Here is a 57,671-nt window from a genome sequence, read left to right as displayed (position 1 = left end):
CCGCTGCCAGGATCGTCTCCTTTTCATCTCCTCTCCTCCTGCGGTTCCTCTTGGTGTTGGCGAGCCCACAGCCGCACTTGGGGGGAGCTATAAACCTCCCTGAAGCCCGGCAGCCCCTCAAAATTGAGCTCAGACCAAAATTGCAGGATGCGATCGGCGCTCTGCAAGGGATCCGCCAGCCCCGCTACCAAGAGGTAGTCCACCCTTTCCTGGGGATGCTGAAGGGCCAGGGCAAACTCGTACTGGTGAGGAGTAAGGAAAGAGCGGGGATCCCTTGCCCAAAAGATAGCCTCAAAGTGGATGTCGTCGTCCACCAGCACTTTTTGTCCGGGCAACAGGTGGCGATAGAGATACTGCCCAACCTGGCGCTTTTCCTGCCGCAGCCTCCGCCAGTCTTCTAGGGCTTGCCCAGCAGAGGTTACTTCATACAGGTTTTGGGCAGCTTCCAACTCGCCACTAAGGGGCACTAACCCTGCCACCAGCCGCTCCCAGAGATCCCGCTCCTCGGCCACCAGGGGCATGAGGAAACCCGGCTCTTGGCTCACCCCATAACCGGCAGTGAGGCAGTTCAACCCCAAGAGGGCAGTGATCAACAGGCGCTTAGCCCAGCCGGGGCCGGCTCCGCGACACAAGTAGGCGCCCATCAGCAAAGGAAGCGGCACCCAGAAAAGGCCAAAGCGGCTCAGCTCCCGCAAAAACAGCCCCTGCCCTAGAGAAGCCAGCAGGATGACCAGCGGCATCCCCCAGACCAGAGCCCATACCCAGCGACCCGGGCCTCGGCCCAGCAGGGATCCCAGCCCCAACAGCAGATAGGCAGGGGCCAGCACCGCCAGCCATTTCCCAGCCTCCAGCACCCCCCGCCAGCCACCCGCCTGCTGCAAGTCTTCCCGCAATTGCGGCAGCCGCAGACCGCTGCCCACCTGGTAGGTGAAAGCCCAGGGATCCCCTACCGACAGCCAATTCACATACAGCCAGCTCAGGATCAAGGCTAGGCTGACAAAGCCGGCCACTAACAGCGAGGCCCAGCGAAACCCCCAGACTTCTCGGCGAAAGGCCACCAGCAGCAGCATCCCCGCCCAGGGCAGCAGCCATCCGCTTTCCCAGCGCAGCACCATCAGGGGCCCCAGCGCCAGCCCAACGAGCAGCAGCCTCAGGGTAATAGGCAGCTCATCCCCTGCCGCCACTGACTTCCCCGCTGCTCGTTTCTCGTCAGCCAGGGGAAACAACAAGGCCATGTTTACCCCCAGCAAAAGCGAGGTGGCCGTCCAAGCGGGGCTGCGCAGCAGCATCAAGATCAAAGCCGGCTGCAGCATCATCAACAAACCCCACAGCCAGCGCCATCCCACTTCCACCGGCAAGCCGCGCAACTGCCGCCACGTCCAGCCCAGCAGCAAAGAGCCCAAGATGGTCTGCAGCAACAGCGGGGATCGTCCCAGAATGGCCGTAGCCAGCACCAGCAAGGGAGGAAAGGTGGTGCCCACAATGGGCAGGCGCGGATCCGGCCCCAAAACCGCCACGGATCCCTTGTAGCCGAGAAACTGCATCTCCAAGCTCACCCAGCCCCAGCCCTCCTTCAAACCCCACAGAAGGCTAGCCAGCAGCAGAAACAGGATCCCGGTAGACCCGAAGAGCTGCAAGAAAGCCCTGAGCCTGTTGAGAAACATGGGTTACTTCAGTAGCTTCAAGAATTTAGAATTAATTGGAGATTAATTGGAGGGTAACTGGTTAAATCGCCAATCGAGCCTCAAGAGCTATTTAGTGTTAATGAGAACATGTCTCAAGTAGGGCGTGGGGATGGGCTGATGTGTCTAGGCACTGGACACAGGGCTAGATTAGCATTCCCTGGCCTGAGAGACTTTATCTACGAGTTTTGGCGTAGGCCAATTCAGCCAGATTGTCGATGAGGTGTTCTCGGATTCTGAGAGAGGATGGGGACGACTTTGCAAGGACATGATCTTATGTTGCAGGCTGTGCGGGACGTGAATGAAGCAGCAGTTCCAGCGCTTGAGCTGGTGCCCTCTCAAGCAGAGACCCGTCCCTGGGGATCCTTCTGGGTTTTGGATGAAGGCCCGATGTACAAGATCAAGCGCATCGAGGTGAAGCCCGGCCATCGGCTCAGCCTGCAGATGCACTACCACCGCAGCGAGCACTGGATCGTGGTCAGGGGCACAGCGAAGGTTACCCGTGGAGAAGAGGTGATGCTGCTGAGCTCCAACGAGTCCACCTACATTCCCCCCTGCACCAAGCACCGCCTGGAAAACCCCGGCACCATTCCTCTGGTGATCATCGAGGTGCAGAACGGGGAATATCTCGGGGAAGACGACATCGTGCGCTTTGAGGACGACTACGCCCGCCAGTAAAGGGATCCCCTGGGCATCCGAATCTACGGTTTGTGCGTAAAGACCCCCGAAAGCTTGCAGATTTCTGCATGTTGGGCAAACTTGGGTCAGGTGGGCCAAGGGGCTTGCCTGCACTAGACAAGTGAGGGATAAGCAAGAGGGGGTCAAGGTGACGCAGAAGGCAAGGCAGTGGGCTTTGTGGGTTGCCGGTTTGCTTTGGTGTTGCGGGCCGACGGCTGTCCACGCAGCGGAAGTCATTTCTCTGCAAAGGCTGGGCTACGACCGCTCGGTGCTGCTGCAAGGAGCTAACCCGCGTCTAGATATCGGGATCCCTGCCCCCCTCAACGGCCTTGACCCCGAGGCCAGCTTTGTGCAGTTGCGCCTGGATCCCTCGCCGGTGCTCAAGCCCACGTCCACGGTGCGGGTGCTGATCAACGAGGAGCTAATGGGCCTTTTTCTGGTGCGGGACCTGCGGCAGGAGCCGGTGGTGCGGGTGCCCATCCCCAGCTTGGCCGCTGGCGAGCGCTTTATCACCTTGTCGGTGCAGCCTTTCCTGAGCATCAGCGACGATATTTGCGCCGACTTGAATACCGGCAATTTGCTGCTGACGGTAGGGCGGGACAGTTTCTTTGAGCTGGCGCCCCTCGTTCCTGATGCCACGGTGGCCGGTTTTCTGGGCCGGCTGTATCCTCAGGTTACTTTGGTAGTGCCGGCCAATCCTTCCTCTGAGACGGCGGAAGCAGCTCTGTGGCTGTACAGCCTCCTTTCTCACCTGTTTCCGCAAACGCCCATCCTGTGGAGCAACCGTCCGAAGCAGGGGGCACAGGTGATCTTAGAGCCGGCCAATTTCACCCCCCACTTGCAGCATCAAATTACCCCAGAGGGATCCCGCCTGCGAGTGGCCGCCCGCCGGGAAGCTATTCTTGCTCTCTATGAAGAATGGAAGCGGGCGGGGCTGGTCAGCCGCGGCATCCAGGTGACAAGGGTGGCGGATCTGGAGAGAGCGCTCAGGGCCAACCGCCTCAGCCTGCGAGAGCTGGGGATCGTGGATCCCATGTTGCGGGGGTTTGGCAGCCAGTCTTTGGTCTTCAACTTCAGCCTGTCCCAATTAGGGGGACGACCGCGGGATCTGGCGGCGCAACTGGATGTGATCATGAACCCGGTCGATGGCCGAGTGGGGGATCGCCTCACCAGCTACGTGTTCTTGAATGGCGTTCTGTTGCGCACCTACAACCTAACGGGCCGCACCCAGCTCAACGAGACCATCCCCCTCCCCACCCGCCTGCTGCGCCGCTTCAACCAACTGGAGCTGCGCTTTGATTACGGGGCCAGCCCCGGTAATTGCCAGGGATCCCTGACCCCGCTGACTTTGCAAGTGCGTTCCGATAGCTCTGGCCTTCTCTGGAGCGGCTACCAAGCCCCTAGCGGCGAGCTGCAGGAGATCCCGGCGGTGCTGCAGGGATCCGGACGGGTTGGGCTGGGGGATCCCCAACTGCTGCCGGCTGCCGCCTACCTGGTCGGTGCCCTCAGCCGGCTGGCTGCCCGACCCCTGCTGCCCACCCTTGAGGTTTTGCCTAAAGAGGAAGCCAACCTGGAGACGGGGAACTTTGCCTGGCAGGTGATCGTGGCTGGGCCAGATCAGGTGGAGCTTAATAGCCCCATCCGGCTGGGATCCCAGTTTGAAATCATCAATCCCCTCAACCAGCAGGTGGCCTTGGCCGCTCAGCCTCAAGAAAACCTCGGCCTTTTGCAGTACTTTCTCCTGAAAGGTAAGCCGAACCTTTGGCTTTCCTGGTGGGGATCTGACCCGGTTTTGGCAGAGCGCCTCAGCCGCGGCCTTGCCGATCCGCGCACCCGCCTGGCCAACCAGCTACAGGGAAACGTGCTCACCGCCTATGCCGCTGCCCCCGATCTCACCCAAGTGCAAAGCTGGGATCTCACGCCGGCAGGCTATCGAGTGCGCTACCCCGGTCGCTTCAGTTGGCAGCTTTTGTTGTGGCAATACCGCTATTGGTTAGTGCTGCTGCTGGCCCTTTTGCTGGCAGTAGGAGCCTGGAATACCTACCAACGCTTGGCCCGCCGCCCTGAGTCGCCCACCCTTTCCTAGGGGGGTTGGCAGAGGACTTCCGGTTAAACCAGACTTGAGCCAAGCAAGGACTCCGTCCCACTTGCGCGAATAGGGTTTCCAGCCATGCTCCAGTCCCTCAAATCCTCGCTTTTGCGCACGGGCTACCTTACCCGGCAGCAATTGGCTGAGGCTGAGGAGTATCGCGAAGCAGCTAGTTGCTCCTTGCCTAGGGCTCTTTGGAGCTTGCGAGTCATGCACCCGGGCAAGTTTGTCAACTTGTGTCGCCAGATTCTGGACCGGCCTAGGCTGAGAGACTGGCTGCTCAAGCACTCCCTAGATCCAGAGCTGCCTTGGCTGATTGAGCCTATTGATTTGGTGCCGGTGCGCTTTTTGCCCTGTGGCTGGCTCGACCCGCAAACTGTTGTGGTGGCCACAGAAGAGCCGGGCTTCCCCGCCATTTGGCAGTCTGTGAAACACCTGTGCCCGGAAGCAGAAAAACTCTGGGAGATCCCAGCCACTGAAAAGCAGATCCTGACGGTCATCCTTGAGCGCAAGCTGGCCGCCGAGCTGCTGGGCAGCCGTCTTACCTTAGAGCAGTGGCAGCAGGCTTTGGAGATCCGCCGCCGCACCGGCTCCAGCCTGGGGCAGGTGCTGACCCGGCTGAGCTACCTCTCCACCCCCGAGTATCTCAGCATCCTAGCCCATTTGCTGGGCTACCCCGCTGTCTCAGAACTAATGGGGACAGGGCTGCTCCACCGCGACGAGAGCCTGAGCCGGCAGTTTGATCCCGAGGTGATGATGCGCCACCTCTTCTACCCCTTGAGCTGGACGGATGAGCACACCCTTACAGTGATGGTCAATGACCCCCTGGACTGGGCGGTGGATGAGCTGCTCTACAGCTGGCGGCCAGGCTTGCGGATTGAAAAGGTGCTGGGCACCGAGCAGGATATCACGCAACTGCTCAGCCAAGACCAGGGATCCCGCTTCAGCCAAGAGGCGGTGTACAAGCTGATGGCCCGCCTGCCGGAGGAATCGGCCTCGCGGGTGTTTACTCCTTCTCAGATTGCAGTGGGCTACGGCCTGCTGCTGCTATTTCTATTGGGGTTGGCCACTGCTCCCTGGACGACTCTGACCATTTTGGTGCTGCTGATCAATCTTTTTTACGTCGCTTCGATCCTGTTCAAACTGCTGCTCAGCCTAGTGGGATCCGCCGATCGCTTCCACCAGATTACCGATGAGGAAGTAGCCGCTTTGGATGATCGCGACTTGCCCATCTACACCATCCTGGTGCCGGTCTACAAAGAGCCGGAAGTAATGCCGATTTTGATCAAGTCTCTCTCTAAGCTGGATTACCCCCACGAGCGGTTGGATGTGCTTATTCTGTTGGAGGAAAACGACCGAGACACCATTGAGGCAGCTCGAGCTGCCAAGCCCCCCCGCTACGTGCGCCTGCTGTTGGTGCCCGACAGCAAACCCAAGACCAAGCCCAAAGCCTGCAACTACGGCCTGGCTTTTGCCCGTGGCGAATACCTCACCATCTACGACGCTGAAGACATTCCGGATCCAGACCAACTCAAAAAAGCAGTCATTGCCTTCCGAAAAGGGGATCCCAGCTTGGTCTGCGTCCAGGCTGCCCTCAACTACTTCAACCGCAGCGAGAACTTCCTCACCCGCATGTTCACCCTGGAGTATTCCTATTGGTTCGACTATCTGCTGCCGGGTTTGGAAACTCTCAGAATGCCGATCCCCTTGGGTGGCACCAGCAACCACTTTCGCACTGACCGCCTGCGGGAGCTGCAGGGATGGGATCCGTTCAACGTCACTGAAGACGCCGACTTGGGCATCCGCGCCAGCCAGCACGGCTATACGGTGGGGGTGATCAACTCCACCACTTATGAAGAGGCCAACTGCGCCGTTAAAAACTGGATCCGGCAGCGCTCCCGCTGGATCAAGGGCTACATGCAAACTTGGCTGGTGCACAACCGCAACCCCCTGCGCTCGTTGCGCAAGCTGGGCCTGAAGAACTGGCTGTCTTACCAGTTTTTTATTGGCGGCAGCTTCTTTACCTTTCTCACCAGCCCCATCATGTGGCTGCTGTTTATTTACTGGCTGCTCACCCGCGCCCATTGGCTGCAAAACATTTTCCCCAGTTGGCTGGTTTATCTGGGCTTGTTTAACCTCCTGGTGGGCAATGCCATTGGGATTTACCTCAACTTGGTGGCCGTTTTCCGGCGAGGGTACTACGATCTGGCCTTCTATGCCCTGCTCAACCCCATCTACTGGCAACTGCACTCTATGGCAGCTTACATGGCTCTGTGGCAGCTTTTCACCAAGCCCTTCTACTGGGAAAAGACCATCCACGGCCTGAGCAAGTTTACCCATGCCAAAGTCCAGGAAGCTGCTCACAAAGCAGCCTAGGCTACGGACTGAGTTCCTAAGCAGTAGCAGCGAAGTGAGGACAGCCAGCACCCTTCTAGAAGCTGTAGTCCGAGTCTACGATCACAGCACAACCACTGGGGTGGAGACAGCTAGCCATGATCACCTTGACAGAAAAGTTGCCCTCGTAGGGCGCCTGCACGATGGGGAAATCGTCCAACAGTTCGTCTGCAGCCACCACCTGACCGCTGGCATCGTAAAGCACCAGATCCACATCGAAGCAATCCTGGTCGCACTGCGCCCAGATGTTTTCACCTCGGTAGAAATAGCCTGTAACTACGGTCGATTGTCCATTAAGAAGCCACAAACTACGGCTCTGAGCCCAGGCGGCAGCGCCCCCGATAACTGTGGCCGCTCCTATTAAGCTTGCCACCAACCAGCCCCGCACCGAAGCCATAAGACTGCCCTCCTACTGAAAAACGGAGATAGATTTTCTACAGGGATCCACCTCAACGCCCACACTCTAGCACCCAGATCCGTTTCTCCCGAATGATTCAGATCACGTTAAGGATCTTAAGAATCTCATGCTGAAAATCGCGAAAAAGAGTTACAAAAAAAGGGATCCCGAGTAGAGCAGGGATCCCTTAATTCTGATTGACAATCCGGCGCAGCTGGCTCATCGGTTGAGCCGACTTCTTTATTGTGGTTTTATTGTGGCAAGCTCAGTTCCCCCCTTCGCCCTAAGGGATCCGTCAAAACACTGCCGGCGGGGCCTTTGATTTGAATGGTGCAGCGGCTGCCGGACACTTCAATAACGTTGTAGTTGGGCACCGCCAGCTCCAAAAAGCGCAAGTTGCCCGTCGTTACCCCTGGGATCCCGCTCACTTGCGGATTGGTCGGGTTCACCGGTGCCAAAAAGCCGTTCACAATCCGGTAATACAGGCGGCTGGCATTGGGGATCCCCAGTTGATTGCCCAGCTCGTCAATGCTCAGGGCCGTAACGCTCCGCCCGGTGGGGCCAGTCCACACTTCCCAGATGGGGTTGCTGCTGCCGGGGTTGACCTGTCCGATGAAGCCGGCATGGTTGTTGCCGGTCAAGAACACCACGTTGCGGATGTTGTTGCTCTCGATAAAGTCAATGACTTCCTGCCGCTCCAGCCAGTAGCCTTCCCAAACATCGTTGGAGCGGAAATAGGTCACCGTGATGGGAAACTCGCTGACGATGAACTTGTAGGTGGCGGTGGAGTTGCGCAGGCCGTTGAACAGCCACTGCTTCTGCGGATTGCCCAAGAGGGTACGGGGCGTGCGGCGCAGCAGGTTAAACAGGGCTTGTTCGGATCCCGGCGGGCCAAAGAAGAGGGTCTCTTGTTCGGGCGTGAGGCGAATGCCGGCCAGCTCCAAAAAACGCTGACGGGTCAGGCCGGGGGGCAAAATGGGCAAAATGGGGGTGACCGCCGCCAAATCCCGGTACTGGCGCAGATCCAGGATAAAGACTTCGGCATTGGCCCCGTAGCGGAAGCTGCGAAACAGCCGATCCCGGCTATCCACACCGGCCACATCTGTCAGGTTGGGGGTAATGGGGTTGTATTCAAAAAAGGCTTGGTAGCCGAGCACCTTGAGATCTTCCACATCGCGGGTTTGCCCGGTGGTGTCGTTGAGCTGAGTGGCCCGGCCACCGCGGGCCTTCTGGCCACTGTAGTTGTCAATCACCTCGTGATCGTCCCAGTTGACAACAAAAGCAGTCCGGCCAAACAGTTGCACGAACTCCCGCCCGGCATAGTTGGGATCCCGCTGATCCCGGTAGAGGCTGCGATAGAACTCCAGATTGCCGATGGGATCTAACCCCAGCCAGAAGCGATCGGCGTAGACGGTATCGCCGTTAAAGGAAATGAAATCGATGTCGCCGCGGCTAACTTCTGCCAACATGGCTGCCCCAATAGGAAAGGGGGGCTCGTTGGCGCAGCTAATGTGCAGAAAACGAACAGGCCGCCCATCCCCAGGAGCTGGCAGGGTGCGAAACTGGCCTACAGGGCTGGTAAACCCCTCGCTGACAAACCGGTAGAAGTAGCGCTGCGCTGGCCTCAAGCCGGTGACGACGGCACGAGCAATGTAGTCGCCTGGCTCAGTGCGGTAGTTGCGGCCCGCCACACGGCGAGCAGTAAGCGAAACTTGTTGCGAAATGGGGTTGAACTCGGAATTCTCAGCCACCTGCAACGTCACCGCAACCGTGTCTGTTGCACTGGCCGGGATCACCCGCGTGGAAAGCACCGCCCCTTCCGAGGTGGGATCCCCGGCAAATACCCCTTGGGGAAATCCAGGCTCTCCCAGGGGGGGAATGGAGGAACTGGAGGTGCCCCCACAGGCAGCCAGGGCGGCTGCCCCACCTCCAAACATAAGCAGTTGCAGGAAAAAGCGACGGGAACGCAGGGAACTCATAGGGCCCACCTCAGGGACACAGGCAAATGTAAAGGGATCCGCAGCAGAGGCCAATCGCCTTTTTAGTCAAGCACCTTTGCCCTCAAGCTGAGGTTGTGGGCAGGTGAAGGTTGGGTTAGGGTTGGTTTAACGGCTCTGACCCCTGCGCCCAGGTTCCCCACGGCCTTTTCACAGAGCTTGCTGAGAAGGCTAAAATTTCATTACAGTTTTTCCTGCTTTTGCCCCATTTTTGCGGTTTTGCGTTCCTTAGACTTCTTTTGACCCTGCCGAAGGAGGGATCGTTGTGGCTACAGAGACCCTGGTCAAGCCTTCTGTAACCCCGAAGCACATGCCCATGTACCGGGTGTTGCTGCACAACGACGATGTCAACACCATGGAGTACGTGGTGCAGGTGCTGGTGAAGGTGATCCCGGCGATGATGCCGCCGCAAGCCACTGAGATCATGCTGGAAGCCCACAACAACGGTGTTGCTGTGGTGATCGTGGTGCCGCGGGAGCACGCGGAGTTTTACTGTGAGCAGTTGCGTCAGCACGGCCTCACCAGCTCCATTGAGCCGGAACGCTAAGCAGGAGCGGTTGGGGTGGGCCTGCTGATTGCAAAACTCAAGGCTTTGCCCTTGCCGCTGCGGCTGTTGCTGTTTTTGGGGATCCCCCTCCTAGCCTGGCTGCCGTGGGTCGGGCTGGGGGGGTGGTTTTTTCCGGAAGCGCGAGCCTACCTGTGGCTGCCCCTGTATGCCTTGCTGCTGGTCTGGCTGGGGCTGTGGGGATCCGGGTTTGCCGCCTATGGACTGGATGGCAGTTGGCCTTGCCGAGGCGGGATCCTCTGGGGCCTGGGGATAGGTGTGGGCGGGCTTTTCCTGCTGTTTGGCCTGGAGGGATCCCTGGGTTGGCTGAGTTGGAGGGCGGTAGGAGGGGGATCCCTGCTGGTCTATGGGTTGCTGGGGTTGCTTTTGGGCTTGGGGGTGGCGCTGGCGGAGGAGCTGTTTTTTCGCGGCTGGCTGCTGCAGGAGATGGCGCTAGATTACGGCCGCGCCGGGGCGCAGTGGGGATCCAGCTTCCTCTTTGCTGTGGCCCATTTCCTCAAGCCTTGGCCGGAAATTCTGGCCACTTGGCCGCAATTGCCGGGGCTGTGGCTAATGGGACTGCTGCTGGTGCAGGCGAGGGTCTGGAACCAAAACAAGCTGGGCCTTAGCCTAGGGCTGCACGCGGGTTGGGTATGGGGCATGGCCTGGGTCAACAATCTGGCCTGGATAGACTACACCGGCAGGGTGCCCGAGTGGCTGACCGGGATCGGCGGCAACCCCTTGGCCGGGCTGATGGGCTTGCTTTTTCTAGGAGGGACTTTCGCATTTCTCAACGGCCTGGCTCAAGCTGGCTGGCTACCGGCAGACCTGGAAAAGCGTTGATTGAGCTGATCGATAAAGAATAACCTACTCTCCCCAAGGCCCTTCCTCGTAGTAGGCGGTCACCTGCTCCTTGGGCGGCTGGGTAAGCAAGCTTACGCCAATTAACACCCCACTGCCGATCACCACTGCCGGGATTACGGGTAACCAGCCCCCTGTCCAAGCCCGCGGCAACAGACCCGACAGCCAACCTAAAGTCAGGCCACTGGAGACGAGGGCCCCGGCTACAGCCCCAGCGCGGGTAGCCCGCTTCCAGTACAGACCGGCTATCAGGATTGGGAACAGCATGGCATTTCCCTGAAAGCTCCAGGTGGCGATCTCCACAATCAGCCCCGGCGGGTTAAGAGCAATCACAAAGGAAGCTAGGCCGATCCCCAGCACCACCCAGCGGCCTAGCAACTCTTCTTGGTGGGGGGAAAGCTGGCGCCTGAAGAAGGTAACCACCAGATCCCGCGTCACTAGGGAGCTGGCGGTGAGAAGCTGGGAGTCAGCTGTAGACATGAGAGCAGCCAGGGCCGCCGTAATCACCACCGCTGCTACGCCGCTGGGCAGGGTTTGCAACATCAGGGGCATAATCTGATCCGTTTTCTCCAGGCCGGGAAAAGCCAGGCGGCCCCAAACCCCAAGAAGAGCTGCCGGGAAAAAGACCAGCAGAATCAGCAGCGGCCAGACTACCATCAGGGTCTTGAAGGGATGAGCACTCCTGGCCATGTAAAAGCGCTGGAAAAATTGTGGGAAAAGGGGCGTGGCCATGAAAAACAGCAGTTGATTGCCGAGTAACCCTTGCCAGCTCCAGCGTCCTTGGGGGCCGGGCAAGCTCAGCCAGGGATCCAGTTCGCTACCCGCTTCTCTCCCTAGGGAGAAAGCCACTGCAACAAAGGCCACCCCCATCCCCAGAATCAAGATGATCCCCTGCACCACGTCCGTCCAGACCACCGCCTGGGATCCGCCAAAGAGCACATACCCCAAGATCACCAGCGCCACCACCACCGCCAAGGGCCAGTAGGGGATCCCCTCCCCCAAGACAGCCGCCAGGGTGCGGGCTCCGCCAATGATCTGGATGCTGATGTAGGGGGCGGTAAACGTCAGGGCGCTAAGGCAGTAGAGTAGAGCCAAAAGAGGGCTGTTGAAGCGGTGGCCGAAAAACTCGGAAGGGGTGATGAAGCCAAAGTGTTGGGCTGCTAGCCATACCCGGTAGCCCACCCACAAAAACAGCCCCGAAATGAAGGCGGTGGTCACTCCCACCCCCAGGAAGATCCCTAGGCCGTGGGTATAGGCATCCGCTGGCACCCCAATGAAGGTAAAGGCACTGAGCAGCGTCGCCAGCGTCGTCAAGGTTAGAGCCAGGGATCCCAACCCCCGCCCTGCCAAAAAATAGCTCACCGGATCCTGGCCGCTGTGGCGATAGCTCCAGAAGCCGATGGCTGCCAGCAGCAGCAAGTACACCCCCACCACACCCAAACTTAAAATGCTGTCAGTCATCTCCAGGCCAGCAAACGCGCACAATGTAAAGATTCAAGGGCACCAGCAGCAGCACGGCCAGCCCTGCCCCCCAGTACCAAGCAGGGATCCCCAAAAACTGGGGCTGGGCCGAGCGGGATCCCACCCAGGTCAACAGCCACAGCAGGGGATAGGCCCCCCACACCCAAGCTTGGCGCATCCGCCCAAACCGCAGCTGCCTTGATCCTTGAAGGTTACCGGCGGGATCCAACCCTGACATCTACCCATCTCCTGCTTTTTTGCCAAGCGTTCCTTTTGCCAATCATTTAAGATACAGCCACTACTGCGCAGAGCTAAATTGTCTTTTCCCCTTTCCCCTTCAGATCCTGTTGGCAAGAGGGAGCCTTCCCGTGGGCCAGGCCATGAAGAACGGGAGCGGCCCTACTGGCTAGCTTGGGCCCGCATCAAAGGGATTGGCCCCCACCGGCTCAAGCGGCTGGCGGAGTTTTTTGGATCCCTGGAGCGGGCTTGGCAAGCGGATGCCCCGGCCCTGCGGCAGGTGGAAGGCATTGGCCCCACCCTGGCCCAGGCTATTGTCTCTGCCCGTCCTGGCCTTGATCCCGAGCAGATCCTGGAGGAAACCCTCAAAGCGGGGATCCCCTTTCTCACGCCTGCAGATCCGGACTATCCACCGCTGCTGTGGGAGGTGCCAGATCCCCCGCCCATTCTCTATGCCCTAGGAGAATGTCCCAATTGGCAACAGCCGGCTATTGCCATCGTCGGCACCCGCGCCCCTACGGCCTACGGTCGACAGTGGACCCAGAAAGTCAGCGCTGCCCTGGCGGAAGCTGGCTGTGTGGTGGTCTCGGGGCTGGCAACGGGGATCGACGGCATTGCCCACCAGGCCTGTCTGGATGCCGGCGGCAAGACGGTGGCCGTGGTGGGAACGGGGGTGGACAAAGTTTACCCAGCTCACCATCAAGCTCTCTACCGGCGCATCCTGGCCCAAGGGGCCATCCTCAGCGAATATCCCCCCGGCACGCCACCGGCCAAGGAGCATTTTCCCCAGCGCAACCGCATCATTGCCGGCCTCTGCCGCGCCACTTTGGTGATGGAGGCTCCGGAAACCTCGGGAGCGCTAATTACTGCTCACCTGGCCAACCACTACGGTCGGGAAGTGTATGCGTTGCCGGGGAATATCGACACGGCGGCGGCCCGTGGCTGTCTCCACCTCATCCGCAGTGGCGCCGGCATGATCCTGGGGATCGAGGAGCTGTTGAAAGACTTGGGCCTCCTCCAGGGATCCCCTGTGCTAAAGCAGCCCTCGTCCACTGGCCCCAGCGATCCCCAACAGCAACTGCTCTGGCAGCTGCTAGGGGAGGGCATCCTCAGCCTCGATGCCCTGGCCCAGGCTAGCCAGATGGATATTGCCACCCTTTCCAGTACCCTGCTGCTTATGGAATTGGAAGGCTGGCTGGTACAACTGCCGGGGATGCGCTACCAGCGGGCTCGCTGAGGCTGGATCCCTGCACTGCTTCTCCGATAGGAGCACGGCAAGCGGGATCCTCGTGGCGGGGGTTGTTCACATAGGTGCTGACCGGATAAGCCACCATGGCTTCTGCTGGGTAGGGGCGGAGCAAGGGCAAAAGCAGCTTGGGATCCTGCACCTGGGGATCCAGCCAAAGGTCGTAGTCGTTTTCCGTCAAAATCACGGGCATCCGCTCGTGAAAAAGCCGCATCAGGCGGTTGGCAGCGGTGTTGAGGATGGCACAGGTTTCCACCTCCACTCCCTCTGGGCTGCGCCAGCGTTCCCAAATCCCGGCAAAGGCAAATACCGGTCGATCCAGCAGGTGAAACCAGTAGGGTTGTCTGCCCTTCTTGCCTGTACCCTGGTCGGCCCACTCGTAGAAGCCATCTGCCGGGATCAGGCAGCGACGACGGCGGAAAGCTTCGCGGAAAGAAGGCTTCTCGGCCACCGTTTCAGAACGAGCATTGATCAACCCGGCCTGAGGAGCTCGGCTCCAAGCGGGGATCAAGCCCCAGCGAAAATGGGTTGCCTCGCGCTGAAGGGATCCCGCCACCACCGCCAGCACCGGCTGAGAAGGAGCGATGTTATACCGGGGGACAGCTGCCCTTTCTTGGGCTGCCGCCGGCAAGCCAAAATGCTGCCTCAGCACTTCTGGCGCCACTCCCAGGCTAAACCGTCCACACATGCTTGTCCCCCAGTCGCTCACCCCAAATGGCCTGCCGACAGGATCCCCTAAACCTTGGTGGAAATGCCCAGCAACTGCAGGATCCCGCGCAGGGGAATCTCCACCCACTCGGGGCGGTGGTTCAACTCATAGCCCAGCTCGTAAATGGCTTTTTCCAGCAGATAGGCGTCCAACAACACCTCTATCTCTTGCAGGCTGCGGGGCAAAAAAGCCGCTTGGGAAGCCACCTGCAGATATTCGGCCAAAAAGCCCGCGCAGACCCAGCGGTGCCAAAACTGGGCCCACCGCATCATGTCGGGGCAGTGGTCGGCGCAGACCAAGCCGCTCTCCAGTTGCTGGCGCAAAGCTGTGTGGACAGCATAGTGGAAGGATCGCAGCATCCCCGCCACATCCCGTAAGGGGCAACGCTTGAGACGCCGTTCGCCCAAAGAGCGGGCCGGCTCCCCTTCAAAGTCGATGATGACAAAGTCTTTGCCGGTAAACAGCACCTGGCCCAGGTGATAATCCCCGTGGCAGCGGGTACGCAGGGCGGTGATCTTCCGCTCCAGGATCAGGCGGAAGCGGCTCATGATTTCCCCTTCTTGGTCGCAAACAGCCCGAGCCAAGTTGGCCTCTGCTTCCGGCAGCTTGGGGAGCTGCTTATAAGGACTCCGTCCCGCTGACGCGAACAGCAGCGGAAACACCTGCCCCACCAAGTTGCGCATGGACTGGTAAACGGAGCGCTGGTACAGGCTGGAGAAAGGCTCTGGGGCAAAGTCTTTGTTCTCCGTAAAGGACTCCGTCCCGCTGACGCGAGCGGCAGCCAGGGCGATGTGCAGCTCGGCGGTGCGCTTGGCCAAGATCCGCACCGATTCTAGGTAGCTGCCGATGGTGGCGTAGGCCAGCTCCGGCAAGGGCTGTTGGGAAAGCTCCAAGAAGGATCCCTGCGGCACGGGCACGGGATCCACCTCTTGGTAGTGAACCAGCACCGCCTCAAAAAATTGCCCCAGGCTGTCCAGGGTGTAGTGCCAGGCATCTCCCTCGTTGGGGATGTACTCCTGCAAAATGGCCAGGGTAATGGGCTGATCGGCGGGATCAAACCCACGGGCCCCGCGACGACGGCGATACTCCAGGGATCCCAGCAGCCGTGGCACGCGCACCTGGGGATGGTGCTCCAGCAGGTAGCGGCCTATCTCCAGCTCTGGGTTTACCCCCTCGGCCACCCGGTGGTAGAGCTTGAGGAGGTAGTGGTTGCCATAGACAACGGAGGTGTAGCTCTGCTCCGCCTTGAGGAGGCGGGGTTCCAGGTCATGCTCAAGGGCAGCAAAGCTAGTGGCCCAGAGCTCTCCCTGACGGTGACGCAGGCGGCCCTGCTGGGCAATTAGCTGCAGCAGCCGCAGCAAGAAGCTTTTGTCAGCCAGAGCGTTGAAAATTACTCCCGCCGGCCCTCCGGCCACTTGCACAGGGAGGATGACCGCCTGGGGCATCTCTAGGCGCAGGTGTACGGCTGCTTCTTGGGTGGCATAGCCCACAGGGAGAGAGTAGAGCTGCGTATCGCCCTCGATAAACTCGGCCTGGAGAAGCAAGATCTGGCTGCCCAGCAAGGACTCCTCTTCTCGGCGGCAGGGGATAGCCTGCAGGATATGGATCGCCTGGAGCTGGCGGTTTTGGGAGCCAAACCAACGACAGCGGTAGAGGTAGTCCGCCAAGACTGCCTCCAGCTGCTTTTGGCTTTCCCCTTGCAAGAGACTGTCCCAACTACCACTTTGAACAACCAGAGGACTACCACTTTGAACAACCAGAGGGACCAGGCGTTCCTGCTCCTCCGCTTTGCTGGGGCTGAGGTGGATGGTCTCCGTTTTGGGCTCAAGGGAAAACCAGTAAAAGGAATGGGGGCCTAGCGTTAGGAAATAGGGCAGTCGCCCAATAGGGGGAAACTCGGTGTGGCCAAAGATCTCCACCGGGATCAATCCTTCCCACGGCGATAGATCCAGCCCCACCCACTGGGCGTAGCGGGAGAGGTTGGCCACCACCAAGATGCGCTCGCCGCGGTAGGCTCGCACAAAGGCAAGCACCTTGCGGTTTTCTGGGTGGAGCAGCTCAAAGGAGCCGCGGCCAAAAGCTTGGAATCGCTTGCGCACGGCGATGAGCCGCTTCATGGTCCACCACAGGGAATGGGGGTTGTTTCGCTGCGCCTCCACATTGACAGCTTCGTAGTGGTACTCGGCGTCGATGACGATGGGCAGGTAGAGCTTCTGAGGGTTGGCCCGCGAAAAGCCGGCGTTGCGGTCGGCGCTCCACTGCATGGGGGTGCGCACGCTGTTGCGATCCCCCAGGTAGATGTTGTCCCCCATGCCGATCTCGTCCCCGTAGTAGATGACCGGCGTGCCGGGCAGAGAAAACAGCAGGCTGTTCATCAGCTCGATGCGGCGGCGGCTGTTGCCCAGCAGGGGGGCCAAGCGGCGGCGGATCCCCAGGTTCACCCGCGCGTTGGGATCCTTGGCGTACACCTGGTACATGTAGTCCCGCTCCTCGTCAGTGACCATCTCCAGGGTGAGCTCGTCGTGGTTGCGCAGGAAGAGGGCCCACTGGCAGGTTTCAGGAATGGGAGGGGTTTGTTGCAGGATGTCAATGATGGGGAAGCGATCCTCCATCTGGATGGCCATAAACAGCCGTGGCATGAGGGGAAAGTGGAACTCCATGTGGCACTCGTCCCCATCGCCGAAGTAGGCCACAGCATCTTCTGGCCACTGGTTGGCCTCCGCCAGCAGCATGCGGCCAGGATACCTTTGGTCAATGTGTCGGCGCAGAACCTTGAGAAAGGCATGGGTCTCCGGTAGGCTCTCGCAGGTGGTGCCCTCCCGCTCGTAGAGATAAGGCACCGCGTCCAGCCGCATGCCATCTACCCCCAAGCTCAGCCAAAAGTCCACCACCTCGAACATGGCTTTTTGTACGGCGGGGTTGTCGTAGTTGAGATCTGGCTGGTGGGAGTAAAAGCGGTGCCAGTAGTAGGCCTTGGCCGCTGAATCCCAGGTCCAGTTGGAGGCTTCAAAGTCTTGAAAGATAATGCGGGCCTCTTTGTACTTTTCGGGGGTATCGCTCCAAACGTAAAAGTCCCGCTCGGGGGTGCCGGGGGCAGCTCGTCTGGCCCGCTGAAACCAGGGGTGCTGATCCGAAGTGTGGTTGAGGATGAGCTCAATGATGACGCGGATCCCCCGCTTATGGGCAGCCTCCAGAAAGATCTTGAAGTCTTCTAGGGTGCCCAAGTCAGGGTGAACACTGGTAAAGTCAGAAACGTCGTAGCCGTCATCTTTTAAAGGCGAGGAGAAAAACGGCAGCAGCCAGACGGCTGTAATCCCCAGTTCTTGCAAGTAGTCCAGCTTTTCGGTCAGGCCCTGGAAGTCGCCCACGCCATCGCCGTCGCTGTCGAAAAAGGCCCGTGCCGGCAGCTCGTAGATGATTGCATCTTTGTACCAAAGGGGGTCGTGGGTGAGGGGGGAGATGAGGCTGCGCAGAGGGGCTCGGATCATCATGTCGGTCATGTCGGCAACAGAGACAGGATTGGGACACCTTGGCAACCCTAGCCGTTGAATGGGGATCCCCTCAATAGGCTACAGCCTTCTCTTGGGTGCCAGGGATCCCCGGCGTCGGTTCAGGCAATGCCACTCCGCTTCTGGGCTTCCTTGCGGGAGACGGCCACGTGGCGCAGGCCGGCCCGGAGCAGCTCCTGCTCGATCAAGGCAAAAAACCGCTGCCGATCCCCGCTTCTCACCACCGCCAAATGATGGGCTTCCGCCAAGGCGATGGGGTAGCCAAAGCCCTTGTGCACTTGGCTCAGCACCCCTGCCAGAGCCCGCTGCAGCAACTCCGCATCCTGGACCACCCAAGCGGGAAACTCCAGGCGAGCAATTTCGGCTTGGCCCAGGGATCCCTCGCCAACATTGAGGTAACAACAGTGGACGTGGTGTTCCCCGAAGGCGTCCAACACGCTGGCGCCGCTGCGCCAAAGGGGGCTGCGCTCTCCCGGCTGCAGCAGGGATCCCCAAAAGACGCGGTCTGCCAGGGGGGCGAAGGGATGGCAGGGAGGAGACTTCTCGCCGGGACAGTAGCGGTAGCAGTCACAGCCCAGGTACGGGCACAGCCCCAAGCGCAGGTAGTTGAGGGTTTCGCTGCTGCGGGAGGCGCTGATGTAGCCCACGAGAGGAATGCGGGCCGCCCGCAACTGCTCCAAGGTCGCCAGAATGGGATCCAACCAGGGGCGCCGGGCCGACTGGGGCAGAGGCTCCAGTCCCCAAGGGATTAGGGATCCATCCAAGAGCGCCAGCGTGATGCGGCGACGGGGCACCGACAGGGCCAAACGAGCCAGCTCCTCCAGTTCCGCTTGGGAGCGTCGTAAGGCCAGTATCTCTTCCAGCCCCAACGAGGACTCCGTGCCGCTGGTAGGATTGCGTTCACCTGGAGCGCGCTGCGGGCGAGAGTCTCGCCGGTTAAGGGGGGCCCTCGGCAACCCTTCTGCCCGCGGTTCCGAGAGAGGGGAGTCTGAGCGGTTTTGCTGGGCAAGGGGCCCATCTCCATACAGCAGCAGGGGCTGGCTGTCCAACAGCGGCCACTCCTGGGTGCCGTAGTGGAGAACCACGCGCCCAACATTGATCAGCGAGCAGTAGGCAATCTCGTGGTGACTGGGCAAAATCTGGGATCCATCCGTGGCCACCACCGTGTGTCGCCCCTGCAGAGGCTCGACCTTGGGCAGGGATCCCCAGGCTTCCGGCGGCTCGGCGGGGCTGGCGCAAACAAACGACAGATGGGATCCCCACTCCACCCAGCGGGACTGCCAAACCTGCGGCTCCTGCTGCCAGCGCTCGAAAACTTGCCAGGCTTGGCGGAGGCGTTCTTGGCTGGCTTTCGACTCCTGTTGCAGGTGCCGGGTGAACGCAGGAATTTGCCCGCTCAGCTTAACCAGATCCAACATGATGGCCGCATCAGCCCTGCATGGCAATACGGCTGCCAGAAGCGGAAGAAGCCACATCTTGTCCTTCTGAGGAGTTGAGCAGCTCTTCCAGCGGAAACTCCCCGTAGACCTCGCTGCTGTTGTTGGGACTCTCCTGCAGGCGAACCCGATGCAACTGCACCCCCAGCTCCCGCAGGGGCAGAGTCAGCAGCCGCTGGATGTAGAGGGCGATGTTTTCGGCAGTAGGCACCACCTGGGCAAAGTAGGGAATGTCTTTGTTCAAAAAGGTGTGATCCAGCGGCTTCACCACCTGCTCCTCGATCAGCCGCTGCAGGGCCGCCAAGTCCACGATCATCCCCGTGCGCGGGTCGATGGATCCCTTGACGGTGATCTCCAGGCCGTAGTTGTGGCCGTGGCCGTGGGGACGGGCACAGAGGCCGTAGATGGCGCTGTTTTCTTCAAAACTCAGGTGATCCAGAGCCAAGCGGTGGGCGGCGCTGAAATGGGTGGCAACAGTCAAGTAGGCTTGCATGGCTTCTCCTCGGTATTCGGCCCAAAGCTCAGGATCTTCGTACAGACGGACGCTGGTTAGGGGCAAGGCATCGGCCAGGCGTTGCCAAATCACGTAAGCGATAAACTCGGTAGTGGGCAAGGTTTGGGCAAACTCCGGCCAAGCTTGATTTAGATAAGCAAAGTTGAGATCTTGAATCACCCGCTGCCGGATCACCTGCTTCACCTCCGAGAGGTTGAGCACCATCCCATAGTCATCCACCTCACCACTCATGCCCACCTCCAGCACATAGTTGTGGCCATGGCCGGGAAAACGGGCATTGGGGCCAAAGCGGGCTAAGTTCTCGGCTTCTGAGAGTTCGGGCAACCAGTACCGATGGCTGGCGGCAAATTGCGCACGGCGGTAGATTGTACAGATTCTGGACATGAGTGGAGAGGAGAGCATCTGCCGGGGGATCCACCCTTTAGCTTGACACACTCCCCGGCCCAGAGGGTGGAAATTCTCAGCGGCCCTCAGCCTACCCTCCCAGTGGTCTTGCCGTCATCTCTGTCCTGCGCCAGGTCAGGCACTTGCCCTGCCGACCGGGTCGGCCTGTGCATACCCTCTGCATCCCCTCATTTCCCGGAAAGCATTCCAAGCAGGGTTTTGGCAGCGTCTTGCCCTGAGAGCCAAGCCCCCTCTATGCGACCCCCGGCGCACCAATCGCCGGCACAAACCAAAGGCAATCCCTCAGCAGCGGAAACCGGCACACGGGTGCTTAAGCTGGCCAATCCCGTGGTTTCCAAAGGCAAAGCGTAGCGCCAACGGTGCACCTGCATCCATTGTGGCGAAGCCAACCAGGGATCCAGCCGTTGGGCCGCGTGGGCCAGCAATTCTCGACCGGCCTTTTCCAGCTCAGAGGGGCCGGCCTCCAAGTACAGAGATGACCACTCCGCCCCCCCATGCAAGACCACCACAGGCGGGAGCGGCTGCAGGCGCTTGCTGCTGTCCAGTCCCAGCCAGGCCAACATCGGATCCTCCAAGCACTTGATCCCCTTCCAAGGCGGCGTATGCTCAGAGTAGCCCGCCAAAACCGCAAGGCAGGGTAGATACTGGGCGGATTCCAGCAGAGGCAACAGGTTTTCAGCCGAAGGGATCCCTTCGCGGAGCAAAGGCAGCAACTGGGGGGCCGGGATTGTCGCCACCAAGGCAGCAGCCTCGTAGCATTGGCCGTTCTCCGCTTTCAATTGCCAGGTGGTTACCAAAGGTTTGAGGCTGACCACACGAGTTTGGGTGTGTACCGACAGCGGGGCAGCCAGGTGTTTGGCCAGCGTCGTCATGCCCTGAGGGCAGACATAGCGCGGTTTTTCATCGTTGGGATCCTCCGGGCGCAGCCCTTCTCGATCCAGCACATGCAGCGAGCGCGTCCATTCCGTCAGCAGCCCCAGGCCCAGCAGCTCCTTCACCCAGCGATGAAAGCCATCCGAGTCGGCGGTCAGGTATTGAGCTCCATGATCCACCGGCACCGTTTGTCCAGCATGTTCAACTCGACGGGTGGCCATGCGCCCGCCCAAGCCCGCCGATTTTTCCAGCACCAGAACCCGCAACCCTGCCCGCAGCAGTTGCCTTGCACACACCAAACCGGCCACTCCCGCCCCGATGACAATCACATCGGCGGATGTTGAGCGGGCTCCCTCGGAAGGGGTTACCGCTGCCTGGGTCTCCTCACCTAGCATACTGAGCCTGCCGGCTGTGAGCGGATCCGCACGTTCAGCTCCCCCCTCTGCCAAAGGGGTTGTTGCCTTTTTCGCCGAAGAGCTTGGCCTCCCCCTTGATGGCAGCCTTGATGATGTTGTAGGCAGCCCAGGCAACCACCAAAACAATGGGCGACAGAACGATCAGCGGACGAAGATCAATGTCCATGGTTTTCATCCCCCCCTAACATAGATTTACCGACTGCTCGGAACAAGAGCCTCCAGGGTTGGCAACTGCCGGAATCCCGATAGGGTGAAACCGTTTTCGACTCTGGATCCCGCACAAGCTGAGGTGCAACTCTGGAAAGATGGCTAAGTCCAGAATAAACCTAAATGGGGATCCCTACCGGACAGACTTTGCCCCATCTGGACTGCTGAGGCGGGAGCCAACAGGCCCACACCGAGAATCGCGTCCAGAACTAGCGCACCCACCAGGGATGTGCAATCGACCCCGATCACCTGACTAACTGCTGCCCAAGCCCGCAACTTGGATCTTAATTCTGGGCTCTTTCTCAGTTGCTGTAGATTTTGCCCAGGGCAGCCGGCGGGCGGGTTTGGCGGGTGCGGCTCAGCACTCCCGATAGAACCCCCATCGTCAACACAAAGGGCAACGCCTGGATCAACACGGGCGGCATCACATCTCCCCCTTGCAGTTGAATGGCCAGGGCGTCGGTGGCCCCAAACAACAGCGTCGCGCCCAGGATCCCGAAGGGGTGCCACTTGCCAAAGATCATCGCTGCCAAGGCGATAAGGCCCTTTCCTGCTGACATGTTGCGGACAAACTGGTTCAAAAAGCCAATGGAAAGGTAGGCCCCCGCCAGGCCCCCCAACAGGCCGGAGAGCAGCACCGCCGCGTAGCGCATACCCAGGACATCCACCCCCATGGTGGCAGCAGCCTGAGGATGCTCTCCCACCGCTCGCAGCCGCAAGCCCCAGGGTGTTTTGAACAGCAACCACCAGGAGATTGGCACCAACAGAAAGGCCAGATACACCAAGGGGCTAAACCCATGCCACAGCGGCAGCCGATTGACAATTTCTTGAGAGTTGGTGGTGTTGCCGTAGAACGATTGCAGCACCAGCGAAGGCACGCTCATGGCCAACAGGTTGATGGCAGTGCCGCTGACAATTTGATCGGCTCTGTAGCGGATGCACATCAGCGCATGCACAAAGGCAATGGCCACCCCCCCTAAGGCGCCGGCCAACAAACCCACCCAAGGGATCCAACCCACCTGAGCTGCTGGAGTCTGGGCCAGAAGGGAAGCTTCCAGGCGTTGGGTGGTTACCGCCGCCGCCAAAGCCCCAAACAAGATGATCCCCTCCAGGGCAATATTGACCACGCCGCTGCGTTCGGAGTACATGCCCCCCAAGGCCGTGAGCAACAGAGGGGTAGTGGAGCGCAGGGTAGCCGGGATCAAAGCCCAAAACAGAGTTGCCATATTGCTCCGCAGCGCCAGCGCAAACGAGATCTCCGCTCAGCTAGAAATCGCAGGAGCCCCGCACTGTACCCGTAGGGTCGGTGTCGGGAGGAATGCGCTTTGATGAAGTACAATGAACTTATGAGCCAAGTCCTGACCATATCCTGTAAGCTCAAGGTGTCCCCGTCGCAAGCCGCCAAATTGGACGCGACGATGGATGCCTTTGTACAGGCATTGAACTGGGTCAACCAAAACACACCAGAAAAAGTAGTCAACGCGGTCAAACTCCAATCCCTTTGCTACTACGAGATTCGAGCCCGGTTCGGCTTGTCCAGTAACTTGGCTCAACAGGTGTGCAGACGGGTAGCGGGTTCCCGCAAAGTGGCTAAGCAGAAAAAGCGTCCCGTCAAGGAGTTTAAGAGCGGCTTTGTTACCTACGACGCCCGTATCTTTTCGTTCCGTCAAAAAGACTGGACGGTGTCGCTGACCACGGTGGAAGGGAGAGAACGCTTTGAACTGGCCATTGGCAACTACCAGCGTGGGATGCTGGCTGGTTCCAACCCAAAAGCTGCCACCCTGGTCAAGCGCAAAGATGGCTCCTACTACATCCAGATTTGCGTAGAGAAAAAACCACCCAAGCAACAAGATACCGACAAGGTGATCGGGGTGGACTTGGGAAGGACAGATATTGCCCATACATCGGAAGGAGATCACTGGAATGGACAGCAGTTGAACAGAGTCCGAGACCACTACTCCCGGTTGAGGGCGGTACTCCAACGCAAAGCCAGTAAGGGCACACGCAGTTCGCGGCGCAGATGCCGTCAACTGCTGCAACGGCTGTCTGGCAAGGAGAGGCGCTTTCAGGCGTGGGTCAATCATCGCATCTCCAAAGCTATTGTCTCCAGGGCAAAGGCTACCAACAGCGCTATCGCTCTGGAAGACCTGACAGGGATCCGGGAAAGGGTCAATCAACAGCCACGCAGCAAAACCGAAAGGCGCAGGGCCAACAGTTGGGCGTTCTACCAACTACGTCAATTTCTGGAATACAAGGCGAGGGTTGCAGGGGTTTCTCTGATTCTTGTTCCGCCTGCCTACACGTCGCAGACCTGCCACCGGTGTTTGCACATCCATCCCGACCCTGCGCAATCCTATCGCAGTGGTAAGTCGTTCAAGTGTGGGCACTGTGGATGGGAAGGAGATGCGGACTTGAATGGTGCAAACGTAATTGCGCTCTTGGGGACTGTCGTAAACCAGCCTAGAGGTTCGGGCCTGTTTTGTTCTCTGGTAGAGCAGAACAGGCTCAGGGCTACTGAAAGCCCGCTCCGTACCGCCTAGCGGTCGGAGCCGGGTAGTTTACGTCTCGAATCAAAGTAGTGCGCAGAGGTGCTGGGATCAAAATCGCGTGTGAGCAAATCTGCCAAAGCTGCCTGCTGCTCTGGCGTAAGCCGCCGCAGATAAAAATCCAACTGCCGGCTCACCGTGCCATTGTGAGCAAACTGGGCCAGATCCTCCACGGGCAAGGAGAACTCAATCAAACAAAGGCGGCAGAAACACCCCCAAGCGCTCTGCACCCCCCATCTGGCCCAGACCGAAGAAAACTGTCCCCAATCCCAGAGCCAAGGCCAACAGTCTCCGTGGCCAGTTCATGCCTAGAGTACTCCCTTCGAACTGGGGATCCCTTCTTGTCGGCGGGGATCCCGTTCTACAGCCATGCGCAGGGCACGGGCAAACGCCTTAAAACTGGCCTCGACAATGTGGTGGGCGTTGAGACCGGCAGCTTGGCGAATGTGCAAGGTAAGCTGGGCGTGGTTGACCACCGCCTGATAAAACTCCCGCACCAACTGGGTTTCGTAGCGGCCAATGCGCTCTGTGGGCAGCTCCAGGCCATAGCTGAGGTGAGGACGCCCGGAGAAATCCAGCACCACCTGCACCAAAGCTTCATCCAAAGGCGCCCAAAAATGGCCGAAGCGATGAATGCCACGCCGATCCTGCAGAGCCTGCGCCAGAGCCTGTCCCAGCGTGATGCCCACATCTTCGTTGGTGTGGTGATCGTCGATGTGCAGATCCCCTATGGCCTTGATCTGCAAATCGATCAACCCGTGGGTGCTGAGCTGGGCCAGCATGTGATCCAAAAAGGGGATCCCAGTATCGATCTCATGGCGCCCGCTGCCATCCAGGTTCAGATGAATTTGGACATCCGTTTCTCCAGTGCGACGGTGAACAGAGGCCGTTCTGGGCTGGAGCAGGCGCGAGGAGTCGAGGGCAGTCATGGGAAAAGTATCGAAGCAGGCGGGAAGTCCCAGCTCTAGGATCGCACAAGCCCGCCGCCATCGACACCTTCACCCACGCAGCAGGTGAGAATCCCTTCTCTGCCGGGGATCCTGATCCCAGCCCCCTGGACACGGGGATAGGTGTGACAGGGATCCCCTACAGGCAAGCCGGTGGGGCCGATCCTCTGCGCCCTCACCCCTTGGGAGAGGGGAGCTAGCAGGTTCAGCGGGATTTGAAATAGCCTATAAGACAGCTTCTCCCGAAATCGCTGTAGATTGCTGAAGGAAATTGTTGAAAAGGGGGTTGCCGTTTGCAAGATTGGCAGCAGATTCAGCGCGCCCTCAAGCAACACTGGGGTTACGAGAGGCTGCGCCCACCCCAGGATCAGGTGATCCGCGCTCTGCTGGACAAGCGCGACGCGCTGGTGGTGTTGCCGACGGGGTTTGGCAAATCCCTGTGCTTTCAGCTAGTAGCCCTGCTGCAAACAGGGGTGACGCTGGTGGTCTCGCCCCTGATCGCCCTCATGGAAGACCAAGTTCAGGATCTTTGGAAACGCAAGCTGCCGGCAGCCTGTCTCCACAGCGAACTGGATCCAGCCCTGCGCAAGCGGGTGTTGAAGGCCCTTGAGGAAAACCGACTGCGCCTGCTCTATCTGGGGCCGGAGACCCTATTCAGCCCCCCCGTTTGGCAACGGCTGCAACAGCCTCAGGTGCAAATCAACGGCCTGATCGTGGATGAGGCCCACACGTTGGTGCATTGGGGGGGATCCTTCCGGCCCGACTACCGCCGTCTGGGATTGCTGCGCCCGGCTCTGGCCCCGGTGAAGTCCTTTTTTCCCATCGCCGCTTTTACCGCCACGGCTGACCCCCAAACCTGCAGCCGCCTCAGCCAAATCCTAGAGCTGCGGGATCCGGAGTGCATTCGCGCCGATCCCCTGCGGGCCAACCTCTCCCTCAATGTGGCGATAGCCTGGAGCCCGGCGGATCGCCGTCGTCGTCTGCTGCGATTCCTGGGCGAGAATCCCGGGTCGGGTCTGGTCTATGTGCGCACCCGACGGGATGGGGAAGAGCTGGCCGAGTGGCTGGGCCGACAGAACTTGAAAACCGCCACCTATCACGGGGGGCTGGAAGCGGGATCCCGCCGTCGGCTGGAACGGGCCTGGCTGCAGGGGGAACTGCGCTTTCTGGTCTGCACCAACGCCTTCGGCATGGGGATCAACAAGCCGGATGTGCGTTGGGTGCTGCATTTTCATCCCCCGCCCAGCTTGATGGATTATTTGCAAGAGGTGGGACGAGGCGGTCGGGATGGTGGCCCTTGCCGGGCCCTGATGCTGGTCTCGGAGCCGACGGGCATGCTGGATCCCAGCGATCGCCGGCGCCAAGCCTATTTCTATTCCCAGCAGGAGCGCCTTCAGGCCCGAGCACGCCACCTGCTCCAAACCCTACCCCAGCAGGGATCCTACGCCGATCTGCCCCCCGGAGAGGCACGGGTGGCCTTGGGTCTGCTGCAGGAGATGGGCTGCCTGCACTGGCCGGATCCCTTTCACTTTCAGGTGTTGCACCGCCGTTGGCAGCCTTTAAGACGAGAGGATCCCTGGCGGGGTATAGAGGATCTGATCCACACTCGCGGCTGTCGGTGGCAGGCGATCTTGCCCTATTTTGGCTACCCTGGGGAGCAGCCCGGCCTGCCTTGTGGCACCTGTGACCGTTGTCGGCTTTCTCGTTAGCCCTCAGCAGCCAAGTGCGAGCCACAACCGGCAGGAGTGGTTATCATGATCTGCGTTTCTGCAAAGGGAGCAGTTCCCCTTGCTGACGAACTTTCGGCTGTGCCTATGAGTGTTTCCGGATCTCCGCTCGAGGAACTGGATCGACCCTTATCCCTAGCTCGGCAGGTAGCCCAACTGTTGGTGGTGCCGGTCTCGGCCCGTCTGGGATCCCAGTCTCCTCCCCGAGAGATCCTCAAACGGCTTATCCAGGAGGTGGGGATCGGGGGCATCTGGCTCACGGATGGCCACGTGGCCGAGGCCCTGCTGCTGATCGAGGAGGCCCAGTCTTGGGCGGCTCTGCCCCTTTTGGTGGCAGCCGAGGTCGGGCGGGGGCTGGCCCTGCAGGGGGCGACCCCTTTCCCCCATCCTCTAGGGTTGAGCCGCCTGGGGGCGGAAGCCGAGCGCTGGGCCGAGCAGTGGGGGCGGATCACGGCGCGGGAGGCGGCGGCCATCGGCATCAATTGGTTGCTCAGCCCGGTGGCAGAGCCGCTGGGGGAAGGGGCGCTGGCGGAGAATCCCCTGTCTGCTTTGCAACTGGCGCGAGCTTTTGTGCGCGGATGTGAGCAAGCCACCCCGGGCAGCACAGGCGGGATCCTAACCACAGCCAGCTCTTTTCCGGGCAAAGGCTGGAGGGATCCGGTTCAGGCCGGACTGAAGCCATCCCCAAAGACAACAGACACCCCCTGGTGCCCCCGATTAACCCTGACCCTAGCCCAGCTCCAAGAGGGACCTTGGCTGCCTTTTCGAGGTTTGGTGGAGCAGGTGGGGGCGATCTTGGTTTCCCACGTGGTGCTGCCGGAGTGGGATGAGCGCTGGCCTATCACCCTGCTGCCGGGGCGGCTAACCCAACTGTTGCGCCAGGAATGGGGGTTTGGCGGGCTTATTGTTGTGGACAGCCTCGATCAAGGCTGCTTGGCAGAGCTGGCCAATGCTAACGGGCCCAACTCATTGGCCGTGCGGGCTTTCCAGGCCGGTGCCGACCTAATTTTGGCCCCCCCCGATCCGATGGCATCCTTGGCAGCCGTTTTGGAAGCGGTGCAACAGGGATCCCTCAGCGCAGCCCAGCTTGCCCAGTCGGTGACGCGGGTTCTGCGGGCCAAACAGCGAATCCTACCTGCCGCCTCAGCTCTCCTCCAACAGGTGTGGCCGGCCTTGGCGGAAACGGATTTCAGCACCGTTGGCGGATGGATGGGGGCCAGGGATCCCACGGATCCGGCCCTCAACCGTGGCTCTCCTGCCGAGCAACTGAAGCCTTTGCTGCTGGGGGATCCCATCCCCAAGGACTCGGCGTTGGGAAAGTTGTTCAACAGGCGCTCCAGCCTGCCCTCTGCTCTGCACAGAGCTGCCCAGATGGGATCCCTCTTGGCCGAGAAGGATATTGCTCCCTGTCAAGCGGCTATGGCCCGTGGTGGCGTGGAAGGAGGTCGGCCCCTCGGCCCGCCCGCAGAGCCCGGATGGTTGAACTGGATCTGGCAGGATCCCCCCTTGGGTGCTGCCGATGTGCAGTTGCAATCTCCCGCCCTGCATGTTCCGGCTGCCTTAGGCATGCTTCCTGTGCTCAGCGATGCTCTTACCCCCCTACCTTGGCTGGAAGCTGCCCTAAACAACGCCCCAGGATTCATCTTCCAAGGTTTCCTTCGGGATCCCTTGCCCAACTATGTGCTGGATTGGCTGCAACAGCATCGGGAGCGGGTGGCAGCGGTCGTCATTTATGGTAATTTATCTCTCTACCGCCGCCTGCAGGCGCACTTTCCATGGGCCAATGCCATCCACAGCCTCAACCGGGATCCCTGGGCCCAAGCGGAGGTGATGGAGCGGCTCTTTCCCAACTGCACCCTCTCAGAGGGATCGGAATCTCAGGCAGCTCGGCAAACCATTAAGAAAAAGTAAATGCCATTACAGATTATTGGCAGGAAAGGGCTCCTGGGTTATCGTGTTGGTTGAAATGTAAAAGATTGAAACGGTTTCTCTCAGCGTTGTCTGTGCCTCCCTCCCTCTCAGACACTCCTCAATCCTGCAGCAGCCAGTCGTCAACTGGCAGTTGGGTTGAGTTTGAGCAAAAGCGACTTCAGCCTTCATCCCAACAGCGTTTACAACCCTTCCTCAAATCCTTGCAGCAGTTCTTTACAAGTGTCTGGTCTCAAAAAACTCGGCTGGGTCTTGCCCTCCTCAGCCTGGGGCTGGGGATATTCGCTTGGGCTTGGCTGGGTGCCGGGGCTCGTCTGGATCCCTACACGGAAGCCGTCCTCAGCTTACAGGGGCAGGTTAGCCATGGTGCATCCTTGTTTGCCCTCAACTGTGCAGCCTGCCACGGAGAAGAAGCGGATGGGCGAGTGGGGCCCAGTCTGCGGGGGGTGAGCAGCCGCCGCTCGGATCGGTTTATTATTCAGCAGGTGACCGGTGGCAAAACGCCTCCCATGCCCCAGTTCCAGCCGGATCCTCAGGAGATGGCAGATCTGCTCAGCTACTTGAAAACCCTCTGAGGCCGTTTCATGGGCCTGGCCCAGCAGCTTGCTTGCTATGCTCTCTGGCTGGCCGCCGTATTTGCTTTTGCGGAATGGCTGCGCTCCCGGCAGGTGGACGGGGAATGGGTGCGCAAGGCCATTCACATTGGTGTGGGCAATATCATTTTGTTGGCTTGGGCTTTGCAAGTGCCTCGCTGGCTAGGGGTGGGATTCTCTCTGGTGTTTGCCGGCTTGGCGCTGCTCTCCTACCGGGTGGCCATCTTGCCCAGCTTGAATGGAGTCGGTCGCCGCAGCTTTGGCACCTGTTTCTACGCCATCAGCATTGGCCTGCTGCTGTTTTGGTTTTGGCGTCCCCAGCGACAGGTTTTCGCGGTGATCGGCATATTGGTGATGACGTGGGCCGACGCCTTGGCAGGGTTGGTGGGCAAAACTTGGGGCAAACACTCCTACCAACTGGGATCCATTCAAAAAAGCTGGGAGGGATCCCTGACCATGTGGGCGGTGAGCAGCTTGGTGATTGCGGCTCTGCTGCTGGGGTACTTTGGCTTCTCCCCCCCTTTGCTGGCCATCAGCCTCTTGGTGGGGGGGATAACCATGGGGTTGGAGGTGTTCTCTTGGTGGGGGTTGGATAACCTGACCGTGCCCCTGGCCAGTGCCGGCCTCTGTTTTGTTCTGCTGCAGATCCTCAACTATTTGTAACGCTTGCTACGGAACGTTCCTCTCCGGTTCCCGGCGGTATAGTGTGGAAACAGCCCTTGCTTCTCTTCGCCATGGCTGCAAGTCCTGCGCTGGCCTCTTCTGCCCCTCCCTCTCCCGCCCATATCTGTCCCCTTGCCCAGGCCTGCAGCTACCTAGATTGGGCAGCTGGCGAGCTGAAACTGGATCCCGGCTGGGTGGCGATCCTCAGCTAGAAATTGCAGGAGCCCCACACTGTACCCGTAGGGTCGGTGTCGGGAGGAATGCTATAATAATACTGCGGACACCAGAAACGGTTGTTTAAGGCACTGGTAACGGTCGATTGGGGTGCTGTAAACCACCCCAGAGGCTCGTGGTTGGCTTGCTAACTGCAGGGCTACTAAAAGCCCGCTCCGTACCGCCTAGCGGTTGGTGTCGGGTAGTTTACGACCTGGAAATGTGCCCTTATGGGCATTCCCTACGGTGGGGCCAAAGGGGGGATCCCTATCGATCCGAGGCGTTATTCGGTCTCGGAGCTGGAGCGCATTACCCGCCGTTATACCAGCGAGCTGATCAAGGATATCGGCCCTGCAGAGGACATTCCCGCTCCAGACATGGGAACTTCCGCCCGCGAGATGGCCTGGGTGATGGATACCTATTCCATGAATGTCGGGCATGCGGTGCCGGGAGTGGTGACGGGCAAACCTCTCTCGATTGGGGGATCCCGAGGGCGAGAACTGGCCACCGGACGGGGGGTGATGATCACGGTACGGGAAGCCTTGGCCCGACATGGTGGATCCCTGGCAGGGGCAACGGTGTTGATCCAAGGCTTTGGCAATGTGGGCGGGGCAGCGGCCAGCTTGCTGCATCAGGCAGGAGCCAAAATTGTGGCGGTTTCCGGCAGTTCTGGGGGCCTTTACAATCCTAATGGACTGGATATCCCCGCCCTCAAAGCTTACATGAAGGAACGGGGAGGCCGCATGGCGGGCTTTCCGCAAGCTGAGCCCATTAGCAATGCCGACCTGCTGGTGCAAAAAGCGGATGTGTTGATCCCTGCCGCTCTGGAAAATCAAATTACCGAAGCCAATGCCCACCAAATTCAAGCCCGGATTGTGGCAGAAGCTGCCAACGGGCCAACCACCCTTGCCGCCGACCGGATTTTGGAATCGCGAGGGATCCAGGTATTGCCGGATATCCTAACCAATGCCGGTGGAGTGGTGGTGAGCTATCTGGAGTGGGTGCAGGGACTCTCTTACGTCTTCTGGGATGAAGAGCGAGTCAATCAAGAGATGGAAGGTCTGATGGTACGTGCCTTTGAACGGGTGGTGCAGGAGGCAGAACGGCGGCAAGTGTCGCTGCGACTGGCTGCCTACACCCTAGGGGTAGGCCGAGTGGCCCAAGCCCTACAGGATCGCGGCCTTTACCCGTAGACGCTCCCCCACCTGGAGACCGGGAACTCTTGGCTCAACAAGCCCACTTGCCAGGGTTCGGCTGCCCAAACTCTGCTGGAGGTAGTCCTTTTCTCAAGCCCGACGGCGTTCTTGTTCTTCCTGCTGCTGCCATTGCTTGAGCAGCTCTTTTGCCGCCTGCGGGGTAAAGTAGTCCAGCTCCATCAGCTTACGGTAGGTCAGAATTTGTCGCATCTCCAGGGGCATATCTGCTTTTTGGTAGAAGTAGCGAATGCGATTGATGTTTTGCTCCATTTCTGTAAACTCTTGCTCCCGCTTGATCTGCCTTTCCTGCTTGAGCACTTCATGGGGAGCGGACAGGCGGCTGTAGTTGGGGATCCGTTGCGTGCCTGTGGTTTTGCTGGCAGCAGGCAGACGGTGGCCTCCGGTTTGTCGGCTGTTGGCCTTGTTGGAATTGAAGAAGAAAGAGAGCATCGGCAAACCTCACACAAACAGATAGACGGCCAGATAGACGGCGGCAGCTTAACGCCAAGTCAACAATATCAAGTTTAGGTGAAGAAGCCTGTGATCCAGATCCTTCTTGGAAAAACCCGTACTTCCGGCGCGGCGCTGTATCTCTCTGCTTTTCCCACCCCCGCGGATGGTCAAGGAAAAGCTGGGGTTTGGCCTCAAGCCAATCTATTCATGAGTCCAGCCTACCGTGTTTACACGGAAAATGACTGAGATCACGTCCGAGAGTACAAGGTATTTAAGTATCTTCACGTCCTTTTGTTCGGGATCTCTGTATCGGATGTACTTTCCCGCAGGCCGCTACAGGTGGGATTCATCTCCGCTCAGCAGCCAAGTGACCGATACCCCCAACGCCTTGGCAAAGGCCACCAGTTCTTTGTCAATGACGCGCCGTTTTCCCTTTTCCACCTGGCCAATTTTGACGTAGTCCAACTGCACACCGTACTTGGCCAAGCGACCCGCCAGTTGATCTTGGGTGAGTTGCAGCTTCTCCCGTACCCAGCGCACCCGTTCCCCAATCAAGTTGGCCGATGGATGGTACCGGTTGTTAGCCTCCATAGGAGCAGAAAGCTTTAAATATAAATATTCTTTATATTCTTTTCCAGACTGAGCAAGTCGAGGGTTCCCCACATGGTAGCCTGAGCTGGCAAGGTTCCCTTTTCCTGGGATCCCACCCGGCAGCCGTTGAGCTGACTGGCTCAGGAACAATCTTACCTCAAGGTCTAGATCGAAAATCGCTTACCGCTTTTTGGCGAGCGACCCCTTGCCTGCAAAGACTTGGCGGACGGGACCCCTGCTGTTCCCGCATCTAAACGGAAAAATCTCCGGACAAAAAAGAGGGGCATGATCGATTTTCGCTCGCAGCAGCAGTAGAAACCTTTTTAGACTGGGAGATGAAGTTCTCTCCTCACCTGGCCGTGGTTTTTTCTCGTCCTCATCCTGAACACTCTGCCTCTTCGCCTCAGGAGTTTGACGATCTCTGGTTCGACCCCGAGTCTGCCCCTCAAGACGACCTCGCAGAAGTTGACTCAGAGCCAGGGGCCGGCGGATCCCGGTTGAATGAAGACGCTGTCGATCACTACCTGAATACCATCGGTCGCGTGCCCCGCATCGATCACGCTGAGGAAATCGAGCTGTCGCGCAAAATTCAGCAAAAGCTCCTCATCGATCAAGCCCGGCAGGAATGGCGGCAACAGCGGGGGGAGGATCCCAGTGACGAGGCTTTGGCCGAGGCCCTGCAGATTTCCGTATCCACCCTACGCTCCCGCATCCGACAAGGGGAGCAGGCTCAGCGCAAGCTGGTCAACGCCAACCTGCGCCTGGTGGTCAGTGTTGCCAAAAAATACCTCAATCGGGGGGTGCCCTTTTTGGATCTGATCCAAGAGGGCAATATCGGGTTAATTCGGGCCACCGAAAAATTCAATGCCGAACGGGGGTTTCGCTTCAGCACCTACGCCCATTGGTGGATTCGCCAAGGCATTACCCGCTGCATTGCCAACCAAGCGCGGACGATTCGCCTGCCGGTACACATGGTCGACAAAGTACGCCTGCTCAAGCGCACCAACCGCGAGCTGATGAAGCTGCAGGGGAGGCGGCCCACCGAAGCGGAGCTGGCAGAAGCCTTGGGCATTAGAGTCAAGAAACTGCGCATGATCCAACAGGCTGCTGCTTTGCCCCTGTCGCTGGATGTGCCGGTCGGCCAGGAAGGAGAAAGCCGCCTTGGAGATTTGCTGCAAGATGAGCGGCAAGAGCAGCCCTTTCAAGGGATCCTCGTGCAATCGATGCAGCAGGATGTGCGTTCTGCCATGCAAACCCTGAAGCCGATTGAGAGGCAAGTGCTGGAGTTGCGCTATGGGTTAGACGGGCAACAGGCAAGAACCCTGCGGGAGGTGGGGGATCACTTCAACCTAACGCGGGAACGGATTCGTCAGATCGAGCGGGATGCCCTGCGCAAGTTGCGGGTGGGATATTCTTCGCGGGCTTTGGCCCAGTACATTCGCTAGTGGCTACAGGCCTGGCAGACCGATTTCCGGGCCAGCTTCTGCCCAGGGATAGCCTTTTTTCAATCTTCTTGGGTTGAACACCATAGCCCCTTGCAGCGGCGATGATAAGGATCCCTTATCCCCTGAGCCTATTGGGGCTGATGACCCCCCGGCTACCTCATCTTCACGACCAGAGCCAGTGGGAAGGACTTTGGCAGCTAACCTCTTTGGTCGTTGAGGAGTTGGCTGATCGGTTTCCTCTGGCGCTCAGGCATTGTAGTCATTCCAAACGAGATTGAGACACTCCCGCTGCCGCCCAAACGCTTCGCGCCGCTGCCGCGACCCCTCTCCCAGGGGGAAAAGGATTGGTCTGCTGGCTTGACTTCCCAGAGGTGCCTAGGATTCGGAACACCTGTGCGCCGAGAAAGAAATTCTTAAAAAGCCTTCGCCAGCCACAAAACCGCATTTAGGATTGGCTTCGAGGAATAGTCAGCGAGTAACCTGCGTCTTTGTTTCCAGATGGCCCGATACCAAGCCGGCTAGGCTTTTTCAGCCCAGCCTCTTTTTCAGTGCAGATGCTCGAGCCGTCAGCCCAGTCTTTGCTATGCCTTCAACTGCAATGGATTCTTCGATCTTTCATCAATCCCAACCTTCTTCCCAGCGGAATCCTGTGCTCTCAGACAAGCTTTCCCTGCGTATGGGACAAGCCCTACTGGGGTTAGCATTGGCCACTTGGCTGCTGATGGGGTTAGGCAGTGCCACCCGCGTCATGAATGCTGGGCTGTCCTGTCCAGATTGGCCCCTTTGCTACGGGGCAATTGTGCCCAGCCAGCAGATGAACCTACAGGTCTTTTTGGAATGGTTTCACCGCATGGTGGCTTCTGGGGTAGGCTTGGCTACGCTGGTTCTGATGGGGTTTGCTTGGCTGAAGCGTCAGGCATTGCCCACTTGGCTGCCCTGGGGTTTGAGCTGGGCTTTTGTTCTGGTCTTGATGCAAGGGATCCTGGGTGGGCTGACGGTCACGGAGCTGCTGCGCTTTGATATTGTGACGGCCCACTTGGGCACGGGCCTGCTGTTTTTTGCCACTTTGCTCACTCTGGGATTACTGATCTGGACAAGAGCCGGTTCTAAGGACTCCATCCTGCCGCTGCGACTGGGTGAAGGGCCATTTTCCGTCGGCTACTTGCCTTGGCTGGGCTTGGGGGCGGTGCTGCTGGTGTATGTCCAGAGCCTTCTGGGCGCCTTGGTGGCCTCCCAATGGGCTTTGCATCAATGCTTTGCTGCCGGCGAGCTGTGCTGGGTGATGAATAGCCACTTGCTGGGGGTTGCTCCGGCCACCCTTGGGGTGTTGGCGGTAGCGGTGGCCACCGGGCTGCGGCGCAAGCGGATCCCCCGCCTTCTCAAGTTCTTGGGCCATGGGTCTGTTGGCCTGCTGTTGGCCCAGGTGGGGATCGGTGTTTTGACCTATCATTACCGGCTGCAGGTAGAACCCCTAACGGTGGCCCATCAGATGATGGGGGCAGCTTTGCTGGCCTGTCTGCTGGGTTTTACGGTGCTGGCCTGGCGAATGCGAACCCAGGGGGAAGAAGGCCAGTGGATGGCCATGACCGCAGAAATGACCGGTGAGTGAATTTCATGCAAGATAGCGTTTTAGTCGACCGTCAGGCTTCCTACCAGAACCCGATGGGGGGGATCCCCTCTGAGCAGAGCCCATGTGCTCTGGGGTGCGAGCGCCAGGCGCTTGTCCAGGTTTTGCGCAGCTACAGCCAGTTGGTGAAGCCCAAGATCATCGCCCTCTTGCTGATGACCACGGCTGGGGCCATGTGGATGGCTGGCAACACCGACCTGTTCAGGTTTTTCATCACCCTTTTGGGGGGAGGAATGGCGGCGGCGGCAGCCAACGTCATCAACATGGTGTATGACACCGATATCGATCGGATGATGGAGCGAACCCGCCATCGTCCCCTGCCTTCCGGTCGAATCCGGGCGCGGGATGCTCTGATTTTTGCCGGGATCCTGGCTTTGGCTGCCTTTGGGTTGTTGGCTATTTTCACCAACCTGCTGGCTGCCGGTTTGGCCATGTCGGGGATCCTGGTGTATGTGGGGGTCTATACCCACTGGCTGAAGCGTTCCAGCACGCAAAATATTGTCATCGGTGGAGCGGCAGGAGCGATCCCACCTTTGGTGGGCTGGGCAGCAACCACAGGCGAGCTCAGCTGGGCCGCGTGGGTGATGTTCGCCATCATCTTTTTGTGGACTCCACCCCACTTCTGGGCTTTGGCCATTCTGAAGCGGGAAGACTATGCCCGTGCCGGGGTGCCGATGCTGCCGGTGGTAGCGGGCGAAAGACTCACTGCCGCACAGATTTTGCTCTACGCGCTGCTGATGGTTCCGGTCAGCCTGTTGCTGGTTTACCCCTTAGGGATGCTGGGATCCTTTTATCTGAGCGTCGCGGCGCTGCTGGGATCCCTCTTGGTTTGGAAGGCGGTGCAGTTGCTGCAGGATCCCTGCGACCGAGATCGGGCGGCCTCGCTCTTCACGTTTGCCAACCTGTATCTGCTGCTGTTGTGCGGGGCCATGGGTCTGGATAGGTGGTCGTTAACCCACATCCTCTGGAGCCAGGCCACTGCGTCCCTCCAAGGGATTTACACCACCCTCATAGCGCTGGCCAGCTGACTTGCGCGAATGGGGGATCCCTGGGTTGATAACCCCCGTTGGCCAGCCGGTTTTTCCTCAAAATTGCGGCCCATTCTCAGAGAGTGACACTCCATACCGTGCAGGGTAGAATGAGCTAATCATTAGCCAAGCAAGACACACCCGGCCATGACCAATGAGGAAATTGAGACGCGGTTTGTCCAGTTGGCCGAAGCTGTGACCAGGGTGGCCAATACAGTTGCCCAGGTTACCGATGCTCAGCTTGCCTTGCAGACCCTTTCAGGGCGTCTCGCCGAAGTCGTCCTGGAGTTAAGGCAGGAAGTGCGAGAATTGCGGCAGGAGCTGAGAGAATTGAGGCAGCGGCAGGCTGAATCGGATCAACGCTTTGAGGTTCTCCTTCAGGAAATCCGCTTCTTGATCCGCCGCCAGGGAGAGGGGCAAGCGTGAGTTGGGAAATCGCCTGGTGGAAGCCCCTGAGATAGGTCAGGATCCTCTCCGTGGAAAGGGTGAAAACAGCGGAGGATCCCTTGCTGCCTAAGGTTTGCTCCCAAGCAGAATACTTTCATTATTTCAAACAGCAATGAAACGGCTTGCTGCGTCGATCCCTAACTCCCCTCTCCCAGGGGGAGAGAAGCCGGAGGTGAGGGAAGGCCGCCTTACAGGAGAGGAGTTGGGGGTAGATTTTGCCGAGCCTTTGTGGACACTTAAGAAGCCCAGAAGCCTTGCTGGATAGGACTGTCTGGGCTTGGGGAGATGTTGCTGAACCGTTTCGCAACGCATAGTCACTTATCTCACCGTCAAGGTGAAACAAACAACCGCTTGCTTCCTGCTAAGGCCTCCGGCCCGCTAGCGCAAGCAGTAGAAATAGATGGTAATAGAAGCCACGACTGCTATCGGCCCTCTGGGGATGGAGCTTAGCGGACTTGAACCGCTGACCCCTTCAATGCCATTGAAGTGCTCTACCAACTGAGCTAAAGCCCCAATCACTTGGCTTCGAGCCAGAATCCCGCTCAAGGATCCTACCCTCTACTCCAGCTTACACTGGCAACCTGCAGAAGATGCCTCAGCGGTAAAAAACGCTGGAACCTGATCGTAAATAAGTGGAGGATCCTTGTCAATAGCTTGGATGGCTCAACCGAGATGAGGAGTTTGCTTGGTTCTCAGCCTTTTGGTGTCAGACGTTGCGAGAAGCCCGCGGGGTGGTAGAACGGAGTCAGTGGCAATTGAGGGGCCTGTGACACAAGAAACTCAGCTTAACCGCATTTTGGCGGCTTCTTTGCTGGTCGTCTGCCTTATTGCGGCCATTGTCGGGGGCACGCGCCCTGCCCCAGAGCCTACCCGAGGCGGGGTTGGCCTAGAGGCTGCACGGGGGGCGGAGCGCATCGAGGTGGTCACCCTGGAAGGAACGATAGGCGGCCCAGGGGGTTCGACTTTGGTAGGCCTGCCCACTTCTCCTGTGGAACAGTTGCGGGAGGCAGCACGGGATCCCTCTGTCAAGGCTGTATTGCTGCGCATCAACAGTCCCGGCGGAGCTGTGGGATCCAGCCAGGAACTCTACCGTGCCGTAACTGCTCTGCACGAGGCGGACAAGCCGGTGATCGCTATCCTAGAAAACATTGCTGCCAGTGGGGGGTACTACGTGGCCAGCGCTGCCGACAAAATCTATGCCAACCCTGGCACCCTGACCGGCAGCATAGGGGTTATCATCAGCGGCCTCAGCTTTGGTAAGTTGCTGGAGAACTACGGCATAGAGCCGCAGACCTTCAAAACCGGCGAGTACAAAGACCTTCTCTCTCCTTTCCGCAGTGCCACTCCTCAAGAGCAGCGCCTTCTGCAAAACTTGGTGGAGGATACCCTCGAGCAGTTCATTCGCGATGTGGCCCAAGGACGCCAGCACTTGCCAGAAAAGGCAGATGAGGTGCTGGAAGCAGAGATGATCGCGCGACGGCAGAGCTTGGATGAAGACCGGGTGCGACAATTGGCCGATGGACGCATCTTCACCGGGGCGCAAGCTGTGGAGGTGGGCTTGGTGGATGCTTTGGGGGGGTACACGGAGGCGGTGGAGGATCTGCGGCGCATGACCGGGGATCCCTCTTTGTCGCCGGCGGGTGAGGGAGAGGGCTTCCAACGAGTCCTGCGACGCCTGTTAAGCCAAGGACTGTCCTCGCAAAGGCAAGCCGCTTGGCTGGGCCGGCTGTTGGAGAGCAACGAGACCGTCGGGATCCCAGACGTGCCGTTGCTGTGGATGGCGCCGGAGTGGACTTTGCGCTAAACCTAAATCTAATCAGGACGGGTTTTGGGTGTGGGGGGTGAACGGTGAATCGAGAACCGGTCGCGCCGGCGGCGCAGGGCACTTTGAGAGCAGCTGCTCTGGGAGTGCAGGGCAATACTTGGAGAGAGGGATCCCAGAAGGCCAATTCCTTGGCGGAGCTGGATTGGGCCATCGACCTGGAGCTGTTGACCAGTCGGGCTTGGGTGGAAATTGACGCAGCCCAGCTGCGAGAAAACCTGCGGCTGTTGCAGAGGCGCCTAGGCTCAAACGTCGAGATCTGGGCGGTGGTGAAGGCCAATGCCTACGGGCATGGGGCGCAGTTGGTGGCTCCCGTGGCTGTTGCGGCTGGTGCCAAGGGGCTGTGTGTGGCCACCCTGGCCGAAGGGATCGAGTTGCGGCAAACGGGGCTGCAGGCTCCGATTCTGGTGTTGGGAGCTTTGAATACCTGGGCAGAACTACAGCAGGCCATGGCAGCCCGGTTGGAGGTCAGCCTCACCTGTGCAGAGCAAATCCCGCTGATGTGTCAGGTAGCCCGTTGGGCCGGGCGCCCCGTCCCGGTGCATGTCAATGTGGATACGGGTATGACCCGTTTGGGGATCCCCTGGAAGGAAGCTGCAGCCGTGTGGGGGCAGATTTGTCGGATCCCGGAGCTGGAAGGCTGTAGCTTGTTTTCCCATTTGGCGACGGCGGACGAGCCCCATTCTCCGGTCATGGAACAGCAGCACGCCCGCTTTGCCCAGGTGGTGGAACAGATCCGCCAAGCCGGGGATCCCTTACCGGCGCTGCATCTGGATAACTCAGCCGGTGCTTTAACCCATCTCCACTACTCCCGTGTGCGTTTGGGGTTGGTCCTCTATGGCCTGTCCCCTGCCCCTCACTTGCCGGTGCCAGGTCTGCAGCCAATTCTGCGGCTCAAGGCGCGGCTGTCCCACATCCAAACTGTGCCTGCTCAAACTGGCGTGAGCTATGGGCATCGCTACATCACCTCTCGCCCCAGTCGCATTGCCACTCTGGCCATCGGCTATGCGGATGGGATCCCACGGCGGCTTTCCGGCTGGCTGCGAGGATGGGTGCGCGGCGGCTTGATCCAACAGGTGGGCACAATCACGATGGATCAATGTATGTGGGATGTAACCGAGAGGCCGGATATCCAGGTGGGGGATGTGGTGGAGCTGCTGGGCCCCAATCTGGCAAATGCGGGTTTATCTGTGCAGGATTGGGCCGATCAGTTGGGTACTATTTCCTATGAGTTGCTGTGTGGGCTTTCTGCCCGTCTGCCGAGAGTGTTGGTTAATTCTCTGGGTTTTGATGATGCCTGACACGACAGATTGGATTGCCTCAAGCACGGATAGGAGCGGGCCAGAGGCTGTTCGCGTCGGCAGCAGGGGATTTGGCTTGACTTGTCAACAGAGAATAGAGCAGCATCGAAGGTAATCGAGAGCACTCCTGCTCCCTGAAAGACAGGGGCTTGGCGGCGGGTTCGGTTCCCATTGGGAGGTAGCGATGGCGGAGCAACATAAGCCTCTGAAGAGCCTGGAAAATCAAATGGAACGGGCTGTTCTGGAGATGGTCAACGACATCCTGCTGATGGAGAGTCAACAGCGCTACTGCTTCTGCGAGAAATTCTGTAACGATGCTGCCGCCCTGGCTTTGAACAACCTCAAACCTCGCTACGCCACCAGTTTTCACGGCTCTCTCCGAACTTTAGAAGCCATTCAAGCGGATCAGGAGTTGCAGAGGCTGATCCGGTTGGAGGTGGTGAAGGCCATGGACAAGGTGGCGGCCAATCCCCGTTGCCCGGAGCCTGAATGTCCTTTGCTGCTGCGCGACGCCGAGACGATAGAGTTAGAACTGGCCCCTAGCGACAATTGAAGAAATGGCTCTGATGGAGCTGCGCTCCGCTAGCGCGAACGTTTCCCCTTCGCCAGTGGCCTTCCTCGGCCCTGCTGGAACCTACACAGAGTTAGCAGCTTTGCTGGCCTGCCCTGAGCAGCCTCACCTGCACAGCCAGGGATCCCACCCCTTAGTGCCTTATCCAACGATCAGCGCCTGTCTAGAGGCGGTAGCTGCCGGCCAGCAACAATGGGCGGTGGTGCCGGTGGAAAACTCCGTAGAGGGCGGGGTTTCGATGACCTTGGATGCCCTGTGGCAACTGGAGGGGCTAGGGATCCGGCAGGCGCTGATCCTGCCCATTCGCCATGCCCTCATCGGACGTGCCTCGCGGTTGGAGCAAATTGAGCAGGTCTACTCCCACCCGCAAGCTTTGGCCCAATGTCAGGCTTGGCTGAGATCCCATCTGCCCCAGGCCACTTTGATCCCAACCCGCTCGACCACCGAAGAATTGGATCGCCTGCAGGAGCAGCCCAGCGCCGCCGTCATCGCCTCAGAACGAGCTGCCACCCTCTACCAACTGCCGGTCTTGGCCTGCCCGATCAACGATCACCCCGACAATTGCACTCGCTTTTGGGTTATTGGCCGTGCGCCGCTCTCGCGTTCCGGTCAACAGGGTGAAACCTCTGCCGATCCTGCTTCTCCGGGGGGATCCCATACTTCCTTGGCCTTCAGCCTCCCCCACAACGTGCCGGGAGCGCTGCTGAAACCTCTGCAAGTGTTTGCGGAGCGAGGCCTGAATATGTCTCGCATTGAGTCGCGCCCCACCAAAAAATCGGCAGGGACGTATGTCTTTTTTGTCGATTTGGAGAACCCTATCGGCCAACCCTATTTGGATGCCGAGGTGGTTGCGGCGCTGGAATCAATTGCTGAAACCTTGAAGCTCTTTGGCAGCTACCCTGTGCATGACCTCTGCAAACAAGGGGATCTATCCCAAGTAGCAAAAGCCCTGCCCCCTGAGGGGAAAGCGCGTCCAGCGTAGCCAAGTCTTTCAAACCGTTGAATCCATCTGAGTCATCAGGCCCGAAAGCTGGGAGCGACACCCGATAGAGTCATTTCAGGTTAGGGTGAGACGCCTGGGCTGCTGATCGCGCCAGCGGGACGGAGTCCTTGAAAAGCCTTCTGGATCAGTGCATGCAACATTTTGGGTTTGAGTTCAGTGTCCCAGTTTAAATCCAAATGACCGTAGCTTGGAACCAGGACTGCTGTCCCGAGCACTGGGGCAGACCAGGATCACTTCACAGGGCTCGGTAGCTTTGCCAAGCTTGCCAAAAAATGTAGAGAGAAAGGATGGTCAGAAAGCCCCGAAACAACAGACTGACGGTTTCATCGGGCAATTTGGGCAGGGTGCGTGTGCTAATCTGTACACCGATTAACCCCCCTGTGCCCAAGATTAAACCTGGGATCCAGAGCACATTCTGGTGGATGGTGCCGTCCCCGAACCCCAGGCCATTCCAGATCCAATCGCTGAGGCCCGCATGGCTGGCAGTGGCAGCAACTGCTGTGATCACAATGGCCCCCAGACTGGTCTGAATCGCCACTTTGATTGTCTCTTTCAGCAGCAGGATCTGCATTGGCACCAGGATCACCCCACCGCCGATGCCAAACAGCCCGGCCAACAAACCGGCAGTGCCGCCGGTCAGGGCGCGGGCTAACCAGGGAGACATCTGCCCTGAGGACTCCGTCCCGCTGAGGTGCTCGGCATCGCTGACGTCAGCCCCCAATTCTTGGGCCTGGATAACCACCTTTTTGTTGAGTTGCACCAGGTAAGTGTTGGCCAGCAGCAACACTCCAAACGCTGCCAACAGCAGATAGCTGGGAAGGCGACTGGCGATAATTGCTCCTACTTGAGCCGTAAGCAACGCTGGGATCCCCAGCAGGATCACCCGTTTCAAATCAAGCATGCCCATCCGCCAGTTTTGGATGCTGCCCGCAATCGAGGTCATAACAATGGAAAGATTGCTGGTGGCTGCAGCTTGAACCGGTGGTATCCCCAAGCTGACCTGTAAGGGCACCAGGATCACGCCACCGCCAATGCCCAGCACCCCGGCCAGGATCCCTGCCACCAGGCCGCCAATTGCCAAGGCCAACTCCATCCCCTACCACTCCCCACCGCTGCTCTATCTTGCTGGCCAAAAAGCCGCCATCATCGTAACATTCTCCAGTCCTGGCAAGACTAGCAGGGATACATCGGTCGAGAAGCCTTGGGTGTGGGGTTGAAAAGAGGCGCATCATAATAATGTTGGACAGTAAATATTGGACAGTCGTACCGCCTTGGTGCAGATCGCGCCAGCATGTCAACTTCATCCATAGGCAAGGAAGCCTTCATGGTTGCCATTCATCCGGCAAATGATCTAGGTGCTCTGAAAAATCCGGGTTCTACGGCAGAAGGATCCCAGCCTGCTTGGTGGCCTCCATCTGGGCGGCAACAGGGAACTGTGGCCCCTTTGCAACCTCTGGGGCTGGTTGCTTTGGAAGGTTTGGCCACCTGGGGAGATTGCCTACTCGGCTTGGATCGGGTGAGGGGCTATTTGGTGGAGATCCAAGAGCACAACACCCTGCTGCTCAACCCCCACCATGTCCACTCTTTCCAAGGTGCTTACGGTTTGTGGGTAGAGCCAGAGGGGGATCAAGCGTGGATTTGGCTCAGTCCGCAGCAAGAGGGGCAAATCTTGCGCATTCCCATGTCCGCTCTGCAGCAACCGGGATCCCTGGAAGCCTTTCCAGTGTGTAGGTGCCCCTACCCTATCGAAGGGATCGCCCTCTGGAGCGATCCCCACACGGGAAACCGCTACCTCTATGCCACCTGCTACAAACGGGGAAAAATCCTGCAACTGGATCCCAGCCGTGGCCTTATTGTGCAGGAGATGCCTGCCCCTGGGGTTGGCCGAGAACAGATTGCGGTGCAGGGAGACTACCTCTGGGTGAGCGATCGGGTGGAAGAGACGATCTACGTGCTGGAGCGCCAGACCGGGCGAGAACTGGCCCGTATCCTCACCCCTTCTCCTGGGCCAACAGGCTTGGCCCATTGGCGGGGGCAACTCTGGGTGGCCTATGCCCACGAAGAAGCCTACATCCACGACAACCCCAACGCTCCAGATCCCTTGTCGGTGGCCCTGCGCGATAAAACCTGGGTGGCCCCCCTACGCCTGCGGCCTTTGGATCCCCCTAGCTCCCCCGACCCCTCTGGCGGCGGTGGAACCGAGGCCGAGGATTCCCCCATTGCCTGTCCGGTAGTTTTTCAGCCCCAGTGTCTGGGGGAACGCGCCACCTACACCCTCTCCCACGGCTATCGGGTGGAGCTGACCTATGTGGAAGAAATTGCCCAAGAAGAGCCGCGCTTCCTGCCCGATTTGGTCTGGCGAATTGCCTTGCCCTGCAACAGCCTTCGCCAACGGGTGCGCAGCCTGCACTGGGTAGGTCTGCCGTTTGAAGTGGAAGAGCAATCTGGCCAACAGGTGGCGGTGTTTTCGCTGGGATCCCTGGGGGCCCATGAGGTGCGCTTGTTTGGCTGGCGGGCGGTGCTGGATCTCTACAGTATCAAGTACTGCATCGATCCACTGGATGTAGAGGCTGCCGTTTTGCCCAGGGAGCTGCGGGATCGCTACTTGGTGGACGATGACTACCTGGCCATGGACACCTCGATTGTCCGAGAGGCAGCGCGGCTGGCCGTTGGCAGCGAGACCAACTTGCTGCGCAAAATGCTCAATATCCGGGCCTATGTTTACGACAAGCTCTCCTACCGGGTCACCTCTCGCATCGATCCGCCGGATGAGGTTTTGCGGCGTGGCTCCGGTTCTTGTGGTGAATATGTGGGGGTGCTGTTGGCTTTGGCCCGCCTCAATGGAATCCCTTGCCGCACGGTGGGGCGCTACAAATGTCCTCCCCATCCAGAACTGAAAGGGATCCCGCTGTTTCCCCAGTACAACCACGTGTGGATTGAGTTTTATCTGCCCGGCTGGGGTTGGGTGCCGATGGAGTCGAACCCTGACGATCGGGGAGAGCGCCCCTACTCGCAGCGCTACTTCATGGGCTTGCCCTGGACCCATGCCGAGATCGCCAAAGGGATCCCTTTCGAGACGATCAACACCGACCAAGCCTCAATTGGGGAGCTGGCCATTAACCATGTGCAGTTTCGCATCTTAGAAGAAATTTGAAAGGCGAATAGAGTGAGAAAACGGCCCTGAGATTGGCCAACACTGCTCCGGGAGTGATTTTTGCCGAAGATAACAATGTGGCTCCTGATGTGGTGTGGGTAAGCCGCTCTCGACTGAGAACAGCGTTAGCTTATGGGGGTGTGGGGGTAGCTAAGCCCTGCACTGTACCCGTAGGGTCAGTGCCGGGATACAGATACCCCCACATGGTGTATGATGGGAGCAGTTGCACAAAACGGCTTTTGCCGGAATCTGGTGCAACTACGCGGTGGGACATCCCGTGTCTGCTCGCTGAGGGTTCTTGCGAAAGCTCCCCGATGAAGCGAGAAGCCCACGCTGTACCCGTAGGGTCAGCGATGGGAGTATGTCACGGGCGGATGGCAAACTCCACAGTGCCCCAGAATCGGCGGTAGGAGTGCTGAGCCCTGGAGCTCGCAATATTGGCCAAGATAAGCAAACTAAGCTCAAGCTTTACAGTCGGCTTGGGCTACAGGAGTATTGAGTGGTGGACTGGCAACAGCAACAAATAGAGCTGCACTCCGCGGGCGCGAATGTCGCTTTTTCTTCCCCAGCCTGATGCTGGAATGGCTATGGGCCAACAACAGGGCTCTGCCCCCATCTGGGGCTTGCGTTAAAGACTAGGATAGGAGACTACGGCGGGGCTTGGCTTCGCTCCAGGCACATCCATCCAAAGCAATCCGCTCTACCTCCGAGGCCAGCCTCAATGCTTTCAGGGCCTGTTCCCCACCCACAGAAGGTTGGTTGCCCCCCCGCACGCAATTGATGAAGTGCTCCAGTTCGGCATGCAGCTTGTCGATATTGTCGGTGTGGACTTTCTCAATCAAACAATCCCGCTGGTAGGGCATTTGGCCGTAGTCGCTGGTGCTGCCGACGGATCCCTGGCGGTACACCGAGATCTCATTGTGTAGAAAATCTGCTTCTACCAAGGCATTCTTGCAGTGGACGGCAATTTTGCGCACCTTGCGGTGGGTGACCTTGCTGGCAGTGAGGGTGGCGATGGCACCGTTGGCAAAAGTGAGAGTAGCCGTGACGTAGTCCAGGTAGCCCAGCTTGGAGATGCGGTTGCCGCTGGCGGTAATCTGGGTCACGGGAGATGGGATCAGCTCCAGCAACAGATCGATGTCGTGGATCATCAAGTCGAATACCACCGACACATCGCTGGCGCGGTCGGAATAGGGGCTGAGACGGTGAGCCTCGAAAGCCAGAGGTTCTTCACTTTGCAAGACTTGGCCCAGCTTTTGGAAAACAGGGCTGAAGCGCTCGATGTGCCCCACCTGCAAAATACAATTGCAATCGGCAGCTCGGTTCACCAGCGATTCTGCTTCGCTGATGCTGGCAGCGATGGGCTTTTCGATCAGCACATGTACCCCGGCCTCCAGGCAGGCCATACCCACCTCGTGGTGCAGAACCGTCGGCACGGCAATGGCCACGGCAGCTACATGGGGCAGCAGATCGCGGTAGTCCTCATAGAAATGAACGCGGTGGCGGCTGGCCACATCCAATCCCCGTTCCACGTTGATATCCGCTACCCCCACGACCCGCACATCCTTCATCAGGCTGAAAACGCGGGTGTGGTGCTGGCCCATGTTGCCTACCCCGATCACCCCAACCGGGACAGCTTGCTCTGAATAAGCCAGTGGACGGCGGGGAGAGTTGGCAGAACTCGGGCAAGATCGGGCCATGACGTTTCCACTACCTCCACCACAAGGGTTTCGCGAACCTCGCTCCATCTTTCGGTAACGGAGCGCCGCATTTCACGAAACAAACTTCACAAAGCTTACCATGCCTCCCTTAGATCCAGTTCAAGCCGGGGATGGGCGGCAGGTGCAGCGGGGGCTGTTGGCAGGATTGGGGGCTGAAACAGAACAGCGGCACCGGGCTAGAGCGAAACCACATGCGGGCGTAGAATCCGCTTGGACTGAGGGGCAGGCCAAGCCAAACGGGGAAAAAGAAGACAAAGGACGCCAAAACCAAGGCCACCGCCGTGATGCTCGCCCCGCGCCAAAAGCGGCGATAGCTCTGCCAGCCCAGCAGCACCAACCAAGCCAGGGCTAGGGTGCTAAACGCCAGAGCGCTCATGTAGTGGTAGATAAAAACGCAGCGGCTGACCCTAAACCAAGGCAGGTAATTGGCCGCATAGCCAATCAAAATGAAGGCTTCGAGACCGTGAAAGCGGCGGATCCCTCGCCAGACAAGCACCAAGATGGATCCCGTCCCCAGCCACCACAGCCAAGGATTGCCCAAGCCATGAACAGCTTGCCAGAGGTTGCCCTGACTGCCGAAGTAGTAGGCCACGGGGCGGCCCAGAATTGGCCAGGACCAAGCTCCTGCCGAGGCCAAGGGCGTAGTCAGCCAAGGACGCAAAGCCGGGAACCAAGCCACCAGGGATCGCAAGCTGGTGGAGCAGTAGGGGTGAACAGGGGTCTCTTCGTTCACCACCAGGTGGGCTGCCATGTGGCCGCCGTAGATGGATTGGTTGATGAGCACCAGGGATCGGAAATAATTCTGGATGCCCGTCCAGCTCCAATCCAGAGTTAGTCCCTGTTGGGGATTCAGCTGCAGGTGCGGGATCCACTGAATGGCATAAAAGGCCAGCGGAGCGAGGACGAAGCAGAACGCATAGTGCCACCAGCGCAGATGACGAATCTGGCTCAAAATGCCCAACCGTGGGATCCACTGCGGGCGCAGCCAGACTACCCCCCAGACGAGGATCCCCAACAGAGCAAACATGAAGGTAAACCAGAGGCCATTCCACTTCACCGAAGCTGCCGCCCCCAACAGGATCCCGGAGCAAGCAAAGTGAGCAGCCCGTCGCCAACCTTGGTCTTCTAGACCTCTGAGCAACAGAATGGTCGCTGCCAGCCCAAAGGCTACCAGATACACGTTGATCAGGCCAAAGCGGGATTCCACCAGAAACACCCCATCGGTCAGCAGCAAAACCCCGCTCAACAGAGCAAAGCCCACGTGGTAGGTGAGGCGGTAGGCTAAACCGGTCAGCAACAGAGGGATCAGGGATCCGCAAAAAGCAGTGGCGAAGCGGAATCCCCACTCGTTGCGGCCAAACACCTGAATGCTAAGGGCAATGAAGTACTTGCCCAAGGGGGGATGCACATCGTAAAAAGGCTTGCCATCCAGGTAGTTCTGGGCAAACTCCGGGAAGTACACCTCATCGAACACAGGTGCCGGGAACTCGTCCAGCCGCCACAGGCGCAACCCCAGACCCACCAGAAAGATCCCCAGCGCTCCCCATACCAGCCACTGTCGGGATCCCACAGCACTGTGCGGGGATCCGAGGATGGGCACAGCTAGCAGCAAGCTGCCCTGAGACCGCTCCGGCCCGGGGTCAATGGGGGTTGGCTCTCCAGTCATGGATAGGGCACTCTCAACACTCCGGCGAGGATCCCTAGGGATCCCCAGTGTTACTTTAGCCGACCGTGAAAGTCTAAGCGATTCCAAAGCAAACCACTGCTAGACTGTAGAATTGAATACAAAGTTGGCCAACTTCTGGCCAGTACCCTGTCTGCGCTGGCGCTCCTGAGAGCGGGCGTTTGACGTTCGGTCATCTCAGTGGGGAGGAGACACCGTGGCGACTGGTGGATATGCGTTGGTGGACAGCCTGCACCGGCATGGGGTGCAACACATCTTTGGCTATCCGGGGGGAGCCATCCTCCCCATCTACGACGAGCTGTACAAAGCCGAGTCTCAGGGGCTGCTCAAACATTACCTGGTACGCCACGAACAAGCGGCTGCCCACGCCGCCGACGGATATGCTCGCGCCACTGGCAAGGTGGGGGTGTGTTTTGCTACCTCTGGCCCAGGGGCGACCAACCTGGTGACGGGCATCGCCAACGCCATGATGGACTCTGTACCCATGGTGGTCATCACCGGGCAGGTACCTCGCCATCTGATCGGCACCGACGGCTTCCAGGAGACGGACATCTTTGGCATCACCCTGCCGATTGTCAAGCACTCCTACGTGGTACGGGATCCGCGCCAAATGTCTCGGATCGTGGCAGAGGCTTTTCACATTGCCGGGACAGGGCGGCCCGGGCCGGTGCTGATCGACATCCCCAAAGATGTGGGCCTGGAAGAGTTTGACTATCAACCCGTCAGCGAGATCAACATCCCCGGCTACAAGCCCACCGTGCGTGGCAACCCACGGCAAATCCACACAGCGGCCAAGCTGATCCTGCAGGCCAAGCGGCCCTTGCTGTATGTGGGAGGTGGGGCGATCATCTCCGGTGCCCACGCCGAAATTGCCGAGCTGGCCCACACCTATCGGATCCCGGTGACCACCACCCTCATGGGCAAAGGGGCTTTCGATGAGAACGATCCCCTGTCGGTGGGGATGCTGGGCATGCACGGCACGGCCTATGCCAACTTCGCCGTCACCGAGTGCGACCTGCTCATTGCGGTGGGAGCCCGCTTCGACGACCGCGTAACCGGCAAGCTAGATGAATTTGCCAAGCACGCCAAAGTCATTCACATCGACATCGACCCAGCCGAGGTGGGCAAAAACCGTGCGCCCGATGTGCCGATTGTAGGGGATGTGCGCACTGTTCTGGTGGAGATGTTGGCTCAACTGAGCAAAATGCCTTCTACTCCAGGCCTAACTCAGGCCTGGCTGGATCGGATCGAGCGCTGGAAGCGGGACTATCCCCTGCAGGTGCCCAGCTACGAAGGCGTGATTGCCCCCCAACAGGTGATCGATGCCTTTCGTCGTCATGCTCCCCACGCCTACTACACCACTGATGTTGGCCAGCATCAGATGTGGGCGGCGCAGTTTCTGCGCAACGGGCCGCGCCAATGGATCTCCAGTTCTGGGCTGGGCACCATGGGCTACGGGTTCCCCGCGGCGATGGGAGTCAAGGTAGCCCTGCCTCACGAAGAAGTCATCTGCATCAGTGGCGATGCCAGCTTCCAGATGAACATGCAAGAGCTGGGCACAGTGGCTCAGTACGGCATTGCCACCAAAGTGGCCATCATCAACAACGGCTGGCAGGGCATGGTGCGGCAGTGGCAGCAGGCCTTCCACGGCGAGCGCTACTCCCACTCGGATATGTCTCCCGGAATGCCGGATTTTGTCAAGCTAGCCGAGGCTTTTGGGGTAAAAGGGATCCGCGTCGATCACCCCGATCAACTGGAAGATGCCATCCAGGAGATCCTCAAGCACGAGGGGCCGGTAGTGGCCGACTTTGTGGTCAAGCGGGACGAAAACTGCTACCCGATGGTGCCCGCCGGCAAAGCCAATTATCAGATGATCGGGCTGCCGGAGAAGCGGCAACTGGAGCAGGCAGCGGAGCTGATCTACTGCCCCAATTGCGGCACCAAAAACCCCACCCTGCACAAGTTTTGCGCCGAGTGCGGCACCAAGCTCTAGAACCGACGGCCTGGCCATCCGGCTAGGAAAGGTGGGATCCCAAGCTCTCTCTGCCGACTCCTGACCCTCACCCCCAGCCCTTCTCCCAAAGGGAGAGGAGAGTTGGGATCAACACTGCTTAGAGGGGTCGGTAAACCCGGTAGTTGATATTGGGGAAGATGTTGTCCATGTATTCCACCTTGGCCAGCCACTGCTCCTCTTCAGGGGTGGCTTTTTCTCGCCGAAACTGACCCTCTTTGATCTTCTCGTAGAGGTGGTTGAAGCGCAGCAGATGGGACTTGGTGCGGCGCACTGCATAGGGAACCATCGTCCCTGTGCGCATGATAAAAGCCCAGTCAGACGATTGAGCCAGTAGCAATTCTCGCGCCGCCTGGTTCAAGGCCCGCCATTCTAGGTCATCGGCAGGCTCGCGACGGCTCAGCTCGATCATCCGCTCGGTGGCCTTGTGCAGGTGGGGGTAGATCCAGGCGTTGGTGGGGTTGAGCCAGTACTCGTGGAAGCCGCGCGCCCCCCAACTGGACTGGGCAGGTTTGCACACCTGCTGGGTGGGGTTCTCCCGCAGGTACTCCGCCAGGTGAGTCATGCGGTAGGTGTTTTGGTCGAAGTAGCTCTTGCGGATGAGAAAATCCAAAAACCAAGGGCCCTCGTACCACCAGTGGCCGAACAACTCCGCATCGTAGGGGGCCACCACCAGCGGCGGGCGGCCCATGACGCTGTACAAATATTCGATTTGCCGCTGGCGGTTGAACATAAAGTTGCCCGCATGCTCTGCCGCTTTCTCCCGCGCCCAATAGGGGTCGTAAAGCTGCTTTTGCCCCAGGTCCAGGTTGCGCCCGGTGATGCGGTGGTACTTGATGCCGGTGTTTTTCCGCTGGCCGTTGGGCATGATGTAAGGCTTGATGTACTCGTAGTCGGCCTCATACCCTAGGTCTTTGTAGAACTCGCGGTAAACCGGATCCCCTGGATAGCCCACCTCTGCCGACCACACCTGCTGCGAAGACTCGTGATCCCGCCCGAAAACGGCAACGCCAGTCTCGGTAAAAATGGGGGCGTACATGCCGTAGCGGGGCCGTGGCTTGGCATAGAGAAGACCATGGGCGTCGGTGATCATGTAGCGCAGGCCAGCATCGGCGATCATCCGCTCCAGCCCTTGGTAATAGGCGCATTCCGGCAGCCAGATCCCCCGCGGCCACTGGCCAAAGTGTTCGTTGTAGTGCTCGCAGGCTACGATAAGCTGGGCCCAAACCGCCTGCGGGTACATCTGCATCAGAGGCAAGTAGCCGTGGGTAGCCCCACAGGTGATGATCTCCAGGTTGCCGCTGTCTTGAAACTGCTTAAAAGCTCGCACCAGATCCCGGTCGTAGCGCTCCCAGAGATCCCGCACCATGGCAAACTGCTTGATGTAGTGCTCCGCCAGGTAGCGAATGTGGCCGTTGGTGGCGTTTTTGTCGTACTCCAGCTGGGCCAGCTCTTCCAATTTGGTTAGGTAGTGGTCGTAGCGCTCCTGCAGCAAGGGATCCCGCAGCATCGACACCAAGGGCGGCGTCAGGGACATGGTGAAGCGAAAGTCGATGCCATCTCGCTGTAGCCCCTCGAACATGTGCAGCAGCGGCACATAGGTCTCCGTGATGGCTTCGTAGAGCCATTCTTCCTCCAGCACAAAGTCTTGCTCAGGGTGGCGCACAAACGGCAGGTGCGCGTGGAGTACCAAGGCGAGATAACCCATGGCAGCCGGGGATCCTTACAGACAGGGAAAGATAACGGAGCAGACTTACCCTTCTCAGCAGCAAATCTGTAGAGAAGGTTAAGCCCAAGATTGCTACCTATCGTCCAGCATTTCGTCCTTGGGGTCAAGAGCTGGGATCGCTGGGGATCGCTGTTGGGCTCAGCGGTGACGAATGAAGTCGTAGATCTCCAGATACTCCTTGCCAGGATAGTTCCAGGAGTAGTCGTAGCTCATGCCTTGAATCTGCAGTTGACGGAACTGGTCAGGAGCGGTGTACCAAAGGTCGATGGCCCGATCCAGAGCCGACTCCAAAGCAGCTGGATCTGTGTGATAAAAGACGTAGCCGTTGCGTTGCTCGGGCAATTTGTGGGGATCGTAGTCGCGGTCGAAGACGGTATCCACCAGGCCACCCACTCCTCTCACCACCGGAACTGTGCCATACTTCAAGCCAATCATCTGAGTGAGTCCACAGGGTTCGTAGTGGCTGGGCACTACGATGATGTCTGCCCCCGCATAGATAAGGTGGGAAAGTTCTTCGTTAAAGCCCAATTCAATGTGAACATCGGGGTTGTTGTTGAGGTAGCTTTTCTCGTGGGCAAACCAAGCGCCGATCCCTCGCTCCGTAGCGGATCCCAGCAGAACAAATTGGGCATTTTTGAACAGGGAGCGGTAGATGGCATGATGCACCAAATGCACGCCCTTTTGCTCGTCCAACCGTCCGATATAGGCCACGATGGGCTTGTCAACATTTTGCAACAGCAGCCGTTCCCGCAGAGCTTTTTTGTTTTTGGCTTTGTCTTCCAGCGTTTGAGCGGTGTAACGCGCGGGAATAAAGCGGTCGATCTCCGGGTTCCAGATGTCGTAATCGATGCCGTTCAAAACGCCGCGAAACTTATGCCGGTGCAGGTAGAGGGTATGGCCCAGTCCATAGCCGTAGTCGCCAAATTGCACCTCCAGCGCGTGATTGGGAGAGACCGTAGTGACAAAGTTGGAAAAAACAATTCCCCCCTTCATAAAGTTGAGAGAAAAGGGGTTGAAGTTATCGCGCAAACGGTCGTAGTGGAAGTAGTAGGGTTCGCGGTTGAGGCCGGTAGCCCAAAGAATCTCTGGGCCGCCAAAGCCTTGGTGTTTGAAGTTGTGAATGGTGTAGCACACCCGCTGGTTTCCCATGCCGTGGTACTTGTAGATCTCAAACAGCAGCACCGGTACCAACCCTGTCTGCCAGTCGTGGCAATGGATGATGTCGGGGCGCTTGTTGCTTTGTAGGAGAAACTCTAGAGCCGCCTTGCTGAAAAAAGCAAAACGCATGTTGTCATCCGGGCAGCCGTAATAACACCCGCGATTGAAGAAGTTATCGCCCGAGTGGGGCTCAATAAAAAAGCAAAGGCGGCCATGCACCCAGCCGCAGTACACCGAGCAGTGAATGGCTCCCCCGTACCAGGGCACCCAGAGATCGCGATAGGCGTCGTGCAAACCCCAGATCTGGTCGTAGCGCATCGTGTCGTACTTGGGCAAAACCAGCTCGACACAGTGGCCCCGCACCTCCAGCTCGCGGCTGAGGCCGTACACCACATCCCCCAGTCCCCCCGCCTTGATAACCGGGGCGCATTCAGACGCAATCTGCACGATGTACATTTCGAGACCTCCCGTAGCACCGCCTTAGCTTTCTTTACAAACGATAATCTTTTTGGCCTCGACAGAACATCCCTCCCAATGGCAAGGGATCCCTGCACTGGGGAACAACCTCTGGGCCGACCGGGTTCGAGCCCCAGCTGCGCCGTTTGCCGGGGAACCTGATCTACGGGAGCAGCCCTCTGGGCAATTATGGGCATTTCGATTCAAACTAGAAACGTTGAATGCACGGGGCCAGAAGGCTTTTCAAGGACTCCGTCCCGCTGGCGCGATCAGTAGCCCAGGCCTCTCACCCTAACCTGAAACGCGGCTATGAACGGCTGATCCCGCTGGGGCGGTACCGTTCTTCGAGCCAAGCGCGCAGCTCATCTTCCGGGAAGGCGGCAGCCAAGGTGCCCGTTCTGGGATCGTGGGCATGCCAAAGAACATGGCCGGATGGATCCTGGCTTTACGGTAACTGCAGCCGGCTGCACCTCCCCTTGTCTCTTGCGAGCAGACTTACTCTCTCCGGCTAGGGGTAGCCAGGGATCCTTCAAGGTCACGCGAACTCAATACCACTGCTGAGCGTAAAGGCGCTGCACCAAATAAAACACGAATAGGTTGACATCCACGCGCCGCTCGTCGATCATAAAAGACTCGATGGTGCTGGCCGGGGATCCTTCGGTGGTACAGCGGAAGAACTTGCGGCCATTCAAGGATCCCTCAGCAAACAGCACGCTAAATTGCTTCTTGCCTCCTGCAAACGCGCCGACCAGCGTCTTGCCTTCCAGGCGCAGCTCCAGATCGTTGACCCCACGCTTTTGAAAAGCCGCAATGGCTGCCGGGATCACCTCTTCCGTGATCTGTTGCTCGAAGGGCTTTTCTTCCTTAGCAACTTTTTTCGCAGCGGCTTTGGGGGAATCCTCAGCAGCAGGCTTGGCAGCTTCAGCGGGTTTCTCGGCAGCAGCGGCCTCGGGGGTGGGTTCTCCAGACATGGGGAAACGCTCCGACAATCAGATGGGTAAAAGCCTTAGATGCAGAACAATCAAAAACTCTGTCCAGAACCGGCAAAGAGCTAGCCCTTGGGGATGTATTGGCCGACAATTTCTTCAGCAGGGATCTGGGGAAAGCCCATGCTGAAGTTGGGGGCACGCCCCTGCAGGTTATAGGCGATCTCCCCTTGCTTGAGCAGGGAGCGGATGAAATGTTCCAGGTCAGACCCAATGCGGCGGATATTGTACTCGGTCAAGTCTCGCCCCCGGTATTCTTCCACCAACTCTTCGAAACGGGCATAGACCTTTTGCAGGGCAGCATCAGTCCAGACCAGCTCGTTGTCCGGATCCACATCGAGGGTAAACAGGTCGTCGCGGGGCACGAAGTTGTTGTCGGCAGTAACTTCACCGGCAAAAATGTGGACGTGGCGAGTGGTGCATTTCAGCATTGCGATGGCTCCGCTCCGGATCTAACCTGATAAACAGCGTATCACTACCTAGCGCTTGTGGGGGATCCGCTATTTGCCCTCGACTTGTTCCGGCCCTCTCTATGTCTGCTGTTAATGTCTGCTGTTATTCCCCAACTGGAACGCCTGCACATAGAGGTGACCAACGTTTGCAACTTTAAGTGCGAGTTTTGTCCAGATGGGATCATGCAACGGCGGCGGGGGCACATGGAGCCCGCTCTGCTGGAGCAGATTTTGGAGGAAGTAGCGGCAACAGGGCTGGCCCGCGTGATGGCTTTTCACCTGATGGGGGAGCCGTTGCTCTACCCATACCTTTTCGAGGGTATTCGCAGGGCCGCTGAGCTTGGCCTTCGCCTGCACCTGACCAGCAACGGCAGCACCTTTGCCCTCTGGCCGGAGCACATTGAAAAGCTGAACCGCAGCCCCTTTGCTAAGCTAACCATTTCCCTGCAAACTCCCGATCCAGTCACCTTCAGCATTCGCGGAGCACCTCCCCGCCTCACGCCGGAGCGCTACTTTGCTGGGATTACCCAATTTCTGCAGGTGCACTTGCGCTCCTCCAGCCCTACGCAGGTGCATCTCAAATTCCTGGATACTAGCCCCCACCCGTTTTTGGTGCCGCATAAGGCTCTTTCGGTGATCGATTCTGCACAGCAGATGCGCGCTCAGCTCTCGGCTTGGGCCAGACGAGCTTTGCAAGGGATCCCGGATGCACCGGCTCTCGATTGGGTAGAAGCCCAGATTGCTACTTACCGACCGGGCCGCTGGCAGCAGATCCGCATCCATCCCCGCTTGGTTTTGGAAACGTTTCCCTTGGACAGTTGGGGCAACGTGGAGACAGACCGGGTAATCCCAGCTCGCTGGGGATACTGCAATGGCGCTTCCGGTCAGGCGGGGATCCTCTACGACGGCACGGTGGTGCCCTGTTGCAAGGACTATGAAGGGCAAATCCCGCTGGGGCAAGTGACGCTGGGGGGATCCCTGGCCGAGATTTTGCGGGGCCAACCGGCCTGTGCGCTGCGGCGGGGGTTCAATCGTCTGCAGGTGAACCATCCCGTTTGCCAGCGCTGTATGGGTGGAGACACTTGCATCAAAGCCTTGGCCAGACAAGTGGGTTCCGTTGTCTACTTCAAGGTGTATCGGCCTTGGAAACAGAGGCTGGATCCCGGTTGGGGACAAGTGTAGACAGTTTCGGGAAAAGTCAACGCCCCACAGCAGCGGTTTCCCTGCCGTGGGTATAGCAACAACGTGACTTTCTTTCGTGATTTCTTCTAAGGGGCTCAAGCCTTGGGAGGGAGTTCCAAGGCCAGCGGCCCCAGCAAGCCCTTGCGGTAGTCGTTGAGAACTTGCCGTGCCGCCCGCTGGGGATCCCCTTGATACCGCCGCTCGGCCAACTCCTGCACTGCGGCACCACCGGGAGGGATCGGATCCGGCCAACCGTAGCGCTTTTGCAAGAGAGATCCGGCTTGGGGCTGCACCCTCAGCACTTGATCCAAAAAGTGGGCCGCCACCCGTTCGGGATCGTAGGCCGCTTCGCCGATGTCATCGCAGATGGCCAATAGAGAGGCCGCCTGTTGATCCGGCAGAGAGGGCGGTAGGATGCCCGGCGAGTCCAACAGATCCAACTCTCCCCCCAGCCGCACCCACCGCAGTTGCCGCGTCACCCCAGGACGTGCTGCGCTCTCAGCTGCCCGCCGCCCCAACAGTCGATTCAGCAAAGCAGATTTGCCCACATTGGGAAAGCCCACCACCACCGCCCGAACGGCCCGCGGTCGCATGCCCCGCTGTTGACGCCGCATATTGACCGATTGCCCCAGTTGCAAGACCGCCTGCTTGAGGCGATTCACCCCTTCTCCTGAGCGGCCATTGGTGGGATAGACAGGGATCCCTTGCCGTAAAAAATACTCCTGCCAAGCTTTCAGATCCCCAGCCTCAATGCAGTCCGCCCTGTTCAGAGCCAGGAGGCGAGGTTTTTCCCCCAGCCACCGGCCCAGCTCAGGATGACGACTGGCCAACGGGATCCGCGCATCCAACACCTCGATGACTGCATCCACCCGCTGCAACTCTTCCCGCAACTGGCCAATTGCCTTGGCAATATGGCCGGGATACCACTGGATGGCCGGAGAACTCATGCCGCCAGAACCCTAGAAGTGGACAGCAGAAATCAACAGTGGGATCCAATCTAGCCCGATTCCCCAAAAGAGGCTCGACCTGCCGGCTGAAGTAGCCAATAATACAACGTGAGTGCCGCTGGGATCCCTTTCCTGGGCAACCTAATGTTTAACCAACGGGGGTGCGGGGGCAACAAGCCCCGCGCTCTACCCGCAGGGTTAGCGTCGGGATACATGGATCCCTGCATGCTATACCATTATCTTTTTAGGTTGTGTTGATCTTTCATTTGAGCCAAAAGAGAGCACTGACGAGATAGAGAAAACTCAAGAAGTTCCTGGCCAATTTGTCAAAACGAGAAAATAGATGCCGGTACTGCTTTAACTTATGAAAAAAGCATTCGATTAAATGCCTCTCTTTATACAGATGCTTGTCATAATGCCGCTGCGTCTTTCTA

The 57,671-nt window shown here is 59.0% G+C and carries 46 protein-coding genes, 1 tRNA gene and 4 pseudogenes (1 of these 51 running past the window's edge); 24 read left to right on the top strand and 27 right to left on the bottom strand.

Features of this window, described 5'->3' with window-relative positions:
- A protein-coding gene (locus tag ACVWY9_RS02835) for a hypothetical protein (RefSeq protein ID WP_457387444.1) crosses the window boundary here: on the bottom strand, positions 1-27 show its 5' end (the start). 1,107 nt of this gene lie to the left of the window's left edge; the window shows 27 of its 1,134 coding nt (coding positions 1-27); the start codon lies at positions 25-27; the stop codon falls past the left edge of the window.
- The gene (locus tag ACVWY9_RS02830; protein WP_457387443.1) at positions 24-1,664 is read right to left on the bottom strand and encodes a hypothetical protein; all 1,641 of its coding nucleotides are present in this window, start codon (positions 1,662-1,664) and stop codon (positions 24-26) included. Before ACVWY9_RS02830 ends, ACVWY9_RS02835 begins: the two co-directional genes overlap by 4 nt.
- 294 nt (positions 1,665-1,958) lie before the next feature.
- On the opposite strand from ACVWY9_RS02830, the gene ACVWY9_RS02825 reads away from it, so the two are divergent.
- The 3 genes from ACVWY9_RS02825 to ACVWY9_RS02815 all read left to right on the top strand — a co-directional run bounded on the left by ACVWY9_RS02825 (position 1,959) and on the right by ACVWY9_RS02815 (position 6,825).
- Complete coding sequence (locus ACVWY9_RS02825; RefSeq protein ID WP_457387442.1) at positions 1,959-2,360, top strand: cupin domain-containing protein; 402 nt, start codon at positions 1,959-1,961, stop codon at positions 2,358-2,360.
- 148 nt (positions 2,361-2,508) lie between these two features.
- Positions 2,509-4,446: a cellulose biosynthesis cyclic di-GMP-binding regulatory protein BcsB gene (locus ACVWY9_RS02820; protein ID WP_457387441.1), complete on the top strand. Its 1,938-nt coding sequence runs from the start codon at positions 2,509-2,511 to the stop codon at positions 4,444-4,446.
- Positions 4,447-4,530: 84 nt separating this feature from the next.
- The gene (locus ACVWY9_RS02815) at positions 4,531-6,825 is read left to right on the top strand and encodes a glycosyltransferase (protein ID WP_457387440.1); all 2,295 of its coding nucleotides are present in this window, start codon (positions 4,531-4,533) and stop codon (positions 6,823-6,825) included.
- Positions 6,826-6,880: 55 nt separating this feature from the next.
- Here the strand turns inward: ACVWY9_RS02815 and ACVWY9_RS02810 are convergent, their stop codons facing one another.
- Complete coding sequence (locus tag ACVWY9_RS02810) at positions 6,881-7,240, bottom strand: hypothetical protein (protein ID WP_099812809.1); 360 nt, start codon at positions 7,238-7,240, stop codon at positions 6,881-6,883.
- 251 nt (positions 7,241-7,491) lie between these two features.
- Positions 7,492-9,219 carry an alkaline phosphatase D family protein gene (locus tag ACVWY9_RS02805; RefSeq protein ID WP_457387439.1) on the bottom strand — a complete coding sequence of 576 codons (1,728 nt, stop codon included), beginning with the start codon at positions 9,217-9,219 and terminating at the stop codon, positions 7,492-7,494.
- Positions 9,220-9,502: 283 nt separating this feature from the next.
- Between ACVWY9_RS02805 and clpS the strand changes: the two genes are divergently transcribed.
- Together clpS and ACVWY9_RS02795 are read left to right on the top strand one after the other, a co-directional pair.
- Entirely contained in the window at positions 9,503-9,784 is a 282-nt protein-coding gene (clpS, locus tag ACVWY9_RS02800) for an ATP-dependent Clp protease adapter ClpS (RefSeq protein WP_099812808.1), read from the top strand.
- A gap of 15 nt (positions 9,785-9,799) precedes the next feature.
- The gene (locus ACVWY9_RS02795) at positions 9,800-10,624 is read left to right on the top strand and encodes a CPBP family intramembrane glutamic endopeptidase (RefSeq protein WP_457387438.1); all 825 of its coding nucleotides are present in this window, start codon (positions 9,800-9,802) and stop codon (positions 10,622-10,624) included.
- 24 nt (positions 10,625-10,648) lie between these two features.
- Here ACVWY9_RS02795 and ACVWY9_RS02790 read toward each other — a convergent pair whose 3' ends face one another.
- Both ACVWY9_RS02790 and ACVWY9_RS02785 read right to left on the bottom strand, forming a co-directional pair.
- On the bottom strand, positions 10,649-12,103 hold the full coding sequence (locus ACVWY9_RS02790; RefSeq protein WP_457387437.1) for a sodium:solute symporter family protein: 1,455 nt from the start codon (positions 12,101-12,103) through the stop codon (positions 10,649-10,651).
- Complete coding sequence (locus ACVWY9_RS02785; protein ID WP_457387436.1) at positions 12,096-12,281, bottom strand: hypothetical protein; 186 nt, start codon at positions 12,279-12,281, stop codon at positions 12,096-12,098. Before ACVWY9_RS02785 ends, ACVWY9_RS02790 begins: the two co-directional genes overlap by 8 nt.
- Before the next feature lie 138 nt (positions 12,282-12,419).
- Here ACVWY9_RS02785 and dprA point away from each other — a divergent pair, with 138 nt between their 5' ends.
- Positions 12,420-13,577: a DNA-processing protein DprA gene (gene dprA / locus ACVWY9_RS02780; protein WP_414388401.1), complete on the top strand. Its 1,158-nt coding sequence runs from the start codon at positions 12,420-12,422 to the stop codon at positions 13,575-13,577.
- Here the strand turns inward: dprA and ACVWY9_RS02775 are convergent.
- The 7 genes from ACVWY9_RS02775 to ACVWY9_RS02745 all read right to left on the bottom strand — a co-directional run bounded on the left by ACVWY9_RS02775 (position 13,516) and on the right by ACVWY9_RS02745 (position 22,881).
- Complete coding sequence (locus ACVWY9_RS02775) at positions 13,516-14,274, bottom strand: SOS response-associated peptidase (protein WP_457387435.1); 759 nt, start codon at positions 14,272-14,274, stop codon at positions 13,516-13,518. The genes dprA and ACVWY9_RS02775 overlap by 62 nt on opposite strands.
- Before the next feature lie 47 nt (positions 14,275-14,321).
- Positions 14,322-17,783, bottom strand: a complete 3,462-nt coding sequence (gene treS, locus ACVWY9_RS02770) for a maltose alpha-D-glucosyltransferase (protein ID WP_457387518.1) — start codon at positions 17,781-17,783, stop codon at positions 14,322-14,324.
- Between the two features lie 122 nt (positions 17,784-17,905).
- A complete protein-coding gene (locus tag ACVWY9_RS02765) occupies positions 17,906-19,222 on the bottom strand; it encodes a DNA double-strand break repair nuclease NurA (protein WP_414424440.1) in 1,317 nt (438 codons plus the stop codon).
- 10 nt (positions 19,223-19,232) lie between these two features.
- On the bottom strand, positions 19,233-20,138 hold the full coding sequence (locus ACVWY9_RS02760) for a 6-carboxytetrahydropterin synthase (protein ID WP_011432318.1): 906 nt from the start codon (positions 20,136-20,138) through the stop codon (positions 19,233-19,235).
- A 188-nt stretch (positions 20,139-20,326) separates the two neighbouring features.
- Positions 20,327-21,427: an NAD(P)/FAD-dependent oxidoreductase gene (locus tag ACVWY9_RS02755; protein WP_457387434.1), complete on the bottom strand. Its 1,101-nt coding sequence runs from the start codon at positions 21,425-21,427 to the stop codon at positions 20,327-20,329.
- A gap of 34 nt (positions 21,428-21,461) precedes the next feature.
- A complete protein-coding gene (locus ACVWY9_RS02750) occupies positions 21,462-21,614 on the bottom strand; it encodes a photosystem II protein Y (RefSeq protein WP_457387433.1) in 153 nt (50 codons plus the stop codon).
- A 343-nt stretch (positions 21,615-21,957) separates the two neighbouring features.
- Complete coding sequence (locus ACVWY9_RS02745) at positions 21,958-22,881, bottom strand: ABC transporter permease (RefSeq protein WP_457387432.1); 924 nt, start codon at positions 22,879-22,881, stop codon at positions 21,958-21,960.
- Positions 22,882-23,001: 120 nt separating this feature from the next.
- Here ACVWY9_RS02745 and ACVWY9_RS02740 point away from each other — a divergent pair, with 120 nt between their 5' ends.
- On the top strand, positions 23,002-24,195 hold the full coding sequence (locus tag ACVWY9_RS02740; protein WP_457387517.1) for an RNA-guided endonuclease InsQ/TnpB family protein: 1,194 nt from the start codon (positions 23,002-23,004) through the stop codon (positions 24,193-24,195).
- Here the strand turns inward: ACVWY9_RS02740 and ACVWY9_RS02735 are convergent.
- Together ACVWY9_RS02735 and hisB are read right to left on the bottom strand one after the other, a co-directional pair.
- On the bottom strand, positions 24,192-24,395 hold the full coding sequence (locus ACVWY9_RS02735; RefSeq protein WP_457387431.1) for an alpha/beta hydrolase: 204 nt from the start codon (positions 24,393-24,395) through the stop codon (positions 24,192-24,194). The two genes, ACVWY9_RS02740 and ACVWY9_RS02735, sit on opposite strands and share 4 nt — an antisense overlap.
- A 114-nt stretch (positions 24,396-24,509) precedes the next feature.
- Complete coding sequence (hisB, locus tag ACVWY9_RS02730; RefSeq protein ID WP_011432314.1) at positions 24,510-25,130, bottom strand: imidazoleglycerol-phosphate dehydratase HisB; 621 nt, start codon at positions 25,128-25,130, stop codon at positions 24,510-24,512.
- A 311-nt stretch (positions 25,131-25,441) separates the two neighbouring features.
- Between hisB and ACVWY9_RS02725 the strand changes: the two genes are divergently transcribed.
- From ACVWY9_RS02725 to ACVWY9_RS02700, 6 genes and pseudogenes are all read left to right on the top strand, one after another.
- Entirely contained in the window at positions 25,442-26,857 is a 1,416-nt protein-coding gene (locus ACVWY9_RS02725; RefSeq protein ID WP_457387430.1) for a RecQ family ATP-dependent DNA helicase, read from the top strand.
- Between the two features lie 105 nt (positions 26,858-26,962).
- Complete coding sequence (locus ACVWY9_RS02720) at positions 26,963-28,786, top strand: glycoside hydrolase family 3 N-terminal domain-containing protein (RefSeq protein ID WP_457387429.1); 1,824 nt, start codon at positions 26,963-26,965, stop codon at positions 28,784-28,786.
- 221 nt (positions 28,787-29,007) lie between these two features.
- Positions 29,008-29,379 carry a c-type cytochrome gene (locus ACVWY9_RS02715; protein ID WP_414357447.1) on the top strand — a complete coding sequence of 124 codons (372 nt, stop codon included), beginning with the start codon at positions 29,008-29,010 and terminating at the stop codon, positions 29,377-29,379.
- A 9-nt stretch (positions 29,380-29,388) separates the two neighbouring features.
- Positions 29,389-30,060, top strand: coding sequence for a diacylglycerol/polyprenol kinase family protein (locus ACVWY9_RS02710; RefSeq protein WP_457387428.1), 672 nt, complete (start codon positions 29,389-29,391; stop codon positions 30,058-30,060).
- A gap of 71 nt (positions 30,061-30,131) precedes the next feature.
- Positions 30,132-30,273: pseudogene (locus tag ACVWY9_RS02705) on the top strand (glutamate dehydrogenase); the annotation flags it as partial.
- Between the two features lie 209 nt (positions 30,274-30,482).
- Positions 30,483-31,466, top strand: a pseudogene (locus ACVWY9_RS02700) (Glu/Leu/Phe/Val family dehydrogenase); the annotation flags it as partial.
- 93 nt (positions 31,467-31,559) lie between these two features.
- Here ACVWY9_RS02700 and ACVWY9_RS02695 read toward each other — a convergent pair.
- Both ACVWY9_RS02695 and ACVWY9_RS02690 read right to left on the bottom strand, forming a co-directional pair.
- Positions 31,560-31,919, bottom strand: a complete 360-nt coding sequence (locus tag ACVWY9_RS02695) for a hypothetical protein (protein WP_414351532.1) — start codon at positions 31,917-31,919, stop codon at positions 31,560-31,562.
- A gap of 336 nt (positions 31,920-32,255) precedes the next feature.
- Positions 32,256-32,513, bottom strand: a complete 258-nt coding sequence (locus ACVWY9_RS02690) for a helix-turn-helix domain-containing protein (protein WP_414413157.1) — start codon at positions 32,511-32,513, stop codon at positions 32,256-32,258.
- A 335-nt stretch (positions 32,514-32,848) separates the two neighbouring features.
- On the opposite strand from ACVWY9_RS02690, the gene ACVWY9_RS02685 reads away from it, so the two are divergent.
- From ACVWY9_RS02685 to ACVWY9_RS02670, 4 genes are all read left to right on the top strand, one after another.
- On the top strand, positions 32,849-33,958 hold the full coding sequence (locus ACVWY9_RS02685) for an RpoD/SigA family RNA polymerase sigma factor (RefSeq protein ID WP_457387427.1): 1,110 nt from the start codon (positions 32,849-32,851) through the stop codon (positions 33,956-33,958).
- A gap of 676 nt (positions 33,959-34,634) precedes the next feature.
- Positions 34,635-35,567 (top strand): COX15/CtaA family protein, encoded by a 933-nt coding sequence (locus ACVWY9_RS02680; protein WP_414329307.1) that lies wholly within the window; start codon positions 34,635-34,637, stop codon positions 35,565-35,567.
- Between the two features lie 53 nt (positions 35,568-35,620).
- Positions 35,621-36,613 carry a heme o synthase gene (locus ACVWY9_RS02675; RefSeq protein WP_457387516.1) on the top strand — a complete coding sequence of 331 codons (993 nt, stop codon included), beginning with the start codon at positions 35,621-35,623 and terminating at the stop codon, positions 36,611-36,613.
- Positions 36,614-36,760: 147 nt separating this feature from the next.
- The gene (locus tag ACVWY9_RS02670) at positions 36,761-37,039 is read left to right on the top strand and encodes a hypothetical protein (RefSeq protein ID WP_414343242.1); all 279 of its coding nucleotides are present in this window, start codon (positions 36,761-36,763) and stop codon (positions 37,037-37,039) included.
- 461 nt (positions 37,040-37,500) lie between these two features.
- Here the strand turns inward: ACVWY9_RS02670 and ACVWY9_RS02665 are convergent.
- A tRNA-Ala gene (locus ACVWY9_RS02665) sits at positions 37,501-37,573 on the bottom strand.
- Positions 37,574-37,826: 253 nt separating this feature from the next.
- On the opposite strand from ACVWY9_RS02665, the gene sppA reads away from it, so the two are divergent.
- The 4 genes from sppA to pheA all read left to right on the top strand — a co-directional run bounded on the left by sppA (position 37,827) and on the right by pheA (position 41,736).
- Positions 37,827-38,864, top strand: coding sequence for a signal peptide peptidase SppA (gene sppA, locus ACVWY9_RS02660; RefSeq protein WP_457387426.1), 1,038 nt, complete (start codon positions 37,827-37,829; stop codon positions 38,862-38,864).
- 44 nt (positions 38,865-38,908) lie between these two features.
- Positions 38,909-40,183 carry an alanine racemase gene (alr, locus tag ACVWY9_RS02655; protein ID WP_457387425.1) on the top strand — a complete coding sequence of 425 codons (1,275 nt, stop codon included), beginning with the start codon at positions 38,909-38,911 and terminating at the stop codon, positions 40,181-40,183.
- A gap of 184 nt (positions 40,184-40,367) precedes the next feature.
- On the top strand, positions 40,368-40,736 hold the full coding sequence (locus tag ACVWY9_RS02650; RefSeq protein WP_457387424.1) for a late competence development ComFB family protein: 369 nt from the start codon (positions 40,368-40,370) through the stop codon (positions 40,734-40,736).
- Positions 40,737-40,749: 13 nt separating this feature from the next.
- Positions 40,750-41,736 (top strand): prephenate dehydratase, encoded by a 987-nt coding sequence (pheA, locus tag ACVWY9_RS02645; protein WP_457387515.1) that lies wholly within the window; start codon positions 40,750-40,752, stop codon positions 41,734-41,736.
- Between the two features lie 256 nt (positions 41,737-41,992).
- On the opposite strand, the gene ACVWY9_RS02640 is transcribed toward pheA, so the two are convergent.
- On the bottom strand, positions 41,993-42,850 hold the full coding sequence (locus ACVWY9_RS02640) for a sulfite exporter TauE/SafE family protein (protein WP_457387423.1): 858 nt from the start codon (positions 42,848-42,850) through the stop codon (positions 41,993-41,995).
- Positions 42,851-43,081: 231 nt separating this feature from the next.
- On the opposite strand from ACVWY9_RS02640, the gene ACVWY9_RS02635 reads away from it, so the two are divergent.
- On the top strand, positions 43,082-44,911 hold the full coding sequence (locus ACVWY9_RS02635) for a transglutaminase domain-containing protein (RefSeq protein WP_457387422.1): 1,830 nt from the start codon (positions 43,082-43,084) through the stop codon (positions 44,909-44,911).
- Positions 44,912-45,546: 635 nt separating this feature from the next.
- Here ACVWY9_RS02635 and ACVWY9_RS02630 read toward each other — a convergent pair.
- Both ACVWY9_RS02630 and ACVWY9_RS02625 read right to left on the bottom strand, forming a co-directional pair.
- Positions 45,547-46,611 (bottom strand): Gfo/Idh/MocA family protein, encoded by a 1,065-nt coding sequence (locus ACVWY9_RS02630; protein WP_011432295.1) that lies wholly within the window; start codon positions 46,609-46,611, stop codon positions 45,547-45,549.
- Positions 46,612-46,720: 109 nt separating this feature from the next.
- Positions 46,721-48,298 carry a phospholipid carrier-dependent glycosyltransferase gene (locus ACVWY9_RS02625; protein WP_414382076.1) on the bottom strand — a complete coding sequence of 526 codons (1,578 nt, stop codon included), beginning with the start codon at positions 48,296-48,298 and terminating at the stop codon, positions 46,721-46,723.
- 211 nt (positions 48,299-48,509) lie between these two features.
- Here ACVWY9_RS02625 and ilvB point away from each other — a divergent pair.
- Positions 48,510-50,309, top strand: a pseudogene (gene ilvB, locus ACVWY9_RS02620) (biosynthetic-type acetolactate synthase large subunit); the annotation flags it as partial.
- 118 nt (positions 50,310-50,427) lie between these two features.
- Here ilvB and ACVWY9_RS02615 read toward each other — a convergent pair.
- The 4 genes from ACVWY9_RS02615 to ACVWY9_RS02600 all read right to left on the bottom strand — a co-directional run bounded on the left by ACVWY9_RS02615 (position 50,428) and on the right by ACVWY9_RS02600 (position 55,087).
- On the bottom strand, positions 50,428-52,035 hold the full coding sequence (locus ACVWY9_RS02615; protein ID WP_414330234.1) for a glycoside hydrolase family 57 protein: 1,608 nt from the start codon (positions 52,033-52,035) through the stop codon (positions 50,428-50,430).
- A gap of 159 nt (positions 52,036-52,194) precedes the next feature.
- Positions 52,195-53,670 (bottom strand): glycogen synthase GlgA, encoded by a 1,476-nt coding sequence (glgA, locus tag ACVWY9_RS02610; RefSeq protein WP_457387421.1) that lies wholly within the window; start codon positions 53,668-53,670, stop codon positions 52,195-52,197.
- A gap of 545 nt (positions 53,671-54,215) precedes the next feature.
- Complete coding sequence (locus tag ACVWY9_RS02605) at positions 54,216-54,641, bottom strand: DUF2996 domain-containing protein (RefSeq protein ID WP_414330231.1); 426 nt, start codon at positions 54,639-54,641, stop codon at positions 54,216-54,218.
- A gap of 80 nt (positions 54,642-54,721) precedes the next feature.
- A complete protein-coding gene (locus ACVWY9_RS02600) occupies positions 54,722-55,087 on the bottom strand; it encodes an NAD(P)H-quinone oxidoreductase subunit M (RefSeq protein WP_011432289.1) in 366 nt (121 codons plus the stop codon).
- A gap of 114 nt (positions 55,088-55,201) precedes the next feature.
- Here ACVWY9_RS02600 and ACVWY9_RS02595 point away from each other — a divergent pair, with 114 nt between their 5' ends.
- Positions 55,202-56,290: a radical SAM/SPASM domain-containing protein gene (locus ACVWY9_RS02595; protein ID WP_414330230.1), complete on the top strand. Its 1,089-nt coding sequence runs from the start codon at positions 55,202-55,204 to the stop codon at positions 56,288-56,290.
- 95 nt (positions 56,291-56,385) lie between these two features.
- On the opposite strand, the gene ylqF is transcribed toward ACVWY9_RS02595, so the two are convergent.
- Both ylqF and ACVWY9_RS02585 read right to left on the bottom strand, forming a co-directional pair.
- Positions 56,386-57,237, bottom strand: coding sequence for a ribosome biogenesis GTPase YlqF (gene ylqF, locus ACVWY9_RS02590; RefSeq protein WP_414343260.1), 852 nt, complete (start codon positions 57,235-57,237; stop codon positions 56,386-56,388).
- Positions 57,238-57,499: 262 nt separating this feature from the next.
- Positions 57,500-57,671: pseudogene (locus ACVWY9_RS02585) on the bottom strand (IS5-like element ISSoc13 family transposase); the annotation flags it as partial.

This window comes from Thermostichus sp. OS-CIW-31 (assembly GCF_054060305.1).
The sequence above is the reverse complement of the archived record's forward strand: the minus strand, read 5'-3'. Positions and strand labels throughout refer to the sequence as shown.

Coding starts and splice junctions, on each gene's coding strand:
- glgA (WP_457387421.1), bottom strand. CDS start 53,670: ATGTACATCGTGCAGATTGCGTCTGAATGCGCCCCGGTTATCAAGGCG.
- ACVWY9_RS02640 (WP_457387423.1), bottom strand. CDS start 42,850: ATGGAGTTGGCCTTGGCAATTGGCGGCCTGGTGGCAGGGATCCTGGCC.
- ACVWY9_RS02775 (WP_457387435.1), bottom strand. CDS start 14,274: ATGTGTGGACGGTTTAGCCTGGGAGTGGCGCCAGAAGTGCTGAGGCAG.
- ACVWY9_RS02680 (WP_414329307.1), top strand. CDS start 34,635: ATGGGACAAGCCCTACTGGGGTTAGCATTGGCCACTTGGCTGCTGATG.
- hisB (WP_011432314.1), bottom strand. CDS start 25,130: ATGACTGCCCTCGACTCCTCGCGCCTGCTCCAGCCCAGAACGGCCTCT.
- ACVWY9_RS02740 (WP_457387517.1), top strand. CDS start 23,002: ATGAGCCAAGTCCTGACCATATCCTGTAAGCTCAAGGTGTCCCCGTCG.
- ACVWY9_RS02670 (WP_414343242.1), top strand. CDS start 36,761: ATGACCAATGAGGAAATTGAGACGCGGTTTGTCCAGTTGGCCGAAGCT.
- ACVWY9_RS02675 (WP_457387516.1), top strand. CDS start 35,621: ATGGGGGGGATCCCCTCTGAGCAGAGCCCATGTGCTCTGGGGTGCGAG.
- ACVWY9_RS02810 (WP_099812809.1), bottom strand. CDS start 7,240: ATGGCTTCGGTGCGGGGCTGGTTGGTGGCAAGCTTAATAGGAGCGGCC.
- ACVWY9_RS02720 (WP_457387429.1), top strand. CDS start 26,963: ATGAGTGTTTCCGGATCTCCGCTCGAGGAACTGGATCGACCCTTATCC.
- ACVWY9_RS02825 (WP_457387442.1), top strand. CDS start 1,959: ATGTTGCAGGCTGTGCGGGACGTGAATGAAGCAGCAGTTCCAGCGCTT.
- ACVWY9_RS02805 (WP_457387439.1), bottom strand. CDS start 9,219: ATGAGTTCCCTGCGTTCCCGTCGCTTTTTCCTGCAACTGCTTATGTTT.
- ACVWY9_RS02650 (WP_457387424.1), top strand. CDS start 40,368: ATGGCGGAGCAACATAAGCCTCTGAAGAGCCTGGAAAATCAAATGGAA.
- ACVWY9_RS02615 (WP_414330234.1), bottom strand. CDS start 52,035: ATGGGTTATCTCGCCTTGGTACTCCACGCGCACCTGCCGTTTGTGCGC.
- ACVWY9_RS02635 (WP_457387422.1), top strand. CDS start 43,082: ATGGTTGCCATTCATCCGGCAAATGATCTAGGTGCTCTGAAAAATCCG.
- ACVWY9_RS02595 (WP_414330230.1), top strand. CDS start 55,202: ATGTCTGCTGTTATTCCCCAACTGGAACGCCTGCACATAGAGGTGACC.
- ACVWY9_RS02745 (WP_457387432.1), bottom strand. CDS start 22,881: ATGGCAACTCTGTTTTGGGCTTTGATCCCGGCTACCCTGCGCTCCACT.
- treS (WP_457387518.1), bottom strand. CDS start 17,783: ATGATCCGAGCCCCTCTGCGCAGCCTCATCTCCCCCCTCACCCACGAC.
- ACVWY9_RS02685 (WP_457387427.1), top strand. CDS start 32,849: ATGAAGTTCTCTCCTCACCTGGCCGTGGTTTTTTCTCGTCCTCATCCT.
- ACVWY9_RS02755 (WP_457387434.1), bottom strand. CDS start 21,427: ATGCTAGGTGAGGAGACCCAGGCAGCGGTAACCCCTTCCGAGGGAGCC.
- ACVWY9_RS02630 (WP_011432295.1), bottom strand. CDS start 46,611: ATGGCCCGATCTTGCCCGAGTTCTGCCAACTCTCCCCGCCGTCCACTG.
- ACVWY9_RS02710 (WP_457387428.1), top strand. CDS start 29,389: ATGGGCCTGGCCCAGCAGCTTGCTTGCTATGCTCTCTGGCTGGCCGCC.
- ACVWY9_RS02690 (WP_414413157.1), bottom strand. CDS start 32,513: ATGGAGGCTAACAACCGGTACCATCCATCGGCCAACTTGATTGGGGAA.
- ACVWY9_RS02765 (WP_414424440.1), bottom strand. CDS start 19,222: ATGTTGGATCTGGTTAAGCTGAGCGGGCAAATTCCTGCGTTCACCCGG.
- ACVWY9_RS02785 (WP_457387436.1), bottom strand. CDS start 12,281: ATGCGCCAAGCTTGGGTGTGGGGGGCCTATCCCCTGCTGTGGCTGTTG.
- ACVWY9_RS02815 (WP_457387440.1), top strand. CDS start 4,531: ATGCTCCAGTCCCTCAAATCCTCGCTTTTGCGCACGGGCTACCTTACC.
- ACVWY9_RS02695 (WP_414351532.1), bottom strand. CDS start 31,919: ATGCTCTCTTTCTTCTTCAATTCCAACAAGGCCAACAGCCGACAAACC.
- ACVWY9_RS02830 (WP_457387443.1), bottom strand. CDS start 1,664: ATGTTTCTCAACAGGCTCAGGGCTTTCTTGCAGCTCTTCGGGTCTACC.
- ACVWY9_RS02605 (WP_414330231.1), bottom strand. CDS start 54,641: ATGTCTGGAGAACCCACCCCCGAGGCCGCTGCTGCCGAGAAACCCGCT.
- ylqF (WP_414343260.1), bottom strand. CDS start 57,237: ATGAGTTCTCCGGCCATCCAGTGGTATCCCGGCCATATTGCCAAGGCA.
- pheA (WP_457387515.1), top strand. CDS start 40,750: ATGGAGCTGCGCTCCGCTAGCGCGAACGTTTCCCCTTCGCCAGTGGCC.
- ACVWY9_RS02625 (WP_414382076.1), bottom strand. CDS start 48,298: ATGACTGGAGAGCCAACCCCCATTGACCCCGGGCCGGAGCGGTCTCAG.
- ACVWY9_RS02760 (WP_011432318.1), bottom strand. CDS start 20,138: ATGTCCAGAATCTGTACAATCTACCGCCGTGCGCAATTTGCCGCCAGC.
- ACVWY9_RS02750 (WP_457387433.1), bottom strand. CDS start 21,614: ATGGACATTGATCTTCGTCCGCTGATCGTTCTGTCGCCCATTGTTTTG.
- ACVWY9_RS02790 (WP_457387437.1), bottom strand. CDS start 12,103: ATGACTGACAGCATTTTAAGTTTGGGTGTGGTGGGGGTGTACTTGCTG.
- ACVWY9_RS02600 (WP_011432289.1), bottom strand. CDS start 55,087: ATGCTGAAATGCACCACTCGCCACGTCCACATTTTTGCCGGTGAAGTT.